Below are 57,671 nucleotides of genomic sequence, written 5' to 3'. Positions count from 1 at the left end.
CAGAACGAGAAGACCGTCGAATTTGGTCAGTTAGAGCATATTTTTCTTCTTTAGGAAAATTTTTCGACAATTGAAAAATTTTCCTAGCTGCAGAGAAGGCTTTTTGATAGGACTTCCCATCTTTATGGCTTCTAATTGGCTCAGTTGACATTTTTCGCTGCACTTAAGCTTCTAGCTAAATTATATATCTCCCTTCTCCCTTCTCCCCTCTCCCTTCTCCCCTCTCCCCCTCTACAATAATTACTCGCAGCCAGAAATACGTTGGATAGTATCATACTTTGTGCTTTTTGTCAAAAAAACTTTTTTTTTGCAATAAAACTACATAAAAAAAAGATCATCATTGCTGGTGAAATTGACTGATTTAACCGTCTTAATTAGGATCACCTTCTAAGTGTGGCAAGGGTTTCAACTATTGCTGCTCAAAAAAGCACAAAATAACCCACTATGAAATTCTATCAAATCGCTGTTACCATGATAACATCGTTGTTAAATAAAAATCTTTCTCAATTAATTCTTAAGAATTTGTAAATATTGCGGAATGTTAATTTAAATATTCTCAAGTTTTTGCCGTCAATAAATAATTTTTGCTTATCTTTGTCGAAAAATAGAACTCCTGCAAAAATCCCACATCTACCATTGGGTTAGGAGTCAGTATTCTCCGAGTCAGTATTCTCCGAGTCAGTATTCTCCGAGTCAGTATTCAGGAGATTGTTTTTATTTATTCTCCCATCTCCCATCTCCCATCTGCTATTTTGACTCGATTCGGCGAATTGCCACCACTGCCGGCCGGGGAGGTTGATTAACTTGACCACTGGGCCAATTCGACCCTAGGGGGACTTGTCGTATTTGTTCAAATTCCTGCCCATTAGTGGTTTTAAGGGCAAATTTGCGGTTTTCAAAGGCAAAATCCCGACGAATTCCCCCCGCTTCCCCCGGATGCTGTACTGCCAAAAATAACGTCTCTTGGTCGGGAGTAAAGTACAATCCCGTTAATTCCGCATCCATGGGAGCGATAGCAAAAGGATAGGGATGCTCTTGACCCTTGGCAAACACCCAAGCGCTATTATTGCCAAAAATCCCCAATAAATCCCGTTGACTAACCGGGACACCCTGGGGATAACGAGTTTTTATCTCTCGATTTAACCCACCCGTAGAAATATCGCTAACCATCCAGAGATTTCCCTGTTTATCGAACGCGAGGTTATCGGGATTAGAAAAACCCTCACCTTTCTCTGTCGGTTCCCCTCCGTAAGCGACCACATCCCAACGAAAACTTAGGGAAGCAGCATCATTATTATCTTCCCTTAAGCTGATAATCCAACCAAATTCGTAGGGTATTTCGCCATTTGGTCCTTTAAATATCTCCTTATCGGCTCCTCCCTCCGCTTGACTGGGACTACCAGAGGTAAAGGTCATATATAAAGTGCCATTCTCGTCCACTTCCGTATCTTCCGGGCGACCAGTACAAGTGACCCCAACGGCGTTAGCGGCAAAATGAGCATCGATGAGAATTGCTCCCTGTTTTTCCGTCCCATTACCCTCATACAGGTCTGCGAGGGTCTTATATTTAGCTTTGTAGGCCAGAATCTCCTCATCGTCCTTAAATAGCAGTAATTTAGTCTCATTGACCGTTCTTTCGGGATTCGGCAAAGCTACCACCCCATCCCCGCGACTGGCGGCAATTTGACTCGGTAGGACGGGATTGATCTCCGTGTCGGGATTTAAGGGTATCCAATAACCGGTTTGATCGGGGTTGAATTTCGCCCCGTAGAGCATTCCTTTTTCTAGGAGTTTTGAGTTATTTTTCTGCTTAATATCGCTAATTTTGCCCTCGGAAACGAATTTATAGATATGACCGCCTCTGCGATCGCATCCTGAATAAACCGCCAAGGGTTGCCCCGTTTGAGCGAGAAAAGCGACCGCTTCATGGCGAAAACGCCCTAACCAAGTGTGTTTTGTGCCGTAATCGTCGGGATTGGCAGGATCCACCTCCACCATCCAACCGTATTTATTTCCCGCTAACCCAAAGACGTTACCCCGGCCATCCACTTCCCCACTATTGAGAATAAAGGGGGTAGTATCCGGATCCAAAGAGGAACCATCTTTTAACACTACCTCCGTCACTTGTTCTTGAAAGTTCTCCTCGGCACTAAATACGGTTCCCCAAGGAGTTGTTCCCCCAGCGCAATTTTGAAACGTTCCGATAATTTTTGCCCCTAATCCGTCATCGTAGCCAAGTTTATCAATTTTGGTAAAAATTGCTACAGCAGGACCGGTCGCTTTCAGGTAATGACCGTCCTTTAGTCCAGAAATACCGGTAATGCGGCGATCGGCGTTACTATAGGTACGTTGCCATTTTCCCGTTTGATCTTTAGCGAGGGAAATTACGCCAATTCCCTGATCAATTAAGCCTTCTAGGGAGATTTCCTCGATTTTTGCCCTTAAGCTGGCATCTTGCAGACGATAGGCGGCAATTTCACCCTTTTCGTTGGTTTTTTCTCGTACTTCCTTGACGGGTAGGGTTTTACCAATCACTTGTTCAAAGGTTTGTAGCCAAGTACGACCACTGATATATTCAAAATTAACGGTTAGATAACCTTGACCCGGACTGGTTTCGATAAAAGATAGATAATCATTGTTATAACCGAAACGGGAATCACCCACTTTATCCCCCCACTGCGCCAGCACATCAGATGTGAATCCTTGAGGAAGAACGAGATCATCTAGGACTGTATAGGTTTGATAGGCATTTTTTTGGCTTTCATCGCTCATGCCGTCAATTTTTAAGGGAATCGGCAGTTTGACTGGGGCAAAGTTGAAGCCGAAACTATTAGCAGCGATCGCAGGACTGCTAATCAGAGAGGAATATTTTTTCTCTTGCAGACTGAAAAAAGAGACACCGGCAGTCGCAGTTAAAAAGGTGAGGAAATTACGGCGAGAAATACTCATATTTTCAGAAATAAAGTCAAAACTGGTGTTCAGACCTTGATTAGGTTAAATTTTATTACATAAACTTGACATAGGGATTATATATTATCCAAGTTATGACTAAGTTAACAGCCAGTTAAAAGTAATCAGTAATCAGTGATCAGTAATCGGTGCAAAGACAGTAGAAAACTGCCATTTAATACTGCTCGCTTAATCCATACTGCACACTTAAAACTCAAATCTGATAACTGATAACTGATAACTGATAACTGAATAATCGCTTTGGTTGTCGCTATTTTGGGTGGTGCGGCTAAACTTTTTGGGGTTTTTCCCTCCCATTAATCCTTTGATAACATTCCTTGTAAAAAAGCGGTAGTTTTTAAATCAATACCTGTAATTGCCGTGCCGACAACTACCGAATATGCACCAACTTCTAGGGCTTTTTTGGCTTCTGTTGGAGTCGATATTCCTCCTTCACAGATAACAGGAACTGATAACTTATTAACTAATTCTTCTAGGAAAGAAAAACTCGGCGGATGCAGATGTTTAGTGGCTTCTGTGTAACCGTAAAGAGTTGTACCGACAACATCAGCACCGGCTGCCACCGCATAAATAGCACTTTCGATCGAGTCTATATCTGCCATGACTAATTTACCAGTTTCCCGATGAATACGATCGATAATTGTGGCTAAATTTTCATCATTAGGACGCTTTCTGGGAGTAGCATCTAAGGCAATTATATCGGCACCCGCATCAGCAATGGCCAGAGCATCTTGATATTTGGGCGTAATATATACCGAACAATCGGGATAATTGCGTTTCCAGAGTCCAATTATCGGTATATCCGGCAATTGTTGACGGGTGGCTTTCAGATGAGCGGGACTATCAATTCTTACCCCACAAGCACCCCTATCCACACAAGCATGAGCCATGGCGGCAATAATTACAGGATCGTGCAGAGATGACTCCACTGGCGCTTGACAGGAGACGATTAAACCCGATTTTAAGGTTTCTATTCGCATAAATTGGGGTGTGGGGAGTATTGTCAGTGAACAGTGAACAGTAAACAGTAATCAGTGAAAAAACTCAAATCTGATAACTGATAACTGATTTTGGACTTAGATTACTTATAAGCAGCAATACACTGTTCGACTAAAGCAGTTACTGCGTCCACATCTTTCCAACCGAGAATTTCTGTGACTTTTTTCTCTAGATTTTTATAGGTTTTGAAAAACTCGGCGATTTCGTCCAAGCGATGGGGAGAGACATCTTTGAGAGATTTTACCTCTGCATAACGGGGATCTTTAGCGGGAACACAGAGAATTTTTTCATCGCGATCACCACCATCGATCATTTCTAACATACCAATGGGACGCGCTGTAATCACACAGCCGGGGAAAGTAGGCTGATCCATGATCACCATACCATCTAAAGGATCGCCGTCATCGGCGAGGGTATTGGGAACAAAACCATAATCACAGGGATATTGTACCGAAGAATAGAGAACGCGATCGAGAGCAAAGGCGTTTAAATCCTTATCAAACTCGTATTTATTCTTACTACCGGCGGTAATTTCCACTAAAACGTTAATTAAACCGGGTTTCGGTTGGGCAGGAATGCGCGATAAATCCACAAGCTTTCTCCAAATACAAGACAATAGCGCCTTTAGAGTCACCTAAAAGCGCAAGCAAAGTTAAAACACACTTTGATTAACTCCGATCCAAATTTTACCCATAAGGGGGATCGGGACGAAGAAAAAAAATTTTATCTTGGCAATCGTCTATCTCAATTCTGTCACCTCATTTGCCTCGTTAGGGAGTAGGATGTGTTACCGGTAAGGGGTTCTTCGGTATAGTTAGGCGTGGAGTTATATCCAATCGCTAACAAGGGTAACGTTAGGGTCAGAATTGCGATCATGGTTCCGAGTAAATTGGCCCACCTATGACTAGGAGGTTCGGAAGTCTTCCCTGACGGGTTGCTTGATTCCATAAAGGGGTCGTTTTGAACTCGACAAGTAAAGAATATGAGAGACATATAGAGCAGTCAGCTATCGGCCTTGAGCTTTTAGCAAATTACTGCTATTTTTTGCTTTTGAGCTTGGTTAACGTCTCGTTAAAAAGCGAAACATTAACAGCAATACTCTCCCTACTAATTATATTTTACCCATTTTTTTCCAGGAGTTCACTCTGATACTTTTCTTGACGATCTCTCCAGATCATGGTCTGTTGGTTTTTGTCCATGTCATACTAAATCAGTTTTTAATAACTGGATTTAGTATCAATCCACAAAAAAAAATGTCTGAAGGGCTTAAATATTAAGCGATCCAAACATTCTTTCATTGCAATCGGAGGGTGATATTGACTTTATGTCTTAACTTCGAGCTTACGATAGAAAGCTGGCTGTTAATGTAGCCTATTTAACCAAAATATCGATTTTTTGCTGATTTATCGGGAGAAAAAATGACCTGTTCTTAGAAATTATCCGAGTTTAGAGATAATTGGTTAGCTAATCTCCCAATAGGCCCGGCCGCAGAGACCAGCAAGGCATCCGTCAGGGACGGCGATTAGGGCAAGTGGAGTTAATCTACCAATATAGATATCATAACTCGATCGAGGGAGAAAAACCAAGATTCTGCGAGAAAATTGCCGATTTATCCCGGCCAAGATTACTGCTCAGATCGCCCCAGATCATGCCGTCAGTCATTCTTCAGCGAGAAACCACCTCACTAGAGGATTCTGATTCTAGGGGGAGAGAGGGTTTAATTATCCCGTATTTTGTCTCCTCTGGTGTCACTTGACGGATGACCTCCAAAGCTTCCTTGATCATTACTGCCATGGGAACCGCGACAATCACCCCCAGTAAACCGCCCACTCGCGCCCCCGTCAAGACCGAGACCAACACCCAAAAGGGATTTAACCCCGTGACACTGCCCAAAATCCGGGGAGCAATGCCGTTTTCGACAATTTGCTGCACCACTACAGCCACGGCTAAAACTTGTAGAGCTAAACCAATATCGCGCAAAGCTAGTAAAGCTGTCACCGTGACAATGCCGACAGTTCCCCCAAAAGGGATTAAAGCGATGGTGCCAATCAAAAGGCCGAATAGGAGACCAAAAGGGACTTTAATCGATAAAAAGGCCGTGACTAATCCCAGGGCCATGCAGGTGGCGCAAATTACCTGTCCGACAAAGTAATTCTGAAAACTTAAGCGTAGGGTTAGGGAAAAGGGTTGTTGGACGGGTTTGGGCAACCATTGGATAATACTCCTCCAGATATCGGGACTGTGGAGAAGTAGATAAAAGGTGAGGATAATGGTTAGCAGCACATCAAGCACCCGCACCACGGTAAAAACGGTGAGATTAAGGGCTAAATTAACGCTTCTTCCCGCTAGAATTTGCAATTCTGCCCCTAAACGACTGTTAAACTGAGCGATCAGACCATCGAAACTGATCGGAATCGGTAGATTCATCGTGTCGATTTTGGTATCTAGTTGCATCAGTTGGCGCTGTCCTGAGTCTAACCATTCTGGCAATCTGTTGACAAATTGCTGCGCTTGGGTGAAGACTAAGGGAACTAGGGTGATTCCCACGGCCACAAAAATTAAAATCGTGATCAGGGAAACCACGATCGCAGCTAAACCCCGTTTTAATCCCTGACGTTCCAACCAAGTCACTGGATAACCCAAGAGAAAAGATAGAACCGCCGCTATCAGTAAAATAACAAATAAAGATTCAAAATAGCCAAAAATTGCCGATAATGCCCAGGCATTCAGAACTATAAGTGGTGCAGCTAGAGCAATCACCAGTAAGCGAGATAAAGAATTCAGAGATTGCCACCACGTCTGAACCCAATTGCGTTTCGGGGGGACGACTTTAACTTCCACCATGAAGCCTCTTAAAAGGGTTGTTTCAATACTTGTATTCTGACAGATCGAAGCCTAACCCGCTAACTCAACGGGGGGGAAGTGGGGTGATGGGGTGTGGGATGCTGACAGGTGTAGGTTTATTACAACAACCTTATGGGTGTAACAGGGGCATCCTGCCGACATTTAAGGTGAACGGAGCCGTTAGGCTGTAGATCTAGTCACTCCATACTTGACAAGACAATGCAGTTGCATTACCATCAAGATCTAGTTTTTACAGACAGGTTTAGAAGTCGCAATGGCTGCAACGATGGCCCCATGCCCAGAATCCACTCTTACCGATCGCTATCAGACTACAATTCCCGATTCTGTTCGCAAAGCACTTGGCTTGAATAAGCGTGATAAAATCTGCTACAACATACAGCCTAACGGCAAAGTATGGATTTCCAAGGCTGACGGAGCAGAAGAAAATGATCCGGTGCTTGGGAAATTTCTGAATTTTCTTGCACAAGATATGGAACAGAACCCTCAACACATACAGGCAATTAGTTCTAACCTAGTCAGTCATGTTCAATCTTTGGTCTCTGGCGTTGATCTGGATCTTGATGCACCACTTGTGGATGAGGACGAATAAGGTTGTCTATAGATCAGCCCCTAATAATTAATGGATGGAACATATTTGCTCATCCTCTGTTCCTTGAACAGTTTGAAGAACTTGTGACGCAGGTTGAAGAGCTGCGTCACAAGTTTCCTCAAGATTATAAAAGGAAAAATGCGACAAAGCGTCTAGCTGCCATAGCAAAGTTAGCCTTTGATACTATTCCTCAAGACCCAACTCGCAGTGAGTATCGACAGGGAACTGCGCTTGGAGACGATTACAAACACTGGTTTAGAGCCAAGTTTTTTCAGCAGTATCGACTGTTTTTTCGATATCATCAAGAGAGTAAAATAATTCTTCTCGCTTGGGTCAATGATGAAAACTCTAAACGAGCTTATGAGAGTAGTACAGACGCTTATAGAGTCTTTAGAAAAATGCTGGAGACCGGTCATCCTCCAGATGATTGGAATGACCTACTCAAAGAGGCGAAAAGTACAATTAGCCGTTTACGCGAAGCTGCTGAAACCGAAATTTAATGATAGATATGTCTGGACTTACCCATACATAAATACTAAAAAATCAACACAACCCTTATGGAGCTTCTCAGAAAAAATTGAAAAGAGGCTACTGGGTACATTTTTCACTTGAAAATGGCTTTACCGTTGACTGTATCTGGAGTAGAGCGATTCTATAGAGTTGGCTGTATAGCGATCGCTAACCTGATTGTAACAGATAGTGTCATCAATCTCTAGAGTAAGCGATTCCCTCTGTAGCCATGTTTAGATAGCTAGTACATTTGCACTAGAGAAGTTCAGTTATATCAAAGAATTTTAGTTATCTGGCTCTTCGGTTTATGTTATGCAATGAGCGGGGGTTATAGAGGATGTAACCCTTGTATAGAAAGGCATTTAGCGATTTTTGTTAATTATTTTTGTCTAGAGCGAACTAATCAATTAAGTCTCTTGCCAGATAAGGATTTAGTCGATTTATGCTCCCCTATCGAACCATACCAAGTAACGAAGAGCCTTTTTTTTTAGCATACTTACTCTCCAGCTAATCGAAGAACATCATTGACAACTTTATCAGGAGGATTAGGCATTGACAATATCTTGCTCTAATTGTTCAGTCGTTAAAGAAAAAGGGGAGACTTGATAACGTCCCAAAATAGTTAAAAATTCTACCCGTGACATTCCGGCTAATTGGGCTGCACGTCCTGAAGATAGTTTGTCAAGTTCAAAAAGTTTAACGGCTGCCAATATTTTTAATTCTCTTGATAGATTTTCAGGAGTTTCTTTGAGACTAATTAAGATTTCTTCAGGAATTTCAAGGGAAATAGTGCTCATTTTCTTTCTCTCTCAATAATTGTCTCTATTCTACACCAATAAAATTAGTCCTTCTCTGTGAGCAGAATCAGTAACGGGTTTCCCCTCTCCAGCCGACAGAATGAGCGGGTGCAGCCTATCTTGTCCTCAAGGGGTTGGAGACCAAACCTCTACGGCTTTATGGCAATATAATCGTGCTTAATTTGGGTTAGCGATCGCGTTGAGGGGCAGTCAAGGGAGAACACAAAGGCGAATCCGACATACCGCGCTACAATCCCTCACGGAAGACGATAGTTCGCCTGAGAAGGAGTAAAACAGGGGAAACTAATTGAGACTCCTTCTCCTGTGAATCGATGCGATCGCACTCTTAGGATACACTTATAAATGCGGTAAAATTTAAAATGAAAGCCAGAAAAACAATATGGAAGTAAGGGCAGTAGCATGAACGACCAAAGTGCTGTAGATATTGAGCAATTCCTAGAGTATTTAGAAACTTCTGAGACGGCTGATGACGTGCTTCCCGAAGAAATTGAAGCGGCAGAGAAAGCCTATCAGGAGTATCTAGAAGGGCGCGATCCTGGCAAATCCTTAGTTAAGTTAAAGGCTGAATTAGGATGTGGCGTTACATCATCTTAAAACCAGCCGAGCGTTACCTAAAACGGTTACAGCCTCGTAGCCAAGAGCGTATCTTAAATGAACTGGATCAATTGCTGGTTAGTCCTACTCAGACAGATTTCAAAAAACTTAAAGGGCGTGAAGGTTATCGTCTGCGAGTTGGTAATTATCGGGTATTAATGCAAGTCAATCGAGAAGAACGGCTTTTCATTATCACTGAGATCGGTTCTCGTGGTGATATTTATAAATAATACCGAATCCGACATACCGCTCCACAATCCCTCACGGAAGAGGATAGGTCGCCCGAGAAGGGGTAAAACAGGGGAAACTACTTGAGAGTCCTTCCTTTGGGAGTCGCTGCTAGGGAGAGAAATATAAAGATTTATTAAATTGTAGTTTTTGATACTTTATTGGGGGGGGTAGTGTGTATAGTTCTGTTGTCCGTCTTTGTTGTTGGGTTGGGCTGTTGCTTGACCTGAGATATTAAGAGAGGGGATCAAAGTTTTGCCTGATTGAAATTTGGAGTAAGACAAATGACATTTTCAAGAAAAATTGCAAGCAAAATCAGCCTTATAATTTTAATTTCAGCACAGCTTTTAAGCACAATAAAAATTGCAAAAGCTGAAGCAGTTGCCAAAGGTTGTGGCGACGTTTCAATTATTGGATTAGAAAAGATTATCACAAAGCCCGTTATATTAATTACATTAGCAATATTGAATGGTGATGATTTTATTGTTCAAATTCCTATTAATAGAATTGCTAAAGGTCAAGTTGGAGCTTCTGCGAATGCCAGTGGTCCATTCAGTAGTCAGAGTAACAGTTTTCCTGGTACAGGAAAGGGTAATGATCCTGCAAAACCAAATTCTTTTGTTGGAACAATATTTACCCCTCCAAACACAACTGCAGGTATAGCTACTCCTTTGGTAAAAGCATCAGTGTTTAAGGCTAACTCCGAAGCACAAGCTTCAATATCAAGCAATATTGTAGTAGGTAATACACCGGGAAGTATTCTTGGAATTAGTGCTGCAACAACAACAGCTTGTAGTGCAAATGCCTTTATAGGACGGTCTGCTAGTGCTGCTGCTGCTGGCACAGATCCTTTTATTTTAGATCCTCTAACTCAGATAACCAAAGCAGTTTTAACTGTAGATTTACTATCGAATACTTCAAGCGATCCTAATGCAGGATTCGGTTTATCAGCTTATGCATCGCCAGATGGAAGTGCTAGTGCTTCATTTACTTTAAATGCTGTTACTAACATTCCAGGATTACCCGAATTATTTAATCTGAACTTAAGTCTGAACTCTGATTCAAATCAAGTGAATGTATCCTTTTTAAGCCCATTAATTAGTTCTCCAATATCCTCACAAGACTTTGATACAAATATCGATCCTTTGCTGCCAGGATACTTTCTATTAAATCCCAATAATAGTAAGTTTTCAATACCTTTTTATATTCCAGCAGGTACGTTGGGAGAAGATGAAATCGGGCAGTTTGGATTAGCACTCGATATTTTTCAAAGCGGTACTGCTTCTGCTGCGGTACCCGAACCTTCTTTCATATTGAGTCTTTTTGCTTTCGGAACTCTCGGTACAGCTTCAACCCTCAAACGCAAACTAAAGCCATCCAAATCGACAGAAAAGGAAATGACAAAAGTTGGCTAATAGCCTCAAAGTAAAACTACAACCTTACACCAACAAAAACACTACTCAGGAGTAAAAAAATGAAAAATGTGACTTTGGCTTTGGCTCTTGGAACTGCTGTAGTTACTACAGTTCTTAGCTTGGTTGCTGAATCCGCTCACGCTCTTACATTCCGGTTCGATGGGTTACGAACTGATGATGACTCATTCGATTTAATCCTAACCACTGAAGATACACTAATAACTGAAAGTTATCCGTCTTACACTGACCCTCTGTGGGGGCCACTCGCTGGTACTTCCCCAGCTTATACCTTTACTGGTTACCGAGTCACGTCGGTGTCGGGGACATACACCGACGAAAGCATCACATATCCTATTGTTGGACTTCTTCCAGTTGGTTCGATTGTTTCCGCTGCTGGTGATCAGATTCCTCATTCCCCTACAGACAACCTTTTCAATCCCGATGGTGGATTTGCACCGGACTTCCCATTCTTGCCAGTAGGAGACACATTCCGTAAATTTTCTTTTGGTGGTATAGCTTTCAATATCCAAGAAGGAACTTTGATAGAACCCTATCAAGTATTCGCCCGCTCAGATTTTAACTCAACTTGGTCGAACCCACCAGGCTTTTCTGACTATGCAGGCTGTCCCGGTTCTTGCGTTGGGGTTGTAGAAGTGGTGGAACCCACTTCCACTCTCAGTCTCCTCGCCCTCGGCACTCTCGGCGCAGCTTCAACCCTCAAACGCAAACTCAAGTCGTCCAAATCCTCAGAAAAGGAAACCACAAAAGTCTCCTAAAAATCATCAATGAAAAACTCACAATCGCCCCTTCATTTAGTCACTTGAAGGGGTTTATTTTTACCATCTTTTTTAACCTTAAAAAATTTCCAGTGATCTTAGAAAAGGGTGAGAAACTCGGCTGAATTGATAATTGGAATCCCTTGATAAGTATCGATAATTAAAAAATCACTTTTTTTGCGATCATAACTCGTGGTTAAATTAATCTGATGTTCGCGTTAAGGCTATTTTGAGACTTCCTCAACGCGGGAATCAGGGTTCCAGCCAACGGCAGAATAAGGGTTTCAGCTTAACCCGAACTTACGTTAATTAGTCATCCCAATCTGAATTCCCAGAAAATAAAGTTAATCTAAACATTTGCCTGACTTAGAGAATCTTGATTCTGTTTTTTTTGTAAGAATTCAATGGGTTGATGAGTAACCAGAGAATAGAGAACATCAGGGTCAGAAACGTTGAATCCTGTAATAAAACTTTACATTGACAAGTATGGTTCTTCGTTACTTAGTATAGTTCGATAGGGTGGCATAAATCGACTAAATTCTTATCTGGCAAGAGATTTAATTGATTAGTTCGCTCTAGATCGAAAACAATTGATAAAAATCGCCAAATGCCTTTCTCTATAAGAGTTTCATCCCTTATAACCTCCGTCCATTGCATAACACAAACCGAAGAACCTTATTTAGGGTTTGCGGCAAAAAGCTTTTCGGTGGTGGCAGGGTGTGGGGTAGTGGAGCATTTGGCTGAAATTTCCCTAAACCCCGTAAATCCCTATCACCCTATCTCTCGACTCCTGAATACTGACTCCCCGAGAGATTAAATTGCTTGGGAGGAGACAAAACCCGATAGCTCGCGAAAACGGATCTCATCGCGGTGGGGATCAGAGCGACTAACTTGTACTTGAAAGCGATCGCCTAAAGATACCGAACGCTCAAAACGATGGGGTAATTCTAACCCCAATTCCTCCAATAAAATCAAGCCTAAATTTTCCTCTTCCCGCAGCCAGCGTAAAACCAAAGCTTGCCAGACTTGATCTCCCTGTCGTCGCAAAAATTCCAAACTCCAATAACGATTAGTTTGTCGTTCCACCGAGGTGGCTTCTTGGGCCGAACTAGCGACACTATAGAGAATTTCCTGCATTCTATCCCGGGTAAAAGGCAGTTGATCGCCCCGTAGATGAGCTTTTAGTTGAAAATGGGTCAAAAGGTCAGTATAACGGCGAATTGGCGAAGTTACTTGGGAATAGGTATTCAATCCCAGACTAGCATGACGGTTAGGAATTGTCGTCATTTCACTGCGCGGCATACAGCGACGCAAGGCACAGGAACGCACAGGGCCCGCGGGTAGTAAAATTAACTCCTCATCGGGGGGTAATTCTGGTTGTGGTTGTCCGCGGAAAGGCACGGGTATCTCGTGTTGCTGACAGTAGCGACCGGCGATTTCTCCAGCTAAAATCATCATTTCCGCCACTAATTGCCGAGATGGGGATACCTCCTGCAATTCTATGATAATTTCGTCGTTATCCTTCACCTTAATGGATGATTCTGGCATTTGGATGTTAATCGATCCCTGAGATTTGCGCCATGCGTGGCGTTGTTTGGCCCAACGGTTGAGAATCCTCACTTCCGGTTCATGCTGCAGATCCAGATGTAACATTTCGTCCACATCTTCGTAGGTGAGGCGATAGGTAGGTTTAATTGTACTAGGATGGATTCGATAATCGGCGATCGCCCCCGTTTCATCGAGGATTACCCCAAAACTCAAGGCAGGACAAAGTTTACCCTGTATCAAACTCATTGGACCTGCGGCCAACTCTAGGGGAAACATGGGAACCATTCCCGTGGGAAGATAAAGACTGGTACTGCGACGACGTGCTTCTAGGTCTAATTCATCATCGGGAAGCACTAAACGGCTAGGATCGGCAATATGGATCCAGAGACGATGACCACCATCCGCGAGCATTTCTACCGATAATCCGTCATCGATTTCCTCGGTACTTTCATCGTCGATGGTATAAATTTTTTGGTGGGTTAAATCGAGACGATTGTTGACATCCGCATCCGCAGGGGGATTGAGTAAATTAAGACGCGCCACATCAAGTACCTTTTTCGAGAATTGAACGGGGTAGGAACTGCGTCGCAGGAAAAGGTTTTCGTGACTACTCCACCATTTCAAATCGACTAACAATTCAAAAGCAGCCTCGGGGGTTTGGGAACGGCCCAGCAGGGAGAGTATGTCCATGGCCGCTGGATATTTTTGTTCGGGTTGGAGGATAAATTTTTCTAGAGATTCCAGACGAATTCGATCGCTTTCTGACCATTCTACCGTTTCACCGGCCAAGGCTTGCTGGAGACGTTGGAGAAATTGGCTTTTTTCCCGTTGACGCTGTTGTTCCACCTCTAGCTGGTGTTTGATTTCCTCTACCTGATTTTCCGAGCGGGCCTCGTAACCATCCCCTTTATTTTTAAAATAAACTTTATCATCACTCAAGAGACAATGGGCCGCATAGCAAAACTGGGGACTGCGATCGGAAAAGAGGATCTCGGCCATGTCTTCGGGAGTAACTAACTGATTTTCCCCGGCTAATAATTCCCAGGCCACTTCTAAACCACTAGCATCTAGATAGGGTTGGACTTCTCGCAGAAAATTGCCGATCTCCCTATAGTTGGATGGACCTCCTTTGATAATGTAATCGAAGCGTTGGGGACGCAGTTTATGCGGGTTTCCCCCCTGATCGATGACGATCCAATCTTTTTTACCTTCTGGGCGATCGATCACCCCTAAGCGCCTTTCTCCTTGGACGCGAAATTCTACCAGCGTTCCCTTTTCCACTGTTTTCCTTTACTGCCTATTTATTTTGTCTATTTTGTCTATTTTCTATCATCCTCGATCGATTACTCGATCGGCAAGAACAATCATCAATCCCCACCCACTAGATAGGTATAACGTCGCAAACTGCGTTCATAATCCTGTAGGAGTAATTGGGATTCTTCCACAGTCATGCGATTTTCCTGCAAAGCTTGTTCACAACGAAGACGAATTCTTTCTAACAGATCTTCCGCAGAATACTGCACATAACTTAATACTTCCGTGATCGTATCTCCTTTGACTAGATACTCGATATCGTACCCCTTGGGACTCATCTGAATATGTACCACATTAGTATCGCCAAAAAGATTATGTAAATTGCCCATAATCTCTTGATAAGCACCCACCAAAAACATTCCTAGATAATAGGGTTCTGGAGAATGTTTACCGTTTTTGTACTCCAACGGATGCAATTCTAAAACAGATTTTACGTCCCCGCGCAAATCGATAAATTGGGCAATTTTTCCGTCACTATCACAGGTTAAATCGGCGATAATTCCCCTTTGAGTAGGTTCTCGATCGAGACGATGGATCGGCATAATTGGAAATAGTTGATCGATCGCCCAACTATCGGGAACTGACTGAAAAACCGAGAGATTGGCATAATAAATTGAGGCCATAATTTGCTCTAAGTCTTCCAAGTCATCGGGAACATAATCCTGTTGTCGGGCCACTTGCAGAATTTTGTGACAACAAGCCCAGTACAATTGTTCGGCTCTCGCCCGTTCCTTGAGACTGAGATAACCGAAATTAAACAGACTAATCGCCTCCTCTTTGAACTGTCCCGCATCGTGATAAGCTTCCTGATAATTGCGCTCATCGATACCCGTATAGGTTTCCCAGAGATTACGGAGGATGAGGTGTTCTTTCCCATTGCAGGGATCGGGAGGGTTTTGGGGAACCTCGCTACTTCCCAAGATATCAAAGATTAACACCGATTGATGAGAAGCGATCGCCCGGCCACTTTCACTAATGAGAATTGGGGGTGCAATCTGGGCATCTTCACAAGCTTCCTTGACCTCGGCCACGATATCATTGGCATAATTCTGCATATTGTAGTTTTTTGAGGCGTAGAAGTTAGTTTTCGAGCCATCGTAATCGACCCCTAAACCACCCCCCACATCGAGATAGGTCATATTTGCCCCTAATTTCGCTAATTCCACATAAATCTGACTAGCTTCGCGAATGGCATCCTTAATGACGCTAATAGCGGAGATTTGCGACCCGATATGATAGTGCAGCAGTTGCAGACAATCTAACATCCCCGCTTGTTCTAATTCCGTCACCACCGTTAAGATTTCCGGGACGGTTAAACCGAATTTTGCCCGGTCTCCCGTGGAACATCCCCAACGGCCCACCCCTTTTGTCCCCAGTTTCGCACGCACTCCCAAATGTGGGGCAATTCCTAGCTGACGACTGACGCGCAGGGTTAAATATAATTCTTCCAATTGTTCGATGACAATCAAAGGCCGATGACCGAGACGAGTGGTCAAAAGAGCGGTTTCGATGTATTCTTTGTCCTTATAGCCGTTACAAATTAGCAATGGTTGTGTTTTGTCATTTTTGCCGTTTAAGGCAGGTTCTAGGGTAGCTAAAGCAATCATTAGCTCTGGTTTTGAACCAGCCTCCAACCCAAATTGATAGGGTTTACCAAAACGCACTAAAGACTCGACGATGTGACGGTGTTGATTGCACTTGATCGGATAGACACCGCGATAGACGTTGGCATAATTATAACGGGCGATCGCTCGGTTAAAACAGGCGTTCAGGCGCTCGATCCGATCTTCCAAAATATCGCTAAACCGAATTAACAGGGGTAAACCGATATTTCGCCGCTTAATCGCCGAAACTAACTCGTATAAGTCCAAAGAACCGCCCCTTTCTCCCTGGGGCGAGACGGTGATATTTCCCGCAGCATTGATCGAGAAATAGGGTTCTCCCCAGCCTTGGATACGATAGAGATTTTCGCTATCTTCGATCGACCAATGTTTAACGGGGGCAACTTTTTCGAGGTTGTTACCGTCAGAAGGGGTCAGATCCACTGGAGATAATTGCTTTTCCTGTTTCTTAAGTTGAGTTTTACCCGCCATTGTCTATCGATCGCTCCGTGTGAGACTCCGATCTTCTATCTTAAGTCAGACTCCCTGTCCGCGACCAAGATTCTGATCATGATAGAATTTACTAGCCCTTAGGAGGCAGGATTCAGGAGTCAGGCTTCGGCCGTGAGCTCAGCGTTCGACCGAGCGTTCGACTGAGCTCACGCCGAAGTCTCACGCCGAGGTCCGAACGGAGACAGGAGGCGGTCGGCAGGAGATAGGAGATTATTTGTATTTTCTCCCCATCCCCCATCACCCTAGGGTTGATTCATAGTAGGGTTGATTCATGAATCAACCCTACCCATCACCCCCCGCAAAGGCTCGACTGAGGGTCGCCGAACGTCGCGCACGCAGTGACCACCCTGTTCCCTTCTCCCCAAAAATTTTATAGTGAACCGCTTATGAATTTATTAGACTCAAAAGGACGTTTATTCGGTAAATTTAGCTTGCTTGATATCGGGGCGGCCTTAGTAATTTTATTGACAATTATCGGTATTTTTGTTGTGCCGGGGACGAGTGGTAAAAGTACGATCGCTCAAGTGACCAAAGAACCCATAGAAGTGGATGTTATTGTCCGGGGTTTAAGTGTTCTCAATCCTAACGCTTTGATTAATCAATTCAATACCGAGAAGAAAACTAATATTGTTATTCGTAATCAACCGGCCGGTCAAGTGGATATAAAAAATGTTAAACCTTTATCGAGAAATGTCTTAGTTCCGCAGCCGGATGGTAGTGTGAAAGTCCTACCCGATCCCCGCACAGAAAACTATTCTCAAGATATGATCATGACTCTCAGTGGTCAAGCGGAAGTTACCGATACTGGTGCGGTTGTTGGCGGTCAAAAGGTAAAAATTGGCACTTTAATCGAGTTAGAAGGAGATAATTATAATTTCAACACCAGTGTTATCGATGTCCGTTTACCAAAAAGGTCTTAATCAGTGACCAGTAAACAGTGACCAGTAAACAGTGAAAAGACAGTAGGAAACTTCCATTTAACACTGCTCACTTGAAAACTCAAATCTGATAACTGATAACTGATAACTGATAACTGATAAGAGGATTAACTGCTATTTATACACCGCCTTTAGCTCGTTTGATCGAGCAGTTACAAAAATTACCCGGAGTCGGACCTAAAAGCGCCCAACGTCTGGCCCTGTATATTCTCAAACGACCAGAACAAGATGCGATCGAATTGGCCCAGGCGATCGTAGCAGCGAAAAAACAAGTAGGATTATGTCAGGTTTGTTTTCATCTTTCGGCCGAACCGATTTGTGAAATTTGCCGCAATCCCAACCGAGAAACGGGGACTATCTGTGTGGTAGCTGACTCCAGAGATGTGATTGCTTTGGAGAAAACAAGGGAATATTCGGGCAAATATCACGTTTTGGGCGGTGTTATCTCACCTATGGATGGGATTGGACCGGATCAATTAAATATACAGTCTTTAGTCACCAGAGTCAGCCAGAAAAAAATTCAGGAAGTTATCTTAGCTATCAGTCCCAGTGTCGAGGGAGAAACCACGACTTTGTATATTGGGGGTTTACTGAAACCCTTCACTAAAGTTACCCGTATCGCTTTCGGGTTGCCCATGGGCGGCGATCTAGAATACGCTGATGAAGTAACCTTAGCGAGAGCTTTAGAAGGTCGTCGGGAATTATAGAGCAGGGTGTGAGGTTTTGAGCAGTTGACTTTTTGGCGAATAATCGAGCATTTGTAGCCGAAGATACAGTTTTATACTGCGTCTTATGCTTAGTTGCAGAATTTGTAGCTGCAGAAATCTTTGGGCGGGAATCACGAGCAACTGCACGGGAGCGAGAGAGAGCGCTGTTAAATGCTTTAAAGGCTGTTCTAGAATCGCCATTTCGCCGAAACAGTCGCCGTTTCCCCAGATTTCCCAGGACAATTATTCAGCCCGACTACTCAAAGGGTTATTGAGATTGCCGGTGCCAGGACGTTTAACACTATGGGATTGTAGGAGTGAGATCGCCTGTTGATACTGGGGATCATCCTTAGTTCCCAGCAAAGAAGGATCATCGCGGAAGCGCAGTTGTTGTTCCTGGGTTAACTCGATCTGCACATCGGGTTTAATGCCTTTTTTGTAGATATTTTCGCCGTTGGGGGGATAATAACGGGCAATTGTCACCGCTAATCCGGAACCATCGGAGAGGGTGTGTACCGATTGGACGGTACTCTTGCCATAAGTCGATGTACCCACTAAAGTCGCCCGGCCATTTTCTTTCAGCGCCCCGGCGAGGATTTCGCTGGCGCTGGCGGAACCTTTATTGACCAAGACCACGAGGGGTAAATCGGTAATAGCGGTGTTATTGGCGATAAATTGGCGATCGCCGCCCCGTCGATCAATGGTGCTAACGATTTTGCCCTGTTTCATCCACATACGAGCGATATCGACACTAGCAAATAGCAAACCCCCGGGGTTGCCCCGCAGATCGAGAACATAGCCGGATACCTGTTGTTGACTTAATTCCTCGATCGCCTCTTTCATTTGTTCGGCTGCGTGGGAACTAAATTCATCCAGTTTAATATAACCAACTTTCACCCCACCTTCCTGTTTAAGGGTATAGCTAACCGAGGGGATTTCGATATCTACCCGGGTCAAAGTCACTTCAAATACCCCTTGATCGGGACGGGCCAGCTGTAAACTAACGCTAGTACCCACTTCTCCCTGTAGGGCTTCCATTGCTTGTTCTAAGGTCATTAAAGCGGTGGGTTTGCCGTTAATTCTGATCAAGCGATCGCCGCTTTTCACTCCTGCTTCCTTGGCGGGGGATTTTTTCACCGTATCGACAACGATCAGATCGCTAGTGCGTTTATCGAGGGCTAAACGTATGCCAATTCCCGATAATTCTCCAGAAGTTTGACTGGTGAGGACAGAAAATTCACTAGGGGTTAAAAAACGGGTATAAGTATCACCCAATTCCTTTAACGCTTCCCGGATTGCCGTGTAAGCTTGTTGGGGATTAGTATAATTTCTGCTTAACAATTCTTGACGTTTTTTTTGCCAATCAATTTGATGAAAACTACGGTCTACAAATTCATTATTAACAATTTGCCAAACCTGGTCGATGACTGCTTTCGGGTTATCTTCTAAGGGTTTTTCCCCTTTGGCTGCGGGGGTGAGAACCATCAGGGAACTAACTGCTAGGGTAGCGATCGCACCTCCAGATAGGAGTTTCTGCACGGAAACGAACGAGGGACGCGACTGGTTCATAAAGACAAAGCCAAAATAAGATTGACGTTTAGATAAAGCCATTCAAAAAGCGGGAGCATTTTGCCTTCGAGGGAGGTGAGGAGCAGTGTTAACTACGACTTTCGTATAGATAGGGGAGTTCCTTGTCTGGCTCTAATATCCACTATAATTCTAGTTCTATAAAATCGAGTAATATCTGGCGATGAATTTTTCCTAAAGGACGAGTCTGATTAATCTTCTGGGAATAGTATTCCCCTTGACGGATGGCATCTGGGGGTAATAAAGCTAAATCTTGCCCTTCCGTTTGCACTAATTTTTCTAATTCCAGGGTCAGGGGTACATGATAAAGATAACGGGAGAGATTATCATCGTTATAAGAGCGAAAATAGCGTAAACTAGGGGCTTCGTAGTTAATTTCTTCTTTTAACTCTCGTTTTAACCCTATTTCTGGACTTTCACCCGCTTCCAAGTGACCACCAAATAAACCCCACACCCCCGGATAGAGAATCGTCGGGATGTCGTCGCGCAACTGCATTAAAAATCGACCGTCCTGTTCCAAAATCGCCAAAGCAACAAATATCATCAGTTATCAGTTATCAGTTATCAGTTATCAGTTATCAGTTATCGGTTTTTGGTATTTTCTTGGCAGGTTTTTAGAATAGCCCAAAGCATTTTACCAATTTCCTCTGCGTCATCATTGATACTTTGAAAGGCTCTTTCCTCTATGTAATTCGTGTCTTTCAATAGAGACAGCCAATACTTTGTTTCTAGACATTCCTTATAAGCTATTGACATTTTAGCTCGAAAATCAGCTTGAGAAATAGCTCCATTAGCCTCGGCAATGTTAGCCCCGATTGAAGTGCCACTCCTTAATAGCTGTTTTGACAAAACATATTCTTGTTTAGTCTCACACAAATATTTATAGCCTTTAACAATCCTAATGGCAAATTTATAAGCTTTGTCATAAACTTTACTCTCCATCTGTTTGCCCCGCTACTGATTACTGATTACTGTTTTTCTCGCTTTGTTTATGGGGTAAAAAGAAAGCATCGAGGGGATCTGGGATGGGTTTAACCACTGCGGGGGGTTTGGGGGGAATCGCTTCCGCGACGGGTTGCGCGGGGGGATTGGGTTTAACGGGGGTAACGACGGTAGTTTCTGGGGGTTTCGTTTCAGCTGCGCTGGGAATTGTCACCTGTCGGGGATTTTCCAGGGGTTTAGTGGAGACCGGGGGAGAATTATTTTCTGGGGGTTTAACTTCTGAGGTGGGGGAAGGTTTAATTTCTGGGGACGGGGAAGGAGTAGGAACAGAATTAACCGCTACTGCATCCATCTGTTCTAATTCCACCACATACAATTCGTTAACAGTTTGGGAACCCTGGGGAATAGCCTCAAAGTCAATTTTGCCCTTAATGACGATTTCTTCGCCTTGACGGGGTAATTTATTGCTATTGGTGCGAATCCAAATCTTGCCCGAACTATCCTGCAAAAGATAGGCCCCTCCCGCTAAAAAAGGGGCATAATTGCTCACAGTTCCCCTAAGATAAACTAAAGTGCCTTTTGGTTTTTCCTGTAATTGCTCGATCGCTGTTAGGGGAGGATCACCGATGTAGGGAACGGCAATACCGAGGTCAGCAAGGGTACTACAACCGAATAACCCTAGCAATAATAATAAACTGCCGATGCGCCCTACACGAGTCTGAATAGACATTCTTGCTTTAACCTTAACGAGTGCGATTAGCCAATCTTTTTGACCATAGAATAGATCCGAAAGATTTTTGTTCTCGGTATTATCATAGAATGTCCGTAACTACTTGCCAAATTCTCGACGGGAAAGCCTTAGCTCAAAAAATCCAGCTTGGTCTAGGAGAGCGCATCCAGACGCTAAAATCTCCAATGGGAAGACCTCCGGGGTTAGCGGTGTTGATGGTGGGGGATAATCCTGCTAGTGCCGTTTATGTCCGCAATAAGGAGAAAGCTTGTACTAAAATCGGCATGGCCTCTTTTGGTCGTCATTTTCCCACCAATACAAGTGAACTAGAAATTTTAGCGGAAATTGTCCGTCTCAATCAAGATGAGCGGGTGGACGGGATTTTAATTCAATTACCTTTACCTAAGCATTTAGACGCGGTTTCCCTTCTCTACCAAATTGACCCGAAAAAAGATGCTGATGGTTTACATCCTCTCAATTTAGGCGGTTTAGTGCGGGGTGAGGACTGTATCCGCAGTTGTACTCCTGCGGGGGTCATGGCACTGCTGAAAGAATATAATATTTCCATAGCCGGTAAGCACGCGGTGGTACTGGGTCGCAGTATTCTAGTGGGGAAACCTTTAGCTTTAATGTTATTGGAGGAAAACGCTACGGTAACTATTGCTCACTCGCGCACGGAAAATCTGGCAGAAATAACCAGAAGTGCCGATATTTTAGTACCTGCGGTCGGTAAAGCCAATTTAATCACTAAAGATATGGTAAAACCGGGTGCGGTGGTGGTGGATGTGGGGATTAATCGTGTCGCTGACGGTTTGGTGGGAGATGTGGACTATGCTGGGGTTTTAGAAGTGGCTAGTTATCTTACTCCTGTTCCCGGGGGTGTCGGTCCGATGACGGTGGCAATGTTATTAAAAAATACCTTGTTAAGTTACGAACGCAAGTTATAAATCCGCAGCTACCAGCTATCAGCTATTCAGTGATTCTACCGATACAATTTTGTCAATCTAGCAAGTTGGGATTTTTACGGGGAAACTCTCTTTTAAAATTGGGCTTTACTTTTAATTTTATTACTCAATCCAGGCTTTTGGGGGGTAGAACCCCCCAAACCCCGGAGCGCATTAGTTTTTCGGTGGGATGCTTACAGGCAGCCGCTGACGCATCTGTAATAATTTAGGCTCTTCTGGTTTCTGTGTGGAAATGAGGTCTATACTGATAGTTTATTTAACAAAATAGTCCTAAAAGTCTTTCCCAGTAAACATTTCACGATTTCATAAGCAAAAATTATCACACAAAGTCGAGAAGAGCCATAATTTAAGAGTCACTGATAATTGCTGATTATCGGTATTTCTGCAAGTGTGAGATGCACCCCCTTGATTTTTTTTTAACTATGTTGGTAGAATTTTACAAAACTGAATAGACTAGGAGCTTTTCTCATGATCTTTATTATCCCGATTATTCTTGGTGCGGCGGCCTTAGTTACTGCTGGTGTGGGTGTTAGTGCGGGTGCTGATGGTGTATCCAAGCTACAAAAGGCGGAAAAAATTGGCAAAAGTGCCGAACAAAGATACAAAAAAGCCAATAAATCTCTAGAAAAAAAGTTTCAAGCTACCCAAAAATTCGCGGAAGAATACGGTCAACTGCAAATTAATGTCAAAATCAACACTATCGGCAGATTTGTTAAGTTTGTTCGACGAATTGATCAAAGAATTGGTCAAAGACTTGGTCAAAATTACTCCCCATCCCATCAACGCTTCTTAGAAGGGTTTGAGGGATTTTCTGCCCAACAATTCAAGGAATTTAAAGCAGAAGTGTTAGACGCGCAAAGTTTGGCTGTGGGGAGTTTAAAAGCAGTGGGAGTCGCCTCGGCAGCCAGTCAGGGAACCCTAGGATTAATTGGTCTTTTCGGTACTGCTAGTACAGGAACAGCAATTAGTGGACTTAGTGGGGCAGCTGCTTGGAATGCTACCTTAGCATGGTTAGGAGGTGGTTCTTTAGCTGCCGGTGGTGGTGGTATGGCTTTGGGAACAGTGGTTTTAGGAGGTATTACCGTCGGACCTGCTTTAATGATTGGTGGTTTTGTCTTAGGAGGAGAAGGGAAAAAAGCCCTAAGTAAAGCTATCGAATACGCCAAGGAAGTGAATAATAAAATAGCTCAATTAGATAAAAGTAAGAGTTTTTTAGGACAAGTTCAGCGCAGAATTAAGGAGTTACAATACCTCATTAATAGTCTGAATAGTAGAGCTATTAAGAGTTTAACCGAACTGGAGTCACGAGCTACTTTTAATCCTCATCTAGAGGAAGACGTGGCCAAGTTTCGGGAGGTACTACTTTTAATTAAAGCTTCATCGGAAATCATGAAACTACCCATCTTAGACGACAAGGGAAAATTAACCAAAGCAACGGAAAATCTCGGAGAAAAGTACCGCCATCTCTTAGAAAAATAATAGTAGGATGCCTGCCAGAAATAAAGAAAATGGTATAAGAAACGCTCTATAATTTAATTTAACAAATATTACCGAGTATTTCAATTAAAGTTAACTCTATTTCTGGAAAGGATTCAATAAAAATACTTTCACCTCGATAATATTTCTGAATATTTTGATAACTACCCTGCAGCGGATGACGATAAACTTCTAAACATTCCTCCTTGAGATTGATAATCCAAACCTCTTTAATATTTGCTTCTGCATAAAGAGGAATTTTAGTATAGCGATCATAATCGAGGGTAGAATCAGAAACTTCAATAATTAAATAGATATCTTGAGGACAAGGATAGGCAGCAACATAAAAATCTGATCGAGGTATTAGTAAACTTAAATCTGGTTCTGGTTGAGAATTATTATTTAATCTAATCGGATTTTGCACTCCTAAGAGAATAAGATCGCCAAATTTTCGATAAAATAACTGTGTTAATCGATAAATACCAGCAGCCTGACGGGTTCCCATCGGTGACATTTTGATAATTTCTCCTCGAATTAATTCCACTTTTTCATCGGGTTTGATTATTGCCTGGGTTGCCATTTTTTCGCATTCTTCCACCGTAAACTTACGGGTAATCAGTGATAAAGACATTTTAACTACACTCCTAATATTTCTGCAATAGTGAATTCTATATCGTGAAAAGATGTCATAAAAACCCTCTCATTTATAGAGTATTTCTGCATAGCTTGATAACTACCATTCAGAGGATGGCGATAAACTTCTAAACATTCTTCCTTGAGATTGACAATCCAAACCTCTTTAATATTTGCTTCTGCATAAAGAGGGATTTTAGTATAGCGATCATAATCGAGGGTAGAATCAGAAACTTCAATAATTAAATAAATATCTTCGGGACAGGGATGGGCAGCAACGTAAAAATCTGGGCGAGGTATTAGTAAACTTAAATCTGGTTCTGGTTGAGAGTTATTATTTAATCTAATCGGATTTTGCACTCTGAGAATAATTTTATGTCCTAACTTTTGATAGAATAATTGTATTAATCTATCTACACTAGAAGCATGACGGGTTCCCATCGGTGACATTTTGATAATTTCTCCTCGAATTAATTCCACTTTTTCATCGGGTTTGATTATTCCCTCGGTTGTCATTTTTTCGTATTCTTCCACCGTAAACTTACGAGTAATCAGTGATAAAGACATTTTAAATAAACTCCTACTTTTTCTTTATTCTATCTGGGCAGCTTGCCAAGGGGTGAATTATCGGTATTTAAACAATTAATCGGGGGGATAAATTAACTTTTTGGGGACTTGTACTGATTTTTCGGGAAAAATCAGCGCTTGCCATGGCGACAAAACCGCTAGAGCTAACGTCTAGAAAGCTGGGGTCGGATCGAAACTGCCCCAAAAAAGCTACTATAGGTCAGTTGTCGATGTTAAAAAAAATAGCCGTTCCCCTCAGGAACATTAAGTCGAGAAATTTTATGGTTAAGCGAAAACAGCCTTATAGTTTAATTTATCTGCTCACTCTGGTGATCGGTTTAGTGATTGCGATCGCACCTGACGGACAAGCACAAACCCCCGACTCTAACAATCCCGCCAGTGATCCTAACGAATTAAAACCCTTAAATCAAGCTGATAGTCTGTTGAGTCTTCAGGGGGGACAACGTTTAGTGGAAGAAGCGAACGCCGCTATTAATGCCGCTAAATACGATGTCGCTGTGGACAAACTCAATCAAGCGCGCCGGATTTTTAACCAACTATCTAACTATCATCTGCAATTAGCTAATAGTTTCTCAGGAATTGACCCGAAAGTATTCGATTCTCAGCGTCAAAGTGCTTTAAACACGGGACAACTGCGGGATGAAGCCACCTATAAGCTTGCTTTGGTCCATAGGGCGCAAAATCAGCCAGAATTGGCGGTTCCTTTGTTAATTCAGGTGATTCAATCCCAAAACCCCACCAGTGAATTAGGACAAAAAAGCTATCAACAACTCTACGAGATGGGATTTGTCAGCACACCCATCTCCGCACCGACTCCCACCTCGGCAACTCCTAACAACTCCCCCCCACAGCAGTAAATTTTGTCCCCATTGACGAGCTTTCGGTAACAATGGGATGAGAGTATCTTTAATTGTTTTGAGGAGTTACGATGGTTGACTTTCGCCAAGTAGAAGCGATGATTCAAGAACAAATCCCCGATGCACAAGTGATGGTTCGGGATTTGACGGGAGGTGGTGATCATTTGGAAGCGGTGGTTATTTCCGGGGAATTTGCTGGCAAAACCCGCGTTAAACAGCATCAAATGGTTTATGGCGCTTTACAATCGGCACTGGCTACCGAAGCCATCCATGCTTTGGCATTAAAAACCTACACTCCCGACAGTTGGGCAGCAGAAAAATAACAGTTATCAGTGAAGGTTTATCAGTTATCAGTTAATTTTTTTCTAGTTTTCTTTGTGGCTAATTATCTTCACATAACACAGTCTACAGCGTTTTATCGTAATTAGCAGAAGTTATTAAAAGAGGGCGAAGGCAATTCGCCCCTACAATAATATTATTTCCCCAATGGTAGGGGCGCATCGTGGTCAGTGAGTTTATCGAACTGCGTGCGCCCAAAATGTAATGTAATGTAGCCAGACACAATTAATTACACATATCTAACTACCCCTTGCCTCTTGCCTGCTGCCTTTTGCCTATCCTAACCAAGAAGTTAATTTTGTCCTATTACTTATCACCCGATTTTAAGCCAAAACTGGTTAAAAACCGCCATAACGTTCCTCTAACCAGGGATCACCCCGTCGATGGTAGCCATTACGTTCCCAGAAACCCAATTGCTCTCGATCGAGAAATTCTAAGCCATTAATCCATTTAGAACTTTTCCAAGCGTAGAGATGGGGGACAACTAAGCGCAGCGGACCCCCGTGGTCGGGGGGTAAAGGTTGACCAAACAGTTGAAAAGCGAAAAAATTATCCTCGTGCAGGAATTCCTCTAGGGTCAGGTTAGTGGTATAACCCCCGTAACAGTGTTGCATGACGTGGGTAGCTTCTGGCAGCAGGTCAATTAAGGTGATAAAATCCGATACCTTAATTCCCGTCCAAGTCACATCTAATTTTGACCAACGGGTGACACAGTGAAAATCCTTGGTAAATTCCCACTGCGGTAGGGCCATAAAATCCGACCAGTTAAAAATTTTAGTCGTGGCCACCTTTCCCCAAACCTTAAATAACCATTCCTCGGTCTTGATTTGGGGAGTATCCCCGTAGGTAAGGACAGGAAAACCACTAGCGAGATATTGGCCCGGGGGAACTCGGTCTTGATCGGGAGATTCTGGTTTTTTAAAGAATTTGCCTAACATTAGTTGAGACTCACAACGAAAACCCTAAACAAATCTTAAAATATTAGGGAGCGAAAAGGTTTTCTCTACCTCACTCCCCACTATCAAGTTATTCCTCGTCTTCCCCTTCTTCTTCCTCTTTAGTGGGATAGACAAAGCTGTTAGAACGACCAGAAAGGACAGATTTACCCAAAGATAAGGCTTTTTGCGCTTCCCGAGCCGCTTGCTTTCTCCAGTGCGCTCTCCGTTGGTCGCGCTTGGCATTTGAGGTTTTCTTCTTGGGACAAGCCATAGTATTTTAACGATAGTTATAGACTCACAACCTTTCTATTCTACTCCCTATTTCCCTAATCGGCTCGCTCCCTTGTCTGATTCCCTCCCTCACTACTGCCCAAAATATTGATAAAACTTAATATTTATCATTGGCTTACCTATTTATGTTTAAAATCCTATATAGCTATGTAGTCAAGTAATTTCCATCATGGTAACTACCGTCGAACCTCCCTCCCAGAAAAAAGCTGTTCTGCGCGAAACTATCCTCACCCCGCGTTTTTATACCACCGATTTTGAGGCTGCCGCTAATTTTGACCTTTCTGAGCAAGAAACCGAAATCAAAGCGATGTTAGAGGAGATGCGGACCGATTATAACCGGCATCACTTTGAACGTCAGCAAGGATTTGAGAACTATCAAGACAATCTCGATGAAAAAACCAGAAATGCTTTTATAGATTACCTAGAACGCTCCTGTATCTCCGAATTTTCTGGCTTTTTGTTATTCAAGGAACTGTCACGACAACTAAAAAGCCGTAATCCCTTGTTAGGGGAGATATTTCATCTTATGGCTAGAGATGAGGCGCGCCATGCAGGATTTCTCAATAAAGCCATGGCTGACTTTAATATTTCCCTCGATCTAGCCAAAATTACCAAAAACCGTACCTACACCTTTTTCCCCCTTGAATGGGTATTATATACGGTTTATCTCTCCGAAAAAATCGGTTATTGGCGGTATATCCTCATTTATCGTCATTTAGAAGAACATCCCCAGTATAAATTTAATCCTCTCTTTAATTACTTTGAGAGTTGGTGTCAGGACGAAAATCGCCACGGAGATATCTTTAAAACCTTACTGCGAGCTAAACCGCAATTGTGGAATAATTGGCGATCGAGATTATGGAGTCGTTTTTTCCTGCTTTCCGTCTTTGCTACCCATAGTTTAACTGTACGCGAACGCTCAGACTTTTATGATGCTTTGGGAATGGATGCGATCGCTTTTGATCAAGAGGTAATTCGTCAGACTAATAATACCTCCGCTCGCGCTTTTCCCACCATTTTAAATGTGGACCATCCCCAATTTTTCCCCCGTTTAAACCGTTGTGCCGAACGTAATTTACAATTAAAAGCGATCGATGAAAGTAGCGCTCCTCAATGGCTAAAAACAGTCCGTAAGTTACCCTTACCGAAATTTTGGGTTAAAGCCCCGTCCTTTTAGGACGGCTTTTTAAACTATATCTTGTTAACTTAACTTTTATTGTGCTATACTGATTTTGTCTAAGTCCCCCCTGCGTAAAATGTTTGTCTTAGAGTTTAAAGTTAAAGCTAAAACTCAACAGTATCAAGCCATAGACGATGCTATTCGTACTGCTCAATTCATCCGTCACAAATGTGTAAGGTTATGGATGGATACAAAAGGTACGGGTAAGAACGATTTATACCGATATTCTCAAGAATTAGCTCAGGACTTTAAATTTGCCGATGAACTTAATTCAACTGCTAGACAGGCAAGTGCTGAACGTGCTTGGAGTTCAATTAGTCGTTTTTACGACAACTGTAAACGTAAAGTATCAGGCAAAAAGGGGTATCCTCAATTTAAAAAATCTCGCTCTGTTGAATACAAACAATCAGGATGGAAGCTTCTTAGCCCTAAAACTGTTAAGTTCACTGACAAGAAAAACATTGGTGTTCTTAAGTTGGTAGGAACTTGGGATTTAGGGTACTTTCAAGAATCCGATATTAAACGGGTTAGGTTGATTCGGAGAGCGGACGGTTATTATTGTCAATTTGTCCTTTCTTGTGACGTTAAAGAAGATGTTAAACCATCAGGTAAGTGTATTGGCTTAGATGTAGGTTTGGCTTCTTTCTATACAGATCACAATGGCGACAAGGTTGATAATCCTCAATTCTTGAGAAAGTCTGAGAAACGATTAAAACGACTTCAAAGGCGATTATCTAAAAAGAAAAAGGGAAGTAAAAATCGTCAAAAAGCTAGACAAAGATTAGCTAAAGCTCACCTTAAAGTAAGTAGGCAACGTAAAGACTTTGCTGTGAAATTAGCAAGGCTTCGGCCGTGAGCTCAGCCGAACGGTGCGTAGTTCACTCTAGCGATGTGATAGCCTACGAGGATTTAAGAGTTAAGAACTTAGTCAAGAATCATTGTCTAGCTAAATCGATAAATGATGCGGCCTGGTATCAGTTTCGGGAATGGATAGAGTATTTTGGGGTTAAATTCGGCAAGATAACGATTGCTGTCTCACCGAATTATACAAGCCAAAACTGTTCAAACTGTGGTGAAATTGTTAAGAAATCTTTATCGACTAGAACCCATCAGTGTAAATGTGGGTGTGTTTTAGATAGGGATGAAAACGCCGCTATCAATATCCTTAAAAAAGGGTTAAGTACCGTAGGGCATACGGGAACTTTCGGGCTAGATCCGATAAACGCTTGGGGAGAGAATACCTCTACTTTTTCAGAAGCAATTCTGTCTAAGCAAGTAATCTCTGTGAACCAAGAATCCCCGTCTCTTTAGAGCGGGGAGTGTCAAAGCTAGGTATCGTTGGCGATCTATTGCGATTGTATCTGATTAAACCCATAGATGCAGAAGCCACCAGAGAAATGGTACTTTAATCAGTTATCACGCGATGTGCAACTAAGGGGAGACAAGGAACTGAAACTGCAAGGGGTCAGGGCTATGACGATTAAGCCAGTAGCAAACTGTGTGAGCTAAAAGCTTACGGTTCAGACGACTGATTAAATGCCAGAAATCTCTTGCCCACACCTTTTCTATCGAAAAACGCTCACTGAGTTGTCCAATCACAGTTTCGCTCAAACGTCTGGTTCTCTGGAGTAGCTTGAGATAGTTAGGGGAACGCAAATCCTGCATATTGGAACGACAGGGAGTATCCAATTGGATACCATACTGTTGCAGTTCGGCTTTTAGTGGAGCGGACAGATAGCCCTTATCTCCGATGAGTAGCCCCTTAATCGAAGGGACGAAATCCCAAAGAGCTTCTCGTTCAGTCCCATTGGCAGAGGTGAGGCAAAAACCCGTAATAATAACCGTCTCAGTCACTAGCAAATGACCATGAAAGCCATAGTAGGTTGGCCTCTTGGCGGCACAGTATCCATAGGTAGCTAGGTCGGGAAAGAGATGACAGCCAGCCGCGCGACGAAAAGAACACAAGGGAATAGGTAGCCCATCAATCAGATGAATGTCAGAGGAAAAAGCTCCCAACTGTGTGGCTAAGGCAACTGGGATGATTTGCTTGTATTGCTGGACTTCCCCCGTATAAACATACTAGCTATGGCTAAAAGTCTTACAGAGCCTGAGTTAAAGCAATATAATACTAATTAACTACTGGACACAAAATCCTGAAGTCCTTACGCAGATAGGGTTTGAGGCAAAAATTTTCAAATTTGACCTTTCGACCATTATAGCTTGTTTCGGGGCAGAAAACCAGCAAAAACATGGCTACAGAGTGAATCGCTGACTCTAGAGATTAATGACACCATCTGTTACAATAAGGTTAGCGATCACTATACAGCCAACTCTACGGAATCGCTCTACTCCAGATACAGTCAACGGTACAGCCATTTTCAAGGGAAAAATGTACCCAGTAGCCTCTTTTCAATTTTTTCTGAGAAGCTCCAGGCAGTAAGGGTTTTGTTGATTTTTTAGTATTTCTGTATGGGGGAAGTCCAGATATTGGGCTATCTTCTCCACTGACCATCCATAATGCCTAAGTCGAATGATTTCGGCTCTCTCCTTGACCCTATAAGGAATTCCTGCAAGTTTTTGCAGTTCTAGCAGGTTTTTGTCTTCTTCTTCACTTAAACCAATTTTTAGAGGGGCTGGCAAGGTTTGATTCCTCCTCCACAAAGGGTTCTCTACTATTTTATAAGTTTTTTCGCCTACCTACTTATTAGTGGGATTGATCACAAACGGTTGACCACATTCTTTACATTGACGTTTGGGTTTTCCATTATGAATAGAACCATTCTTGATAAGCTAAGACGCATTTAAAGCGCTTATTCTTAAGATTAGCCGAATCTCCCCCAATCCCTTTACTGTTGCCTCTTGCAAGAGTGCCTCTTGCCTCGTCTCAACAAGCAATTTAAATGCGCGGGCAGCTTACTATGGTGAGAACTACAACACCGGACAGGGGAATAGAGTCGGACTAGAGGGGTGATTTTGTTCGGTGCTAGACTGATATTTGAGTAAGCCAGACAGGAGCCACAAAAAGATATTTATCAGAAAAGTCATGAGCAAGCTAGAGGTATAAAGACTGATCGGGTTCCAATTATTTTTATTAATAAATATTTGACACACTTCATACCGGATAAGCAAGAGGGCTACGCCACTACTACCAAATCATTACCAATCTCTGAAAAATCCTGATAGTTATATTTATGTAGATGCTGCTAACTTATGAGGAAAGTCGCCTTTCTAACCCGAAGTTTTGATGAGTTTAACCAATGAGCGATCGCAGACAAAAAAGTTTACGCTAAAATTGTCAGCCTTATTAAAGATGTTCAAAGAGAGCCTTTTTCTGGATTAGGAAAACCAGAAGCATTAAAACATGAACTATCAGGATTATGGTCACGACGCATTAGAAAAGAACATCGCCTAGTTGATAGCGTGTCTGATCAAGAAATTGTTATTGTTTCCTGTAAATTTCACTACTAATAATCGCCAGAAATTCCCGAACTAGCTGAGAGCAAGAATTAGGGTACACGAAAACTTAGGAAGAATTTCCGAAGAAAGTGAAAACCAACCTACATTTTTCTTTTATGAGAAATTAATTGAATAGAACATTGCAAGTCAGAACAGGATTATGTTGATTTTGGACTCGACTTTAACAGTCTTGAATACTTTAAACAGGATTTAGTATTACACAAAAGCTAGAACCTCTGGAAGTGCGTTGCAAGGGAGATCCTTGCAACGAGGTAGAAATGAGAAGAACCCTTTACTTATTAATTTTTCACAAAAGTAAATTTACCATTTTTACCATCGGCATCCATTTTAATTTGTGCCACGGAGAATTTATCCTGAATGATTTCTCCTTCGGGAGTAAAAGCAATATTTCCCAAGACAGTGACATACTTACCCGCTAAAATTTCCTGATTTAATTGTTGGCGAATTTGTTCGAGGGAAAGTGTACTGAGTTTATTTTTATCATCTACCCGTTTTAAGGCCTCGACAAAAACTTGAATTCCCGTAAAAGCTTGAGCGGTAAATTGGGGCGGTGCTTTTTTATTTTCTGCTGTATAAGCGGCGACAAAATCCCGATTAATAGGATTATCTAATTCCGGGTTATAAGCTTGAGCGATGAGAATACCATCACATTGAGCTTGACAAACCGGGAAAATATTAGAAGTATTTAAACCGTTGCCCCCAATAATTAACCCTTGATAGCCTAATTGTCGCAACTGTTTGACCAAATTGCCCCCGTCAGCAACCAAACCAGAAATAACCACTAAATCCGGTTTAATATTAATAGCGGCGGTGGCTTGGTTTTGAAAATCTGTATCGGTGGTTTGGAATTTCTGCACGGTGACAATATCAAGATTTAAACTCTTCAGGGTTTCTTGAAAAGTTTCCGTTTCCGATTTACTAAAAGCATCATTTTGGGCAAAAAAGACAGCCACTTTTTTAATCTTGGGATCGATTTTTAAAGCGGTTTTAACTGCATTGGGAGCGACCACAGCCACAGGAGCGGACACCCTACCCACATATTCACCGATCTGGGGGATACCTTTAGCCGTGTTAGACGGGCCGAGAATGGGAACTTTGGCTCGATCGGCGATCGGACTAGCGGCAAAAGCTTGCTGGGACAGGGACGGACCAAGAATACCCACCACCTTATCTTGAGTGATTAGGGTATTAATGGCGTTGATCGCGCCCTGTTCATCCCCGGCCACATCCTGGATAATAACTTTAATCGGTGTTCCATTGACTCCGCCCTTTTTATTAAAATATGTTTCAGCCATCTTGACACCGATCACCTGTTCCTGTCCCAATAGGGCGAGATTGCTGGTTTGAGCTAAAGCGGCACCGATGGGAATAGCAGCAGTGGCGGCGTTTTCTGCGGGACTGGGGTTAGTTTGACTGGTGGGAGTGCCGGAATTACAGGCCACCACTAGACCAAAAGTGACTAGGGATAATATTAAGGGGATTAATAAACGTTTTCTGAGCATCTTAACTCTCCGGAGACTGATATTGTCGATGACACTATTATTTCGCTAATTGGGTTGATTTCAGCGATAATTCTCGACGCGAGCGGACCGGATTCTGCTCCCTTAGCACCCTTTATTTCCCCTAATTTTGTTGATTAACCTCCCCGTCTCACCTCCGTTTTCAGAAAAACGATTTGCCTTTTCTGGTTCTGTCGCCTAACCTAGTAGTTAGGGAATCTATTATCGCCTTTCCCGTCCACAAACCCCGAAGCGAAAACATCCATTTAAGATTATGACTAACCCCGTTATTCACGCCTTTTTCCTCGGACGAGCGATCGCTGAAGTGGTCAGTGAACAGCTAGAAGATGCGTTTACCAACGCTTTAAGCGAATTAGGCAAATTTGATGCCGAACAACGGGAAAACCTGCGGCAATTCGTCGAAGAAGTGCAAATGAGAGCCGATCGAGCCATGGAAAAGGGAGTATATACTGGTACAGAGTCCAGTGGTTCCTCCAGTGCCGATGTGCAGGAAAACATCGACGAAATGCGCGCCGAAATCGCCCAATTGCGCTCGGAACTAAAAAACCATCGTAATTAACCCAAAACCCCCTTTTAGTCGCTTTAAAGCCCCAAAAATTGCGTGTCAGCCCTTCTCCCTGTCCCCGTTACCCCAGAGTTAAACCCAGCAATGCCGGCCCTCCAAGTCGCCAAAAATAGCTATCGTTGGAATCGAGAAAGCTATTCCATCAATCGTCGTCGTCTAGATATTTGGCGATTCGTTCTGACTGTACTTTATCAATTCTGGCTCAACGGTAAAAAATGGAGCTATAACGGTGGCTATAGCCAAGAAAAACTCGCCGGCAGACGGAGAAAACAGGCCGCTTGGATTCGGGAAACCATGCTAGAATTGGGACCGACTTTTATTAAAGTCGGTCAACTGTTCTCCACCCGCGCCGATCTTTTTCCCCTGGAATATGTGGAAGAACTCTCGAAACTACAGGATCAGGTTCCCGCATTTACCTACGAACAGGCCAGCAAAATTATCGAGGTATCCCTCGGTAAACCCCTCAATAAACTCTTTAAAAGCTTCGATCCTATCCCCCTAGCAGCCGCTAGTTTAGGGCAAGTTCACCGGGCCCAACTGAACAGCGGGGAAGATGTGGTGGTCAAAGTCCAACGGCCCGGATTGAAAAAATTATTTAGTATCGATCTGGCTATCCTGAAAAAAATCGCCCAATACTTCCAAAATCATCCCAAATGGGGTAAAGGTCGCGATTGGACGGGTATTTATGAAGAATGCTGTAAAATTCTCTGGGAAGAAACCGATTATCTTAACGAAGGTCGTAACGCTGACACTTTTCGCCGTAATTTTCGCGGGGAAGATTGGGTGAAAGTGCCAAAAGTCTATTGGCGCTACACCTCTCCCCGGGTTTTAACCCTAGAATACCTCCCTGGCATCAAAATCAGTCATTATGAGGCCCTAGAAGCGGCTGGACTCGATCGCAAATTGTTGGCTAAACTGGGGGCAAAAGCCTATCTAATTCAACTGCTCAATAACGGCTTTTTTCACGCGGATCCTCACCCTGGCAATATCGCCGTTGATAGTGATGGCTCCTTAATTTTCTACGATTTCGGCATGATGGGACAAATTAAAACCAATGTGCGCGAAAAATTAATGCAGACTCTCTTGGGAATTGCCCAAAAAGATGCCGATCGCGTGGTCACTTCTCTGGTCGATTTAGGAGCATTAACTGCTAATGGTGATATGGGAGCAGTGCGGCGATCGATCCAGTATATGCTCGATAACTTCATGGATAAACCCTTTGAGGAGCAATCCGTGGCCGCTATCAGCGATGATCTCTATGAAATCGCCTACGATCAGCCTTTTCGCTTTCCTGCTACCTTTACCTTCGTCATGCGAGCATTTTCTACCCTGGAAGGGGTAGGCAAAGGACTCGATCCTGAATTTAACTTTATGGAAGTGGCCCAACCTTTTGCCCTGCAATTAGTAAATGATATGACAGGAAATAATGGCAGTAATATCCTCGATGAGTTAGGACGACAAGCGGCCCAAGTGAGCAGCACCGCCCTGAGTTTACCCCGACGCATCGATGATACGATCGAAAAATTAGAACGGGGTGATATCCGCGTCCGGGTACGTTCCAGCGAATCCGATCGACTTTTGCGGCGATTGGGTATGATTCAAATGGGAACCAACTATACTTTACTGATCAGTGCTTTGCTTATCTCAGCGACTCTTCTATTTGTCAATGGTTTTGGTTGGTTAACTTTAGTACCGATGGCGATTTCGCTGCTGCCGGGGATAGCCCTCTTGAGACTTTGGCGAAAAATTGAACGTCAGGATCGTATGATGTAATTGATCGCAGGATAATAAATATTGTGTTAGCAGCAGAAATTTCGATGAACAATCTTTCTTTTGGGGGAATGACCGATCCTGGTGTAGTGCGATCGGTTAATCAGGATAGTTATTATATCGACCCCGAGCAGCGCTTTTTTATCGTTGCTGATGGTATGGGGGGTCATGCGGGGGGCGAGGAAGCTAGTCAAATCGCCACTAAAACTATCCAAGCTCATCTAGAAGAACACTGGAATTCTGACCTGGCTGCCGGGGAATTGCTGCAGGAGGCAATTACTGCCGCTAACGAGAAGATTATTGAAGATCAGCTGAAAAATCCTGAAAGACAGGACATGGGGACAACCCTAGTCATGGCTATCTTCCGAGATGATGGACCTTGGTACACCCATATTGGTGATTCCCGTCTCTATCGCTTTCGTGAGCAAAAATTAGAACAGGTGACGGAAGATCATACTTGGGTAGCTAGGGCGATGAGAATGGGCGATATGTCCGAACAAGAAGCGAAAAACCACCCTTGGCGGCACGTTTTATTTCAATGTCTTGGTCGTCGCAATTTGCCCCCAGCGACGGTATCTCCCCTCGATGTGCAATCCGGCGATAGTTTAATTCTCTGTAGTGATGGTTTGACGGAAGAAGTTTCCGACGAGGAAATTAGCGATTATTTGCAAACCGGTGCTGATTGTCAGGAAATTGTCGAGAATTTAGTGGCAGCGGCCAAAAAAGCCGGCGGTTCCGATAATATCACTGTGGTCATGGTAAGCTGTTGACTATCTAGGGGTTGCGGCAAAAAGTTTCTCGTGGGGGCAGGGTGTGGGGTGATGGGAAGAATAAATAAAAATAATCTCCTGCCGAGAAAACGGGTTTCTCGGAGAGAAAACGGGTTTCTCGGAGAAACCCGTTTTCTGTGTGTTACTCAACGGATTTAGTATTACTCGATCGCTCCTGCTTGTTGTAATAAAGAAACGATCGCCTGATGGTGATTAAATTTAGCTAACATTAAAGCGGTCATTCCCCCGGGATTTTTCTGATTTAAGTTCACTTTTCCCCGGTCTAACAAAACTTTAACCGTGTCGAGACAACCGTGATAACTGGCCGACATTAAAGCGGAAGCGCCGCTAAAATCGAGTTTATTGACATCAGCACCGATATCGATTAACCGGCGCACCAATTGACTATTATTGCCCTCACAAGCTTTCATAAGGACGGTTTGGCCATCGGGATAAACGGCGTTGGGATTGGCCCCGTAGTCGAGGAGATAACGGCAGATTTCCGTAAATTTGCCCTGTAGAGCTAAAGTTAATGGTGTTTCTCCCTGCTGAGTTAGGTTAGGATCCGCCCCCTGTTTTAACAATTCTAAAACGATCGCTTCGTATCCTTGCATCGTGGCGATGAGCAAGGGTGTATCACCAAAATGGTTACGGTGATTGACAAAAGCGCCGGCTTGTAGTAAGGCCCGGACGATCTCTAAATGTCCTTCGATCGTCGCTAGATGCAGGGCCGTTTCTCCGGCCTGATTTTGATTGTCAATACTAGCCCCCTGAGCGAGTAAAAGTCGGACAATATGGAAATATCCCTCAGCAGCGGCGATCATCAGGGCAGTTTCTCCCTCCTCCGTGCTAATATTCGGATTGGCTCCCGCTTGCAGTAAAGTTTGTACGCTGCCGAGATTTCCCTTCTCTACAGCCAAAATTAGGGGAGTTTCCCCAGATAAAGTGGGAGAATCGAGGGGCATACCACGGTTAATAAACAATTCGAGGATTTCCGGGCGATTGGCGACGAGAGCCTGTAACCAAGCTTCTTGACGGATTTCTTCATCTACACCACTGTTGAGCAGTAAACGGACAATTGCGGCGTAATTTTGGCTAATAGCTACAGATAAAGCCGTATCTCCATCCCGATCGCGCATATTGACCCGAGCGCCGGCGATTAATAACTGTTCTGCGATCGCTATATGACCCTTATAAATGGCGATCATTAGTGCTGGTGTACCATCTTGATTGACCTGATTGATATTAGCACCGGCGGCGATTAATTGAGCGAGGATTTCACCGTGATTGAGGGCCGCCGCTAACATAAGGGGGCTTAAACCTTGGGGTTGTTTACTTTTGTTGATATCAGCCCCAAATTCCCGCAAAATCGCCACAATTTCCCCATGCCCCCCCTGCACGGCATAGATTAAAGCCGTAGTATTTTGGGCATCAGTGGCGTTGACATTTGCCCCCTGACTTAGTAAAGCTTGAACTCGCGCCAGATTGCCCTGACGCGCCGCTTGCATTAACAAGATATCCCAATTAGAAGCCATTAACAGTGACCGCTCGGCAGAAGGTATTTTTTCTATTATCGATCTTTTTAGACAGGTAAACGGACTTTAAAACTACCACCCCGTTCGCTAAATTTAATCCCATTGCCCACTTGCCACGGGCCACTTCCCCGCCGGAAAATTAATTTTATTGGTCTGCCAAGATCTGGTCATCGATCGCCAAGTCTATTTCTTGCTGATCGCGACCAGAAGCGAGATAATCATTCTGGAAGGAGTCTTTTAAACCACTGACGAGATCATATTCAGGCTGCCAGTTTAACTCACGGATGGCTTTATTGATATCAGCGTAGAAATGTTGAACCCGCAGGGGGAAAGGTTTCTTTTTGCCGAAGTCAAATTTTTTGGGGTTATAGTTAACAATCTCGATTTCCTCGGCATTTTTCCCCATCGCTGCCGCGCAAGCTTTCGCTAAACCGTTAAAAGTTACATAGCGATCGCCTGAAATATTATACACTTGACCAATAGCCTGAGAATTACCCAATACTGCCGCCATGGACTTAGCTAGATCGACAACGTGACCAAATTGGGTAAAATGTTCCCCATGACCGGGTATAGGAATAGGACGATTACGAACCAAACGGTCAAAAAACCAAGCTTCTAGGTCATTATAGTTGCCCGGTCCGTAGATATAAACCGGACGGATGGAAGTCCAGGGTAAACCCATCTCGCTTAAATAGTTTTCTGTCTCGTGTTTTCCCTTGTGGCGACTTTTGGCATCTAGTTTATCCCCTTCTTTATGGGGCATTTGGTCAGATTTTAAATAAACCCCCGCCGAGCTAACATAGACGAAATGCCCGATTCTGTCCTTAAAAATTTCGACAAGGGGCTGAGTATCCCTTAATTCTCTGCCATTATTATCGAAAATTGCCTCAAAACTCTCATTTTTCAGCTTTTCTTGCAGTTGCTCTGGGTCAGTGCGATCGCCTTGTATCTGTCGTACTCCAGCAACCGGGGCGGGTTTATTGCCACGATTGAATAATACTACCTCATGACCCTGTTCTACTAACACTTTAGTCAAAGAAACACCGATAAATCGGGTTCCACCCATAATTAAAATTTTCATCAGTCGCCATTGTCAATATCAAGGTTATATTATCCGTTCTGTTAAACTTACTCAAATCTACTCATGAGCAAATTTGACGTTAACTTCCTGCTTCACTGTAGTAGTGTCGGCACTATCTACTCCACAAGCTGACACGGTGGAACTCACCGCCAAAGAAGCTAGATTTAGACTAGCGTTCAAGTCTCGACCGCAAACTACATGGCATTGCTCACACTCAAAAACTCTTTCAGTTAAAGATAGAGACTCTTTTTTGTACCCACAATTGGAACAGGTTTTACTGCTAGGAAACCACCTATCGGCTATGATTAATTCCGAACCATACAACTGAGTTTTATAATCAAGTTGTCTTCGGAACTCGTAAAAACCCATATCCTGAACGGCTTTAGCTAATTTGTGATTAGCCATCATCCCAGACACATTTAAATCCTCAATTACTATCTTGCCGTGGTTCTTGGCTAAATAAGTGGTGAGTTTATGTAACGTATCTTTACGGATATTAGCTATTTTAAAATGAAGTTTAGCTATTTGCCGTTGGGCTTTGTTCCAATTATTTGAACCTTTTACCTTATGTCGGTTCAAGTATTGAAGTCTGGCTAATTGTTTTTCGTATTTACGATAACTTTTAGAGCCTTCAAACGTCTCACCTGTCGATAAAGTAGCTAAAGATTTAATTCCCAGATCACAACCAACTACATCATGAGTTTTATTGGTTGTTTGCTGTTCAACTTCCATCTTAAAACTAATAAACCACCTATTAGCTTTTTTACTAATAGTAACAGATTTTGGCTGGTATCCATCAGGTAGCCGCTCGTAAGTTTTTAACCAACCAATCACAGTAACTTTTATCTTTTGATGGGCAATTTTAATGTTCCCATCTAAAGTGAAACTATCCTGTTTACCTTTCTTCTTGAAATTTGGTGGTTTAGCTATCTTCTTGAAGCATCTTTTCCAAGCATCGGATAAAGCTCTTAACGCCCATTGGGGAGCGCATTTAGACACTTGGTAATACCAATCATGCTCTGATTTTACCAATGCTACCAACCATTTGTGAAGGTCAATAGCCGTAGGAAACTTGATTTTTTCATCAGGGTTAGCTTGATTATGGTCTAAAATTTGCTTGGTTAAAGCCAAACCCCAATTCCAAGCATGACGTGCGGTTCCTGCGTGTTGGGCTAATAATGAGCGTTGTTGATTATTTAGTTTTAACTCAGTCTTGAATCCTAGTAGCAACGTCTCTTAACTCCTCTACGATTTTTCTATTTTTATGGCTTCTAGAGCCATACAATCTAGCGGAAAATACCGTAATAATTTCTAAGACATCTTGCGCTAAATCCTCCTCAAATGTACTGTCTTCAGTTCGATTGATAATGACAACTTCAGTTCCGAATTGCTCACACAGACTAAAGATTAGTTCACTACCAAATCTAAGTAATCTATCCTTATGAGTTAAGAGCAATCTCTCTACTTTACTATCAACAATCAACCGAATTAATCGCTTTAATCCTTTTTTGTTGTAGTTAAGTCCTGAACCTAAGTCGTCTATAATTTCAACTTGCCAACCGTTTTGAGCGCAAAACAATTCGACAACTTCTTTTTGACGTTCTAAATCTTTCTTTTGATCATGACTAGAAACGCGACAATAGCCAACAGTATAGGAAAGATTCTCTTTTACTCCAAGCAACTGAGAGACGGTATAACGTCGATGCCCGTTAGCAGTTCTTTCTGGTATTAGTTTACCTTCAGACTCCCAACGTCTTAATGTCGATACGCTTACACCTTTTAATTTAGCCGCTTCTGATCTGGTCAACTTACTCATAGGACTATTATAGCATAAGTCATGAGTAATTTTGGATAGTATTAGTTAGGTTTTTGGTTTCTGTGATTAACCCTCGATCGGTGCAGTTTGTGGCTTGTTAGTTGTTGGGTTTTGGGGGCATCCCTTAACTATAACACTAAATCGGTTGAGGAGAGGCACTCTTGGGATAGGGAGAATAAATAATCAGTCTTTGATAACCGGATTTAGTATGAATTGGCGAAGTTTCGGTAAAATAAAGGTAATTAGTCAACAGAGGAGGTCAAAATTATGACTTTAGCCAAGGTGAAAAATCTTTATGATCGAGATTTTGCTTTGTGGATAGAGAAAACGGTTAAGCAATTAAAATCTGGGGATTTATCTCAGGTTGATTTAGAAAATTTGATCGAGGAGGTAGAATCTTTGGGAAGACGAGACAAAAGAGAACTAAAAAACCGTTTAATTACATTATTTGAACACGCTTTAAAACGGCGTTATCTTCCTTTGCCCGAATGTTATCGAGGTTGGGAAGTAACAATTAAACGCTGTCAATTTAAGTTAAAAGATATTCTTAAAGATTCTCCTAGCTTATGCAGTTTTTTAACCGATATTTGCAATGATTGTTATCAGGAAGCGGTGGAAAATATGCGAATTGAATATGATGCTAATTTTTCCGATGTTTGTCCCTTTACTAAGGATATTGATGGTTTATTAAATCATAAGTTTTGGGAAAGTTAAACTTTGATACTAAATCCGTTGAGGAGAGGCACTCTTGGGATAGGGAGAATAGGTAATCATACTAAATCCGTTGAGTAACGCACAGAAAACGGGTTTCTCGGAGAAACCCTTTTTCTACTCATGCACTCATGCAAAAAGGGGAATAAATAATCAGTTTTTAATAACCAGATTTAGTCTGAATTGGCGAAGTTTCGGTAAAATGAAGGTAATTAGTCAACAGAGGAGGTCAAAATTATGACTTTAGCAAAGGTAAAAAATCTTTATGATCAAGATTTTGCTTTGTGGATAGAGGAAACGGTCAAACAATTAAAATCTGGGGATTTATCCCGGGTTGATTTAGAGAATTTGATCGAGGAGGTGGAATCTTTGGGTAAAAGTCAACGCAAAGCGGTCGATAATTTTTTAACTCGTTTATTAGAACATTTATTAAAACGTTGTTATGTGGTTCTTCCCGATTGTTATCGGGGGTGGGAAATTGAAATTAGAAATTTTCGCAAGGATTTGAAGAAGGAATTTAAGTATTCTCCTAGTTTGAAAAGGTTTATGATAGAGATTTTAGAAGAATGTTATCGAGAAGCTTTAGAAGCGGTGAAAGAGGATTATCCAGACTCTAATTTTCCCGATGTTTGTCCCTTTGCTGAGGATATTGATGGTTTATTAAATCATAAGTTTTGGCAGGAGTAAAAATATGCCAGTTCCTAATCCTTGGGGGGAATTGCCATCACTTGATTATCATTAACCACAACCAATTTACCGCCCAATTTTTCGATATTTTCCTTAGCTAACCTGCGGGTTTCTTCTTCTTTGCTATTTAGCCAGACTAACATCCAAGCGCCGACTCTGGGGGCGCGACTATCGGGATTAGTTTCTAAAAATTTTACTGTTCCCCTAGCGGATTTTTCGATAAATTCATTACCAGCAATTTTCGCCCAATCAGCGGCCATTTGATTCGAGTTTTTCGCCGCAGGAATATCCCCTAAAAATAATAGTTCATCCACTCCTTTATATAACCAAAGAAAATAGGCATCGGTGACATCAGGAGTGAGTTTTGATAAACCTTTATTCATAATCTCGATGGTTCTTTCGGGTTTGCCAGCATTCACGGAAGAAGCCACGGACATCATCAAATAAGCGCGGATAAATTTCGGGTCATTTTTGGTGACAATCTCCATAAAATCGGGACTTAAACCGTAACCAGTTTCCCTACGAGCATCCACATCGCCATAGTATTGTATAAACTGCAACATTGCCCAATTAGCTAACATATTGCCAAAGCCAAAGGAAGGCATATTTTTTAATAACTCAACCTGAGCATTTTCTAGGCGAGATTCTTGACTATAATTCCTCTCTAATAATTTTTCTTTAGTCAAGGTTTTCACCTTTTCCTGTTGCATTTCCACAACAGCCATGATTAGCCCACCGATAATGGCGACTAAACCAAGAGTTTTGATTAGAGATAGATTGAGAGATTTTTTTGCGCCTAGCATAGATTTAACTAAAAGTCAATAATCAGTGTAGGGTTAATTCATGAATTAACCCTACCATCGCGGTTAATTCATGAATTAACCCTACGATGAATTAACCCTACGATGAATTAACCCTACGATGAATTAACCCTACGATGAATCAACCTACCATGAATCAAGCTACAAAACACGACCTTCATAATTATAACCATTTACTTATCAACAAAAATCAAAGGTTTTCTTGGTTATTTTAATTAATTCTAATGCCATCAACACAATCAAGCTCGCCGGCGGAATTACTGGTAGAAACATTATCTTCTAAAGGAGTTTCATCCTCACAAATAATACCGGTATAGGCCCCCGCTGCCGTTTGTCCGGCTGCCCCTGCATAATTTTTAATCTCGTCAGCAAATTGAGTCACAGCATTCGCTTGATAGGCGGCTCCAAAAGCATCGGGAGTAACGCTAGAATTATCGACAAAAGTATAAAATTTAGCATCGTTAATCGCAATAGGTAATTGCTCCAAAGTGGTAAAAGTGACATTTTCTAGGCGATAGCCCTGTTGGGCGCGATTAATTGCTCCCAGGACTGAGCGAGCTTCTGCTTGCCTACCTTTGGCGACTTGTCCTAACAGTGATGGTATGGCAATGGCAGCGAGAATTCCTAAGATGATAATAACAACCAATAATTCTATTAAAGTAAAACCCCTCGCTTTTTTTCTTGGTGATTTGATTGCTAAAAAAAGAAGGTCTTTCATGGTTAGTACCTGGCAATATTGACTATATTTTGGGTTTTCGGGTGTTAGGGTTTTCGGGTGTTGGGGTTTTCGGGTTTTCGGGTTTTCGGGTGTTGGGGTTTTAGTTGAAATTCCCCCATTCCCCCACTTCCCCACTTCCCCCATTCCCCACTTCCCCACTTCCCAAAAAAACCAAAAGCGCAAGGTTTGCAAAAGAATATTCTCCTGCCACCTTCCGCTAAAGTATGATTAAAGTTGAGTTGTGAAATTGCCATTATTCAGAGAAGTATGCAAGCACAACCCGCATACTTTTCTAGACTGGGATTACTGGATAAGACGACCGCCGCCAGCACAAGCTGCGGGATCAGTCTCACTACCAGCAGCAGACCAAGTTCCAGCCTCAGTGATGGCTCCGCTATTAGGGTTAGTGGTTTGTTCACAGATAACGGCAGAATAAACGCCAGCGCTGGTTTGACCTACAGCAGATTCGTATTCTAGGATGTCATTAGTGTAAGTGGTGTTAGGGATAGCGGCTTGGTTAGTACCAACTTGGCTGGCAGAACCACCAATAACGCCAGCAGTAGACGAAGTACCATAGTAAGTGCCAGTGGTTACAACAGGTAGGTTAGTAACTTCGGTAAAGGTGGCGCTTTCCAAGCGGTAAGCCTGTTGAGCGCGGTTAACGGTACCTAAGTTGTTGCGGGCTTCCGCTTGTCTGCCTTTGGCTACCTGACCGAGGAGGTTGGGGAGAGCGATAGCGGCGAGTACACCGATGATGATAACGACAACTAGAAGTTCGATGAGGGTGAAACCTTTGTTACCGTTCTTTTTGTTGAGAGCTTGGATGAGTTTGAATTTAAAAGTAGAGTTCATAGGTATATCCTTGTGGTGGGTAGGTGTGATTTTTCTTTCCTACAAACAACTTACCCACCTGTTTCAGGAAACCTATCACCCTTGGCAAAAATTTTTTTGGGGGAGTTGGGGGGCCGTTTCTAGGAGCCACTTCTAGGGATTAGGGAAAAAACCAAAAAGTTTAGCAGCACCTCCCAAGACAGCGACCACCAAAGCGTTGACATCCTCGCCGCCGTAAAACGGACGGCGATTCCCAAACCTCACGATTTGGGCTTCGGCCGTGAGCTTTTGCGTTCGACAAAAGCTCACGCCGAGGTCCGAACGGAGACGGGAGACGGGAGACGGGAGACGGGAGACGGGAGACGGGAGACAGCTATTAGGGATCGGATTTGAGTTTTCAGTTCACTGTTTCCTCACATCAGAAGTCTGACGGAGTAGTGGCTTAGATGTGTAATTAATTGTGCTTAGATACTTAGCAGTTTCAACGATAACTTGGCTCTTCTCGTTTCTGTATAGTCTTACCTCGTTGCCAGGCTCTCCCTTGCAAGGCACTTCCAGAGATTCTAGCTCTTGTGTAACCCATCAGGGAAGGGAGAAAAACCCTCCCTTGTCCCATGCCAAGGTAGAACCTTGGCAGGAGACAAAGCGCTGATGATCACAGAAAGTCGAGAAGAGTAGAAAGAACCCTGTAGAGGCGCAAGGAACCTACAACCTGCGCCTGATCTCGTTGACTTATTTTTTAACGCATTCAATAAGGCAAATATCCTCTTGAGTCGGAATAATGCGATTTAATTTTAATCCCGCTTGGCTCAACAATTCCTCAAATTCTGTTGCGGTTCTTTCTTTACCTCCCGGACACATAACTAACATATTCAGGTCTAACATTTTAGCGGCCGAAGGATTATTACCCGCAGGAACAACCATTTCCAAGACTAAAACTTTCCCATCGCTATCTAAAGCTTGACAACAGTTTTTCAAAATAGCAATCGCTCGTTGATCATCCCAATCATGAATAATATGTTTTAGTAAATAGCCATCTCCTCCCGACGGTACGGATTCAAAAAAACTACCCCCAACGGTTTGACAACGATGGAGAATGCCGTGTTTTTCTAAAGTCGGTTGACAATGGGAAATTACATATTCTTCATCAAAAAGAATCCCTTTGAGGTGGGGATATTGCTCTAGGATTGTCCCCAACATCTCACCGTATCCCCCACCTACATCTACTAGGGTTTGAAATTCCGAGAAATCATACACAGCCAAAATAGCCTTTTCCTCCGAAAAAGAAAAACTATTCATCGACTGTTCAAAAATCTCGGCATCTAGCGGATGGGTTTGAAAATATTCAAAGACCCCCATCCCAAAGACATCATCAAAAGATGGTTGTCCCGTTTTAATACTATGTAACACATTTCCCCAGGCTTGATAATGGGGGGCTTCTCCTAACATAATTGCTGTCGCTTTTACTGACCGGGGATGGTCACTAGATAAATGTTCGGCTAAGGGAGTTAGTATAAACTGTTGAGATTCAGTTTCTTGAAAAATTCCCACACTAGCTAATGCTCTCATCAGTCGGTATAAAGCAGCAGGATTAGTCTCAGTTAGGGAGGCCAATTCTTGACAGGATTTCGCTCCTTTGCTTAAATGCTCGGCTAGACTTAATTTAGCCGCAGCATAGATGGCCTGAGATAGCCAGTAACCCGAAACCATTTGGGTTAATTGAAGATGAAGAGGGAGTTCAGGTAAGGACATAAGCAACTTTTGTGGGAATACAATTAAACATTACCATATAGAATAAGCTGCCCGCGCATTTAAATTGCCTATTGAAATGAGGCACTTTTGCAAGAGTCAACAGGAAAGGGATTGGGGGAGATTCAGCTAATGTCTAAGTGCTAGTAGAGAGATAAATACAAAATTTCAATCCAAAATTTAAAGCGGGTTTCCATTCAATTAATTTCTAAGCGCGAGTAGAGAGGTTAATTCATGAATTAACCCTACAAATGTTTCCATTCAATTAATTTCTAAGCGCGAGTAGAGAGCTACCATCACCAGACGGTGGCCTGTTCACTCCGTCCGTTGTCAGGCATTCCGCTCAAATCTTTTTTATCCTTCCATTTTCCGCCCCAATTCATTTGCTCGTCTCGTCCCTTATTATCGCATTGCCAACAAGCGTGAGCCACACAACGTTATAAGCTGTACTGAATTTAAACTGCCTATTGGAAATTTTAGGACAAATGCTCAAACTGCCTCTCCCCGCTCCTCTGCAATCTTAACGAATAATTTAGATAGTCAACAGCTTACCTGTCCTTGTGTGGCTTGCGTCGTCTCACGCAGGATTGGGGTGGCGAGGATAGATCTGCTCGGCGCGGTTGAACAATATCCAGCTGGTCAGAATGTACTTGTCTTGAGACTCCGGCACATTGCCGCGATGGGTGTGGGTAAAACCGGCGGGAGCGATCACCATCGTCCCAGAGGTTGGCTTGAGCTTCCGTTCTTGGTACAAGAACTCCGTCTCACCACCGCGCTCTACATCGTTCAGATAGAACATAAACAAAAGGACGCGATGGAGCGTCTCAGCAGCTGGGTCACAAGGATAGATTTCCGAATGCCAGTAGTAGTAACCACCGAGACTCTTCCCGTATTTCTGAACGTTGATCGCTCCTGGTCGAAACATTCTGAATAGGTACTCGGCGAGTTCCGGGTCTGATGCCGTCCCAACATCCGCAGCTGTTAAGGGTCTGAGCAGTCCGGTAGCCGGATCTTGCAAGCTTAATGCAAACGCACTGGTGATCAGGTATGGATACTTGCGAATGTACAACATCAGGTGACGCAGTGTGCTGTCGAGTATCTGACTGTGCAAATCGCTCCACTCGGAGAGGCCTGTGATGGTGATGTCGGTGCTGTTCTTCTTGGATTTGTCGACTCCATGACCGATCCGTCCATCTGACTTGCGATCGCTGGCTTCGAAACGATGCCTGATCTCTTCGCACAATTGGGGGGGTAAAGCATTTTCGTACATCTCGATAAAGTCAGTTGTCATTCCAGTTTTCCCACCCCAAAGCCCTAGATATCTACGCACGCAGTCACGGCTCCCATCTGGTTGATTATTATAACAGGTTTGCGTTGCATCAAGACCTTTGCCCGTATCCGGAGGCAGATGCACGCTGAGGCAAAGGTTTCACGTTTCCATTCAATTAATTTCTAAGCGCGAGTAGAGATAGGAAAATGGCTTTAATTGAATTGTAGGGCTAATTCATGAATTAGCCCTACAATAATTTTCCATTCAATTAATTTCTAAGTGCGAGTAGAGAGTTACCCATATTTACGGAAAAGAACCAAAGCAATTAGATTGTTTCCATTCAATTAATTTCTAAGTGCGAGTAGAGAGAGTAAAGACAGGAGATTGGGACAATGAAGGCGATAGGTTTCCATTCAATTAATTTCTAAGCGCGAGTAGAGAGATGAGACATAGCCCTGGGTACTGGACTCGGAAAAAATGGGGTTTCCATTCAATTAATTTCTAAGTGCGAGTAGAGAGAGTAAAGACAGGAGATTGGGACAATGAAGGCGATAGGTTTCCATTCAATTAATTTCTAAGCGCGAGTAGAGATAGGAAAATGGCTTTAATTGAATTGTAGGGCTAATTCATGAATTAGCCCTACAATAATTTTCCATTCAATTAATTTCTAAGTGCGAGTAGAGAGAAAAATTTGCTTTGCTAAAATACCTAATCAATACATTGGAGGTTTCCATTCAATTAATTTCTAAGTGCGAGTAGAGAGGTAATGCTGATTGGTCTTGGTCGGGAGCAAAGGCGTTTCCATTCAATTAATTTCTCTAGCGAGTAGAGAGTTGACTAATTCTGAAGATATTGTCGTCACGCATATTGAGTTTCCATTCAATTAATTTCTCTAGCGAGTAGAGAGACATATTTCGCTCGAATCCTCCGCCGATTGGCCGAAAGGTTTCCATTCAATTAATTTCTCTAGCGAGTAGAGAGTGTCTTGTCGAATTATATGGACAAATAATGGTCAGGTTTCCATTCAATTAATTTCTCTAGCGAGTAGAGAGTTAGCCTCGATAGTTGATCAACCAAAAGAAATAAAAGAGTTTCCATTCAATTAATTTCTCTAGCGAGTAGAGAGAACGCTACAAACAAAGACGTAGTACAAACGTTCAAAAGTTTCCATTCAATTAATTTCTCTAGCGAGTAGAGAGCAACCCTTATCAGGTCTAAGCCATGTTAGCATCCAATGTTTCCATTCAATTAATTTCTCTAGCGAGTAGAGAGAGCCGGTAGGCAAACGTCCGAACAGGATTGGGGTTCGGAAGCCAGTTGCGACGGATAAGTTAATTATAGCTAGATACGGTCGCACAGTCAACCCCATAAACCACAAAACCCTTATCCCGTGGTAGATCGAGGGATTTTACCGGAAACCGAGGTTATCTGCTCCCACCCCTGTCGGTCGCCAGTCGATGATACCCTAAAAAGCCAATAATTTAACCCCTCGATCGAGCGGCTGATTTTTCCAGTCCTGATCGGATTTTCTAGCCCTCGGAGTGAAGTAAATTTATATTGGCTTTCCCCTTGACTGAACCGATTGCATCTGTATGACTCAGCACCCCAAATCCTCTAGGGAAAGAACACTGCGTGAACGAGATAGTCGCGAGTTCCAGCGACTTATGCTCCTGATCGCCACCCTCGTCCGACACCCCGGAGTCGGTTATCAAACCCTCGATCCCTCGGAAAATTACCATTCGGGGAAAGATCACAACGCATTAACAGAAGTACAGGAACGGGTGAGAGAACTCGCCGCCACCCTCGCCCTCGGTTGGCCTGCGGAATATCCCTCCATTGCCACCCTGAGAAAAGACATAACGACCCTACGGGATTACAAAATTCTCGATCGCCACATCTATCGCTGGGGGTATTATCTCGGCACCGGCGTTATGAGTCCCGACGAACTTAAAATCGCCTTTGATGCACTCCGCTCCCGGGCCCTCTATCAGGGTGATCCGAGAATCCGTCAGGTCTATCACCAACTCGATCGCCGTCTTCAAGGGTTTACACTCGGCTCCCGGGCTGACTTTCTCTATCCCGTCTGGGAACAACTCGATCGACCGATCAACTATACCGATCCCGAAGAGATGATGGAACGGGGAAAATATCGCCAAACTTTATACGAGAAAATCGACACCCTAGAACAGGCCATTGTCCGGGGAGAGGTAATCGAGATCGCCCGACCGATCGATCCCTATCAAAAGAAATTTACCGGGCCCTTCCCGATCTATCCCCTCCAGCTAATTTACCGTGACATTGGCTGGTATCTCCTCTACGAAACCTATCCCGATGGCTGTCTGGCGATCGGCCGACTCAATCGTTTCGCCGGTCATTGTCGAATCCTCCCAGAACCCTCTCGCTCCCTCGAAGAACAGCGCCACAGCCTCAATAATGCCCACAAACTGATTAAAAATGGCTGGGGCTTGAATTTGGGGGATTTAGCGGCGCAAAAATTGGAATTAGCGGCACAATTAACCCTAATTACCGTTAAAGTTCGCTTTTTTCATCCTGTGAGTTACTTTATCCGGGAGGGAGAAGCACGTCACCCCCGGCAGCAGTTGACAAATCCCCAGATCGACCCGCAGACGAAAATCCTTAACTCGATCGATTACCACATCGCTCTCCCGTCCCGTTCCCTGGAAGAATTTCTCTGGTGGGTACAGCGCTATCTCGAACAGGCCCAGATTCTCTCTCCCCCAGAAATGGCGGAAAAACACCGGCGATCGGCGCAAATGTTGGTCGATCGATATTCTCCCCCAACAGACGATAATCATAGTAAAAAATTCATACCACCAGAAACTTAGACGGGATAAGCTTTTGAAGCTTTTTAGAAAAATCTTCAAAATATCGTGTTATCTCTAGAGGTTCCTAAGGCATATTGATATACTGAGAACATCGGTCAGCAAGGAATTGAGGCGTTTATGGCCCTAGGATACTGGCAAGCGAAAATCTGGGGACTACTACACGATCCCGTCTTCAAGGCCCTACATAGCAACTCAGGACGCGGTGATAACAGTTTCTGGAGAGATTTAGAAGTAATGAAGTTGTGGGGAAAACATAACCCCGAAAAATCGACTAAAACAATTCTCAAACAAATCAAACTAGCTGACTATATCACCTCAGCCAGCGATCGATCGGCGATCGGTAGTTTAACCCAATTCGTTAACTACGATCGAGAAACAGGTCTAGAATTGCGTCACCTCCTCTCCGGAGAACCTTTAAATCTCAAATTAGCCGACACAACCCATAAGAAAATCGCTTCTAACCGCACGGATTACTTAAAAGAACAGGAAAAACGGCTATTTAACCAAATTCCCGACAGATTACGCACAGGAATCTCAGAAAACGAAGCTAAAGAACTATTTTGGTGGTTATGGCGCTGTCTCCCCCAAGCGGCGACGAAATTACTCGATGACGAAAATCTGCTTTTAATGCCCGCCGAAACCAGAATACCGGACGGATCGATCTGGAGTCATGCCAGTTTAACGGCGGCCATCGCCGGGACCCTAGCGGGATATGATCTCACCTCCGAGGATGTGGTCAATAAATGGCCGACAGGAAAACAATTATCCCACGCTTATCTCGTTAGTTTCACCTTTTCCCCTGTGCAAGAACTAATCAAAGCCAGCCGCAAAATGCGCGATTTTTGGGCAGGTTCTTGGATTCTGCACTATCTATCTGCTCAAGTCTGCTGGCAACTGGCCCAACAATACGGTCCCGATAGTTTGATCTATCCCTCTCTCTACGCACAACCCTTAATCGATCGATGGTTACTAGAGAAATACCCCGATTTTAAACCCTGGATCGACCCACCGGGCGATCGACAATTACTAACCGCCGGATTTCCCAACATTATTATCCTCGTCTTGCCCAAAGATAAGGTGGCAGCGGCCATGCAAACCGCTAAATCTAGTTTATTAAAAGAATGGAAAGAAATTAGTCGGCAAGTTTTCGAGGAATTGGGAGAACGTCACTGGATGCCCAAATTAAAAGAAAATAGTCGTACCTGGGACAGTTGGTTAAATGCCCAATGGCAAACCTATTATGTGGGGGTCCCCATCGGTAGAGAAGACCAACTCCTCACCAGTAGCGAAATTTACCAAGAAAACGAAAATAGTGCCGAAAATCAAGCCGAAGACCCAGAAAAAGCGCAAAGCTGGCGAGACAAACAAAACGAACTTTATAATCTCTACGATAAAAAAGCTCTATTCTTAGAAAAAGAGCAGGAATTTCTGCAAAAAGCTGGAAAACTACGCCTTGAGAAATGGAAAAAACATCCCTTTAGTTCTAATGTTGGTTCTTGGTGGAGTAGTGCTTTCGATCAAAACCGTTCCGCCCTTGCTGCTGTCAAAAATGCCCGCGATTGGCAGATTCCCACCGCTTTCGGCCCCCGTTCCACCATTTCTGGACTTGGCCCCGTCGTCCATCCCGATAGTAACAACGATTGGATTAGCGAAAAAGCAAGCAAAGAATATTGGCAACGAAATGCCGGATTATTCGATGGGATCGAACAACTCAACGCCACGGAAACCGTTAAACGCGGATTACACCTAATCCTGCCAAAACTCTTAAAAAATAGCGACCAAAAGCGTCTAGATGCCGCTTATCCCGATTTAACCGTGGGAGTCGCCGGTTATCTCAAAACAGGCGGTGATCTCGACCATTTTCATCACGCTTGTCGCACCATCTCGCGTAGGTTAAGAGAAGACGGGAAAAAGATTCCCCCGGCACTTACCCAACCCTGGGGAATCCCCTACATTGACGATCACATCGAACCAGAATATAAACGTTATCACCCTCGATTTCTCAATGCGGGATGGTTAGTAGAAGAACTAGAGATTACCGATGAAGAAATGGCTAATTATCGCCATCAATTAAGCCAATTAATTGACCAAAACTATCCCCACAATAACCCGGCTGATTGGTATGTTATCGCCGCAGGAGATGGTGACGGAATGGGGGAATGGTTAAAAGGCCAAAAAATGAAACCCTATCGAGAATATATCCCTAAGTCACTTCATCAATACGCCGATCATCCCCCGACCGAAACCGATACCCTAGAAAAAGAAGTACAAAAAGCTTTTGGCGATTTTGTCACCCTCAATAAACGCATGGGACCATCTACCCATAGCGCCCTCAGTCGCGCCCTTTTAGACTTCTCTAATCAACTCGTTCCCTACCTCACCGAACAACGCTATGCAGGACGCTTAATCTATGGTGGCGGTGATGATGTTCTCGCCTATACTAATCTCTGGGAATGGGATAAATGGTTATGGGATATCCGCCAATGTTTTAAGGGAGAAAAAGACCCCCATGGGGAATTTAATAACGCCGGTGACTATTGGCAATGGGAAGGCGAAAAACCTCCCGAAAATCTCGCCAAACGTCCCCTATTTACCATGGGAAAGCGGGCGACTATCAGTTTCGGTATTGTCATCGCTCATCATTCCGTACCCCTTGCTATCGCCCTAGAAAATCTCTGGGAGGCTGAGAAAAAAGCCAAGGAACACGCCTATAAAGGCTTTGACGGCAAAAAAGTCAAAAAAGATGCTGTACAAGTGCGCGTTCTCTACGGCAACGGAAACATCCTAAAATCTACGGCTAAGTTTGATGTTTTTTATCAATGGCAACAACTTCTCGCCGGTAATTCCGATGCCAGTTTATTCGAGGCAGTGGCCGGCCTTTGGCAACAGCATCCTATACCAATGATAGAAGCGATCGAGGTTTGGGTCAAGGCGTTCTCTAGCCGTCGGGAAAATCTAACAACAGAGAACAGAGAAGCTTTTCAAAAAGACCTAAGCAACTTTCTCAAACATCTTTGGTTAACCACGGAAAATGATCCTAATGATCTTAACGAAGCCGTGCGTAGCTGGATGAAATTAGCGGCTTTTATGACTCGAAAAAGAGAGATTAAGATCGGAGGTTCCATTTAATGTATTGGTACACAATCACTCCCCTAGATGTTCTTCTCCTACGGGATGCCAAACCCTTTAGCCCCGGAGAAAGAGCCTGGGCCGGAAGTACATTTCCCCCCAACGGTCACACGATCGCCGGTGCTTTAAGTGCTTTACTAGATCGCTCTAAAAATAGTTATTTTAAAATCACCGGTCCATTCCTATCTTTTGCTGGAGATACTTTATATCTACCCCGTCCTTTAGGATTCGCCAATTCTGACCCATTAATTCCTATTTCTTGGAGTGATAATTTAACGATTTCAGAAAACCATATATTTTGGGATCGATCGAAACCTGCCCCCTTAGCTAAGGCTAAACCTAACAAAAATTGCCAAAATCGAGAAAATGAAGCGGAAGAAGAGAAAGAAGGTAAATATCGTCAGTATCTACCTTGTGAAGTTATTCTCGATTATTTAAAAACAGGAGCGATCGACCCTTGCCAATGGTTAGTAAAACACAAAGAAAAAGATAAACCCTGGCAAGAAGAAATTCGTTCCCATAATGCCATGAAACCGGGAAGTAAACAGGTAGAAGATGCCGATGGATACTTTGTCGAAAAAGCGATCCGAATGCTACCCGGTTGGAGTATAGCGATCGGAATTGATGTTAATATTCCCACTCCCACAACTTTGCGGTTAGGAGGAGAAGGACACCGAGTTATACTGGAAAAATGCGATAATTTAGGTCAACAATGGCAAGAATTAAAACAAAAATCCGAGGAGAACTTTAAACAAATAAATAAAGCGATCGCCTATCTCGTTACCCCCGGTATTTTTGAACGCCGTCACGATAATAATCAAGCCATTTGTCGCTCTTGGCCCTGGGAATGGAAACTCGCCCATACTGTTAATAGTAATCAGAAACCGGGCAATCTAGTCAGTGTCGCAACCGATCGAGCTATTCCGATCAGTTGCCGCATTCAATCAAAAGAAAATACTAGCATTCCCGCCCCCCAAGTCTTCGCGGCCCCCCCGGGTAGTCAATACTATTTAAATCAACCCGATCGCCTATTTCAAGAGCAGCCCGATAGTCCCGAATATCACCAACGCTGGCGCAAATTAGGCTACTCAGAATTACTTTGGATCAAATTTGATCGCTGTTTTTGGACAAGCGAATAGGGGCAAATTAGGCTACTCAGAATTACTTTGGATCAACTATAAAGGAGAATAATTAATCATGAACTTAATCCACTTTTATCTACTTTCTCCCCTACATACCGGAGGAACCACTCAAGAGGGGAATCTAGTGGGTATTGCTCGTGAATCCCATACCACTTTACCCTATATTCCCTCCAGTACAATTCGCGGGAAAATCCGTTCTTTAGCTACCGAAGAAAACCTAAAATTTAAGTTATTCGGTAATGAAATCGATAAAGGTGCAGAAAACTTGGAACAGGGAGACATCTGGATAGGAGATGGTTCGATTCTCTGGTTGCCCGTCCCTTCCCTTAGTCACGGTGTCGTCTGGATCACTTCTCCTTTACTTCTTCGTCGTTGGACAAGATTAACTAATCCTAGTCTGACAATTCCCCCCGAATATAGCTGTAGTTTTAAAAAGGCCAACACCAACGTTTATCTCAAGGATGCCATTCTCAAGGTCGATGATCTAAAAGACTGGTCAAATTGGCCAAGTTTTATTCCCAAAAACTCTGTCAGCAGTGGCATTAATAAAGTCTTAGTATTACCCGATCAGCATTGCACGACTCTAATTCAAATGAGTTTATGGAGACAAGTTAAAATTAAATTAGATGAGCATAAATCCGTCGATGGAGGATTTCGTTATGAAGAAGCTATTCCCCCCGACACCTTAATGTATTTTACTTGGGGTATTACCTCTCAAGCTAATGGAACCAGACAACAATCCCAAGCTGATTTTAAACAGTTATTAGCAGATAATGACATTCTACAAATCGGCGGACAGGAAAGTTTAGGACGTGGTTTTGTGCAACAATGGTAGAGGTAATTTATGACAGCTAATCTTGCCTTAGCTAAATGGTCAGTGGTCGATTATCATCGCATGATTGCGGCGGGAATTTTAATCGATCGGCGTGTAGAATTACTGAATGGAGATATTCTCGAAATGAGTCCAGAAGGCCCTTTACATAAAGACAGTGGAGAAGGATTAGCCAACTTTCTCCGTCAACGTCTCAAGGATAAAGCATGGGTAAGAGAAGTTGGACCCATTACCTTAGAAAACTCAGAACCTGAACCCGATATCGCTGTAGTTTTTCCCCCTCGTTCTCGCTATCGAGATCATCATCCCTATGCTGATGAAATTTTTTGGTTAATCGAAATTTCTGACTCAACTCTCAGTAAAGACTTAACCGAAAAAAAACACATCTATGCCCAAGCTGGTATTGCAGAATATTGGGTAGTTGCCATCAAAAATCGAGAGATTTATGTTTTTCGTCAACCGATAAATTCTGATTATCAATATCAAGAAAAATTTAGTACAGGAACCTTATCTGCTGCTGCATTTCCCGATATTGTTATCTCTCTTGATACCCTTTGGTCAGGTAATATTTTTTAACTTTTGGAGCCAAAATAACCATGACATTCGACCCTAGAACGATTAGCAATCCCGTATTCACTGCCTTGCAAAAATTGTCCTCAGATACTGCTGATGATAGTCGCCGCAAAGAACAAAAAAATCAAGCTATTGAACTTTATACCTATCTTTCTACTTGGGGAATGATGCGACTAAAAGCCGAAGAAACTGCCCTCAATCAAGAAGGAAAAAAACAGGTGGTTAAAAAGTATTTTCAATGCCTAGAAAAGTTATCTAAAAGAGATAATCTTTCTAATTCTCAAGGATTAACTACTCTCAAGGATTTATCTACCGATGATTATCTAGGACTAACGGGTTTAGGCTTGGAAATCGCCCAAGAATTTAGCTTCTGGGCTAATGCCATCTATTCCGATGTGGAAAGTGGGGACTAACTCAGGTAAATTGTCACCACAGTTTTTATAATTCATTGAACTAGAAAGGAAATTATAATTATTATGTCCCATAGCCCCTTACAACGTCCTAATCGCCCTCAAAAACCCACCCTAAAAAATCAAGCTATAAAACCCACAAATAACAACCAACCCCCTAAAAAGCCTCTTAGTGGTGGCGGTGGCAATAATAACGGCGGTGGCGGCAATAACAATCCTCCTCCACCCTCACCGTGGTTAGACCCCGAAAACGAACCTCAACCCGACCAATCAGCCAGTTTTGTCGAATATCTCCGTTGGATGCGTGCTGCCGACTATCCACACAAAGATGCGACTAAAACCCAAATTCTGCAAACAGCCCAAGAAAATGCTAACTACACTCAGCGTCTTGAACAACTCCATCGGCGTACCCAACTGTTAGCGAAAGACGGAATCGCTTTTCAAGTCAAATCCACTTGGCGTATTCGTGTCGGTGGTCATCGTGGACCGGAAAGTATTCTTTTACCT

Annotated in this window: 54 protein-coding genes, 5 pseudogenes and 1 CRISPR repeat array (2 of these 60 only partly in view); of the genes and pseudogenes, 27 read left to right on the top strand and 32 right to left on the bottom strand. The window is 43.1% G+C overall.

The features are described 5' to 3' along the window. The 6 genes from RAM70_RS06390 to RAM70_RS06370 form a co-directional block, all read right to left on the bottom strand. Window positions 1–70 carry the start of a four helix bundle protein gene (locus RAM70_RS06390; RefSeq protein ID WP_425311599.1) on the bottom strand. 191 nt of this gene lie to the left of the window's left edge, so 70 of the gene's 261 nt are visible here — the first part of the coding sequence; the start codon lies at window positions 68–70; the stop codon falls past the left edge of the window. Between the two features lie 677 nt (window positions 71–747). Next, window positions 748–2,949 carry a PhoX family protein gene (locus RAM70_RS06385; protein WP_312672865.1) on the bottom strand — a complete coding sequence of 734 codons (2,202 nt, stop codon included), beginning with the start codon at window positions 2,947–2,949 and terminating at the stop codon, window positions 748–750. 317 nt (window positions 2,950–3,266) lie between these two features. Beyond that, window positions 3,267–3,950: an N-acetylmannosamine-6-phosphate 2-epimerase gene (locus tag RAM70_RS06380; RefSeq protein WP_312672863.1), complete on the bottom strand. Its 684-nt coding sequence runs from the start codon at window positions 3,948–3,950 to the stop codon at window positions 3,267–3,269. A gap of 101 nt (window positions 3,951–4,051) precedes the next feature. Beyond that, window positions 4,052–4,561 carry an inorganic diphosphatase gene (locus RAM70_RS06375; RefSeq protein ID WP_002732961.1) on the bottom strand — a complete coding sequence of 170 codons (510 nt, stop codon included), beginning with the start codon at window positions 4,559–4,561 and terminating at the stop codon, window positions 4,052–4,054. 161 nt (window positions 4,562–4,722) lie between these two features. Then, window positions 4,723–4,917, bottom strand: a complete 195-nt coding sequence (locus RAM70_RS23125) for a TLTLP motif-containing protein (protein ID WP_012267246.1) — start codon at window positions 4,915–4,917, stop codon at window positions 4,723–4,725. Window positions 4,918–5,634: 717 nt separating this feature from the next. Continuing rightward, window positions 5,635–6,813: an AI-2E family transporter gene (locus RAM70_RS06370; protein WP_045359598.1), complete on the bottom strand. Its 1,179-nt coding sequence runs from the start codon at window positions 6,811–6,813 to the stop codon at window positions 5,635–5,637. Window positions 6,814–7,087: 274 nt separating this feature from the next. Here RAM70_RS06370 and RAM70_RS06365 point away from each other — a divergent pair, with 274 nt between their 5' ends. Together RAM70_RS06365 and RAM70_RS06360 are read left to right on the top strand one after the other, a co-directional pair. Then, window positions 7,088–7,423, top strand: coding sequence for a type II toxin-antitoxin system PrlF family antitoxin (locus RAM70_RS06365; RefSeq protein WP_061430719.1), 336 nt, complete (start codon window positions 7,088–7,090; stop codon window positions 7,421–7,423). Window positions 7,424–7,425: 2 nt separating this feature from the next. Continuing rightward, window positions 7,426–7,923 (top strand): type II toxin-antitoxin system YhaV family toxin, encoded by a 498-nt coding sequence (locus RAM70_RS06360; protein WP_312672856.1) that lies wholly within the window; start codon window positions 7,426–7,428, stop codon window positions 7,921–7,923. 555 nt (window positions 7,924–8,478) lie between these two features. Here RAM70_RS06360 and RAM70_RS06355 read toward each other — a convergent pair. Next, window positions 8,479–8,730 carry a UPF0175 family protein gene (locus RAM70_RS06355; protein WP_002764591.1) on the bottom strand — a complete coding sequence of 84 codons (252 nt, stop codon included), beginning with the start codon at window positions 8,728–8,730 and terminating at the stop codon, window positions 8,479–8,481. Between the two features lie 420 nt (window positions 8,731–9,150). On the opposite strand from RAM70_RS06355, the gene RAM70_RS06350 reads away from it, so the two are divergent. From RAM70_RS06350 to RAM70_RS06335, 4 genes and pseudogenes are all read left to right on the top strand, one after another. Next, the gene (locus tag RAM70_RS06350; protein ID WP_004162545.1) at window positions 9,151–9,345 is read left to right on the top strand and encodes a hypothetical protein; all 195 of its coding nucleotides are present in this window, start codon (window positions 9,151–9,153) and stop codon (window positions 9,343–9,345) included. Further along, window positions 9,324–9,575: a type II toxin-antitoxin system RelE family toxin gene (locus tag RAM70_RS06345; RefSeq protein WP_004162546.1), complete on the top strand. Its 252-nt coding sequence runs from the start codon at window positions 9,324–9,326 to the stop codon at window positions 9,573–9,575. Before RAM70_RS06350 ends, RAM70_RS06345 begins: the two co-directional genes overlap by 22 nt. 1,290 nt (window positions 9,576–10,865) lie before the next feature. Further along, window positions 10,866–10,988: pseudogene (locus RAM70_RS06340) on the top strand (PEP-CTERM sorting domain-containing protein); the annotation flags it as partial. Window positions 10,989–11,047: 59 nt separating this feature from the next. Beyond that, window positions 11,048–11,764: a PEP-CTERM sorting domain-containing protein gene (locus RAM70_RS06335; RefSeq protein ID WP_312672851.1), complete on the top strand. Its 717-nt coding sequence runs from the start codon at window positions 11,048–11,050 to the stop codon at window positions 11,762–11,764. Window positions 11,765–12,577: 813 nt separating this feature from the next. On the opposite strand, the gene RAM70_RS06330 is transcribed toward RAM70_RS06335, so the two are convergent. After that, complete coding sequence (locus RAM70_RS06330; protein WP_312672850.1) at window positions 12,578–14,593, bottom strand: ribonuclease catalytic domain-containing protein; 2,016 nt, start codon at window positions 14,591–14,593, stop codon at window positions 12,578–12,580. A gap of 86 nt (window positions 14,594–14,679) precedes the next feature. Then, the gene (gene speA, locus RAM70_RS06325) at window positions 14,680–16,719 is read right to left on the bottom strand and encodes a biosynthetic arginine decarboxylase (RefSeq protein ID WP_190380299.1); all 2,040 of its coding nucleotides are present in this window, start codon (window positions 16,717–16,719) and stop codon (window positions 14,680–14,682) included. Between the two features lie 407 nt (window positions 16,720–17,126). On the opposite strand from speA, the gene RAM70_RS06320 reads away from it, so the two are divergent. Continuing rightward, the gene (locus RAM70_RS06320) at window positions 17,127–17,660 is read left to right on the top strand and encodes a DUF4330 domain-containing protein (RefSeq protein WP_008200075.1); all 534 of its coding nucleotides are present in this window, start codon (window positions 17,127–17,129) and stop codon (window positions 17,658–17,660) included. Window positions 17,661–17,794: 134 nt separating this feature from the next. Further along, entirely contained in the window at window positions 17,795–18,385 is a 591-nt protein-coding gene (gene recR / locus RAM70_RS06315) for a recombination mediator RecR (protein WP_043999193.1), read from the top strand. Here recR and RAM70_RS06310 read toward each other — a convergent pair. The 5 genes from RAM70_RS06310 to RAM70_RS06290 form a co-directional block, all read right to left on the bottom strand. Beyond that, entirely contained in the window at window positions 18,380–18,628 is a 249-nt protein-coding gene (locus RAM70_RS06310; protein WP_052426712.1) for a cyclic nucleotide-binding domain-containing protein, read from the bottom strand. The two genes, recR and RAM70_RS06310, sit on opposite strands and share 6 nt — an antisense overlap. Further along, the gene (ctpB, locus tag RAM70_RS06305; protein ID WP_045359621.1) at window positions 18,629–19,954 is read right to left on the bottom strand and encodes a carboxyl-terminal processing protease CtpB; all 1,326 of its coding nucleotides are present in this window, start codon (window positions 19,952–19,954) and stop codon (window positions 18,629–18,631) included. 142 nt (window positions 19,955–20,096) lie between these two features. Beyond that, complete coding sequence (locus RAM70_RS06300; protein WP_312672846.1) at window positions 20,097–20,516, bottom strand: NUDIX hydrolase; 420 nt, start codon at window positions 20,514–20,516, stop codon at window positions 20,097–20,099. Between the two features lie 38 nt (window positions 20,517–20,554). Next, complete coding sequence (locus RAM70_RS06295) at window positions 20,555–20,914, bottom strand: four helix bundle protein (RefSeq protein ID WP_002787450.1); 360 nt, start codon at window positions 20,912–20,914, stop codon at window positions 20,555–20,557. A 19-nt stretch (window positions 20,915–20,933) separates the two neighbouring features. Continuing rightward, the gene (locus RAM70_RS06290; RefSeq protein ID WP_312672844.1) at window positions 20,934–21,644 is read right to left on the bottom strand and encodes an OB-fold nucleic acid binding domain protein; all 711 of its coding nucleotides are present in this window, start codon (window positions 21,642–21,644) and stop codon (window positions 20,934–20,936) included. A gap of 89 nt (window positions 21,645–21,733) precedes the next feature. Here RAM70_RS06290 and folD point away from each other — a divergent pair, with 89 nt between their 5' ends. Together folD and RAM70_RS06280 are read left to right on the top strand one after the other, a co-directional pair. Next, the gene (gene folD / locus RAM70_RS06285; protein WP_045359588.1) at window positions 21,734–22,591 is read left to right on the top strand and encodes a bifunctional methylenetetrahydrofolate dehydrogenase/methenyltetrahydrofolate cyclohydrolase FolD; all 858 of its coding nucleotides are present in this window, start codon (window positions 21,734–21,736) and stop codon (window positions 22,589–22,591) included. Between the two features lie 486 nt (window positions 22,592–23,077). Beyond that, window positions 23,078–24,088 carry a hypothetical protein gene (locus RAM70_RS06280; protein WP_312672842.1) on the top strand — a complete coding sequence of 337 codons (1,011 nt, stop codon included), beginning with the start codon at window positions 23,078–23,080 and terminating at the stop codon, window positions 24,086–24,088. A gap of 58 nt (window positions 24,089–24,146) precedes the next feature. On the opposite strand, the gene RAM70_RS06275 is transcribed toward RAM70_RS06280, so the two are convergent. Together RAM70_RS06275 and RAM70_RS06270 are read right to left on the bottom strand one after the other, a co-directional pair. After that, window positions 24,147–24,716 carry a Uma2 family endonuclease gene (locus tag RAM70_RS06275; protein ID WP_288001566.1) on the bottom strand — a complete coding sequence of 190 codons (570 nt, stop codon included), beginning with the start codon at window positions 24,714–24,716 and terminating at the stop codon, window positions 24,147–24,149. Between the two features lie 5 nt (window positions 24,717–24,721). Continuing rightward, complete coding sequence (locus RAM70_RS06270; protein WP_045359583.1) at window positions 24,722–25,285, bottom strand: Uma2 family endonuclease; 564 nt, start codon at window positions 25,283–25,285, stop codon at window positions 24,722–24,724. Window positions 25,286–25,515: 230 nt separating this feature from the next. Here RAM70_RS06270 and RAM70_RS06265 point away from each other — a divergent pair, with 230 nt between their 5' ends. Beyond that, window positions 25,516–26,163, top strand: coding sequence for a hypothetical protein (locus RAM70_RS06265; protein WP_312672836.1), 648 nt, complete (start codon window positions 25,516–25,518; stop codon window positions 26,161–26,163). Between the two features lie 71 nt (window positions 26,164–26,234). Then, on the top strand, window positions 26,235–26,486 hold the full coding sequence (locus RAM70_RS06260; protein WP_002755721.1) for a BolA family protein: 252 nt from the start codon (window positions 26,235–26,237) through the stop codon (window positions 26,484–26,486). Window positions 26,487–26,840: 354 nt separating this feature from the next. Here the strand turns inward: RAM70_RS06260 and RAM70_RS06255 are convergent, their stop codons facing one another. After that, window positions 26,841–27,440, bottom strand: coding sequence for a sulfite oxidase-like oxidoreductase (locus RAM70_RS06255; protein WP_045359579.1), 600 nt, complete (start codon window positions 27,438–27,440; stop codon window positions 26,841–26,843). A gap of 88 nt (window positions 27,441–27,528) precedes the next feature. Next, the gene (rpmF, locus tag RAM70_RS06250; protein WP_002742494.1) at window positions 27,529–27,711 is read right to left on the bottom strand and encodes a 50S ribosomal protein L32; all 183 of its coding nucleotides are present in this window, start codon (window positions 27,709–27,711) and stop codon (window positions 27,529–27,531) included. Between the two features lie 189 nt (window positions 27,712–27,900). Here rpmF and acsF point away from each other — a divergent pair, with 189 nt between their 5' ends. Then, window positions 27,901–28,908, top strand: a complete 1,008-nt coding sequence (acsF, locus tag RAM70_RS06245; protein WP_045359578.1) for a magnesium-protoporphyrin IX monomethyl ester (oxidative) cyclase — start codon at window positions 27,901–27,903, stop codon at window positions 28,906–28,908. A gap of 79 nt (window positions 28,909–28,987) precedes the next feature. Continuing rightward, window positions 28,988–30,222: pseudogene (locus RAM70_RS06240) on the top strand (RNA-guided endonuclease InsQ/TnpB family protein). Window positions 30,223–30,342: 120 nt separating this feature from the next. Here the strand turns inward: RAM70_RS06240 and RAM70_RS06235 are convergent. The 4 genes and pseudogenes from RAM70_RS06235 to RAM70_RS06220 all read right to left on the bottom strand — a co-directional run. After that, window positions 30,343–30,966 (bottom strand): annotated as a pseudogene (locus RAM70_RS06235) (IS982 family transposase); the annotation flags it as partial. A gap of 354 nt (window positions 30,967–31,320) precedes the next feature. Next, window positions 31,321–31,551, bottom strand: coding sequence for a helix-turn-helix domain-containing protein (locus RAM70_RS06230; protein ID WP_193745620.1), 231 nt, complete (start codon window positions 31,549–31,551; stop codon window positions 31,321–31,323). Window positions 31,552–31,611: 60 nt separating this feature from the next. Beyond that, a pseudogene (locus tag RAM70_RS06225) lies at window positions 31,612–31,698 on the bottom strand (ISNCY family transposase); the annotation flags it as partial. 128 nt (window positions 31,699–31,826) lie between these two features. Further along, window positions 31,827–31,956, bottom strand: a pseudogene (locus RAM70_RS06220) (ISNCY family transposase); the annotation flags it as partial. A 219-nt stretch (window positions 31,957–32,175) separates the two neighbouring features. On the opposite strand from RAM70_RS06220, the gene RAM70_RS06215 reads away from it, so the two are divergent. After that, on the top strand, window positions 32,176–32,379 hold the full coding sequence (locus RAM70_RS06215; protein WP_072024843.1) for a Txe/YoeB family addiction module toxin: 204 nt from the start codon (window positions 32,176–32,178) through the stop codon (window positions 32,377–32,379). Window positions 32,380–32,666: 287 nt separating this feature from the next. Here the strand turns inward: RAM70_RS06215 and RAM70_RS06210 are convergent, their stop codons facing one another. Continuing rightward, window positions 32,667–33,890, bottom strand: a complete 1,224-nt coding sequence (locus RAM70_RS06210; protein WP_271955860.1) for an ABC transporter substrate-binding protein — start codon at window positions 33,888–33,890, stop codon at window positions 32,667–32,669. Window positions 33,891–34,161: 271 nt separating this feature from the next. Between RAM70_RS06210 and RAM70_RS06205 the strand changes: the two genes are divergently transcribed. From RAM70_RS06205 to RAM70_RS06195, 3 genes are all read left to right on the top strand, one after another. After that, complete coding sequence (locus RAM70_RS06205; RefSeq protein WP_045359548.1) at window positions 34,162–34,467, top strand: DUF6825 family protein; 306 nt, start codon at window positions 34,162–34,164, stop codon at window positions 34,465–34,467. Between the two features lie 90 nt (window positions 34,468–34,557). Next, complete coding sequence (locus RAM70_RS06200) at window positions 34,558–36,246, top strand: ABC1 kinase family protein (RefSeq protein WP_152607008.1); 1,689 nt, start codon at window positions 34,558–34,560, stop codon at window positions 36,244–36,246. 44 nt (window positions 36,247–36,290) lie between these two features. After that, a complete protein-coding gene (locus RAM70_RS06195) occupies window positions 36,291–37,013 on the top strand; it encodes a Stp1/IreP family PP2C-type Ser/Thr phosphatase (protein WP_045359565.1) in 723 nt (240 codons plus the stop codon). A 161-nt stretch (window positions 37,014–37,174) separates the two neighbouring features. Here the strand turns inward: RAM70_RS06195 and RAM70_RS06190 are convergent, their stop codons facing one another. The 4 genes from RAM70_RS06190 to RAM70_RS06175 all read right to left on the bottom strand — a co-directional run bounded on the left by RAM70_RS06190 (window position 37,175) and on the right by RAM70_RS06175 (window position 41,445). Continuing rightward, complete coding sequence (locus tag RAM70_RS06190) at window positions 37,175–38,548, bottom strand: ankyrin repeat domain-containing protein (protein WP_312672820.1); 1,374 nt, start codon at window positions 38,546–38,548, stop codon at window positions 37,175–37,177. Window positions 38,549–38,693: 145 nt separating this feature from the next. Next, entirely contained in the window at window positions 38,694–39,629 is a 936-nt protein-coding gene (locus RAM70_RS06185; RefSeq protein WP_312672819.1) for an NAD-dependent epimerase/dehydratase family protein, read from the bottom strand. A 57-nt stretch (window positions 39,630–39,686) separates the two neighbouring features. After that, window positions 39,687–40,859, bottom strand: coding sequence for an RNA-guided endonuclease InsQ/TnpB family protein (locus RAM70_RS06180; protein ID WP_312672818.1), 1,173 nt, complete (start codon window positions 40,857–40,859; stop codon window positions 39,687–39,689). Next, window positions 40,837–41,445, bottom strand: coding sequence for an IS607 family transposase (locus RAM70_RS06175; protein ID WP_287999826.1), 609 nt, complete (start codon window positions 41,443–41,445; stop codon window positions 40,837–40,839). The genes RAM70_RS06180 and RAM70_RS06175 overlap by 23 nt, the downstream gene beginning before the upstream one ends. Before the next feature lie 267 nt (window positions 41,446–41,712). Between RAM70_RS06175 and RAM70_RS06170 the strand changes: the two genes are divergently transcribed. Continuing rightward, on the top strand, window positions 41,713–42,159 hold the full coding sequence (locus RAM70_RS06170; protein ID WP_312672816.1) for a DUF29 domain-containing protein: 447 nt from the start codon (window positions 41,713–41,715) through the stop codon (window positions 42,157–42,159). A gap of 234 nt (window positions 42,160–42,393) precedes the next feature. Continuing rightward, entirely contained in the window at window positions 42,394–42,843 is a 450-nt protein-coding gene (locus tag RAM70_RS06165) for a DUF29 domain-containing protein (protein WP_312672814.1), read from the top strand. 14 nt (window positions 42,844–42,857) lie between these two features. Here RAM70_RS06165 and RAM70_RS06160 read toward each other — a convergent pair whose 3' ends face one another. The 5 genes from RAM70_RS06160 to RAM70_RS06140 form a co-directional block, all read right to left on the bottom strand. Further along, complete coding sequence (locus RAM70_RS06160) at window positions 42,858–43,646, bottom strand: hypothetical protein (RefSeq protein ID WP_312672812.1); 789 nt, start codon at window positions 43,644–43,646, stop codon at window positions 42,858–42,860. Window positions 43,647–43,875: 229 nt separating this feature from the next. Beyond that, on the bottom strand, window positions 43,876–44,382 hold the full coding sequence (locus RAM70_RS06155; protein WP_312672810.1) for a type IV pilin protein: 507 nt from the start codon (window positions 44,380–44,382) through the stop codon (window positions 43,876–43,878). A 303-nt stretch (window positions 44,383–44,685) separates the two neighbouring features. Beyond that, on the bottom strand, window positions 44,686–45,234 hold the full coding sequence (locus RAM70_RS06150; RefSeq protein ID WP_312672809.1) for a type IV pilin-like G/H family protein: 549 nt from the start codon (window positions 45,232–45,234) through the stop codon (window positions 44,686–44,688). Between the two features lie 711 nt (window positions 45,235–45,945). Continuing rightward, the gene (locus RAM70_RS06145; RefSeq protein WP_312672808.1) at window positions 45,946–46,965 is read right to left on the bottom strand and encodes a methyltransferase; all 1,020 of its coding nucleotides are present in this window, start codon (window positions 46,963–46,965) and stop codon (window positions 45,946–45,948) included. Between the two features lie 574 nt (window positions 46,966–47,539). After that, window positions 47,540–48,253 carry a 2OG-Fe(II) oxygenase gene (locus RAM70_RS06140; RefSeq protein ID WP_312672807.1) on the bottom strand — a complete coding sequence of 238 codons (714 nt, stop codon included), beginning with the start codon at window positions 48,251–48,253 and terminating at the stop codon, window positions 47,540–47,542. Between the two features lie 776 nt (window positions 48,254–49,029). Next, a CRISPR array of direct repeats spans window positions 49,030–49,504; the repeat unit is 36 nt; unit sequence GTTTCCATTCAATTAATTTCTCTAGCGAGTAGAGAG. A 320-nt stretch (window positions 49,505–49,824) separates the two neighbouring features. Here RAM70_RS06140 and RAM70_RS06135 point away from each other — a divergent pair. The 7 genes from RAM70_RS06135 to cmr6 form a co-directional block, all read left to right on the top strand. Next, entirely contained in the window at window positions 49,825–51,078 is a 1,254-nt protein-coding gene (locus RAM70_RS06135; RefSeq protein ID WP_312672806.1) for a helix-turn-helix transcriptional regulator, read from the top strand. A gap of 117 nt (window positions 51,079–51,195) precedes the next feature. Continuing rightward, a complete protein-coding gene (cas10, locus tag RAM70_RS06130) occupies window positions 51,196–54,207 on the top strand; it encodes a type III-B CRISPR-associated protein Cas10/Cmr2 (RefSeq protein ID WP_312672805.1) in 3,012 nt (1,003 codons plus the stop codon). Further along, entirely contained in the window at window positions 54,207–55,346 is a 1,140-nt protein-coding gene (locus tag RAM70_RS06125) for a type III-B CRISPR module-associated Cmr3 family protein (RefSeq protein WP_312672803.1), read from the top strand. The genes cas10 and RAM70_RS06125 overlap by 1 nt, the downstream gene beginning before the upstream one ends. Before the next feature lie 58 nt (window positions 55,347–55,404). After that, window positions 55,405–56,184 (top strand): type III-B CRISPR module RAMP protein Cmr4, encoded by a 780-nt coding sequence (gene cmr4, locus RAM70_RS06120; protein WP_045359530.1) that lies wholly within the window; start codon window positions 55,405–55,407, stop codon window positions 56,182–56,184. A gap of 9 nt (window positions 56,185–56,193) precedes the next feature. After that, window positions 56,194–56,757, top strand: coding sequence for a Uma2 family endonuclease (locus RAM70_RS06115; RefSeq protein ID WP_024969471.1), 564 nt, complete (start codon window positions 56,194–56,196; stop codon window positions 56,755–56,757). Between the two features lie 20 nt (window positions 56,758–56,777). Further along, entirely contained in the window at window positions 56,778–57,167 is a 390-nt protein-coding gene (locus RAM70_RS06110; RefSeq protein WP_190380788.1) for a hypothetical protein, read from the top strand. 63 nt (window positions 57,168–57,230) lie between these two features. Further along, window positions 57,231–57,671 carry the start of a type III-B CRISPR module RAMP protein Cmr6 gene (cmr6, locus tag RAM70_RS06105; protein WP_312672800.1) on the top strand. 1,542 nt of this gene lie beyond the right edge of the window, so 441 of the gene's 1,983 nt are visible here — the first part of the coding sequence; its start codon is at window positions 57,231–57,233; the stop codon falls past the right edge of the window.

Origin of the sequence: Microcystis wesenbergii NRERC-220 (assembly GCF_032027425.1) — a bacterium.
In the GTDB taxonomy this organism is placed as follows: domain Bacteria; phylum Cyanobacteriota; class Cyanobacteriia; order Cyanobacteriales; family Microcystaceae; genus Microcystis; species Microcystis wesenbergii_A.
Note: the sequence above shows the minus strand (reverse complement) of the source record. Positions and strands in the feature narration are given on the sequence as shown.

Excerpts from the sequence above, each read along its gene's own strand:
- RAM70_RS06300 (WP_312672846.1), bottom strand. The coding sequence starts at position 20,516 with ATGATATTTGTTGCTTTGGCGATTTTGGAACAGGACGGTCGATTTTTA.
- folD (WP_045359588.1), top strand. The coding sequence starts at position 21,734 with ATGTCCGTAACTACTTGCCAAATTCTCGACGGGAAAGCCTTAGCTCAA.
- RAM70_RS06115 (WP_024969471.1), top strand. The coding sequence starts at position 56,194 with ATGACAGCTAATCTTGCCTTAGCTAAATGGTCAGTGGTCGATTATCAT.
- RAM70_RS06155 (WP_312672810.1), bottom strand. The coding sequence starts at position 44,382 with ATGAAAGACCTTCTTTTTTTAGCAATCAAATCACCAAGAAAAAAAGCG.
- speA (WP_190380299.1), bottom strand. The coding sequence starts at position 16,719 with ATGGCGGGTAAAACTCAACTTAAGAAACAGGAAAAGCAATTATCTCCA.
- RAM70_RS06135 (WP_312672806.1), top strand. The coding sequence starts at position 49,825 with ATGACTCAGCACCCCAAATCCTCTAGGGAAAGAACACTGCGTGAACGA.
- RAM70_RS06290 (WP_312672844.1), bottom strand. The coding sequence starts at position 21,644 with ATGTCTATTCAGACTCGTGTAGGGCGCATCGGCAGTTTATTATTATTG.
- RAM70_RS06125 (WP_312672803.1), top strand. The coding sequence starts at position 54,207 with ATGTATTGGTACACAATCACTCCCCTAGATGTTCTTCTCCTACGGGAT.
- RAM70_RS06295 (WP_002787450.1), bottom strand. The coding sequence starts at position 20,914 with ATGGAGAGTAAAGTTTATGACAAAGCTTATAAATTTGCCATTAGGATT.
- RAM70_RS06365 (WP_061430719.1), top strand. The coding sequence starts at position 7,088 with ATGGCTGCAACGATGGCCCCATGCCCAGAATCCACTCTTACCGATCGC.
- RAM70_RS06160 (WP_312672812.1), bottom strand. The coding sequence starts at position 43,646 with ATGCTAGGCGCAAAAAAATCTCTCAATCTATCTCTAATCAAAACTCTT.
- RAM70_RS06145 (WP_312672808.1), bottom strand. The coding sequence starts at position 46,965 with ATGTCCTTACCTGAACTCCCTCTTCATCTTCAATTAACCCAAATGGTT.
- RAM70_RS06280 (WP_312672842.1), top strand. The coding sequence starts at position 23,078 with ATGATCTTTATTATCCCGATTATTCTTGGTGCGGCGGCCTTAGTTACT.
- RAM70_RS06195 (WP_045359565.1), top strand. The coding sequence starts at position 36,291 with ATGAACAATCTTTCTTTTGGGGGAATGACCGATCCTGGTGTAGTGCGA.
- RAM70_RS06270 (WP_045359583.1), bottom strand. The coding sequence starts at position 25,285 with ATGTCTTTATCACTGATTACTCGTAAGTTTACGGTGGAAGAATACGAA.
- RAM70_RS06350 (WP_004162545.1), top strand. The coding sequence starts at position 9,151 with ATGAACGACCAAAGTGCTGTAGATATTGAGCAATTCCTAGAGTATTTA.
- RAM70_RS06385 (WP_312672865.1), bottom strand. The coding sequence starts at position 2,949 with ATGAGTATTTCTCGCCGTAATTTCCTCACCTTTTTAACTGCGACTGCC.
- RAM70_RS06205 (WP_045359548.1), top strand. The coding sequence starts at position 34,162 with ATGACTAACCCCGTTATTCACGCCTTTTTCCTCGGACGAGCGATCGCT.
- acsF (WP_045359578.1), top strand. The coding sequence starts at position 27,901 with ATGGTAACTACCGTCGAACCTCCCTCCCAGAAAAAAGCTGTTCTGCGC.
- RAM70_RS06210 (WP_271955860.1), bottom strand. The coding sequence starts at position 33,890 with ATGCTCAGAAAACGTTTATTAATCCCCTTAATATTATCCCTAGTCACT.
- RAM70_RS06255 (WP_045359579.1), bottom strand. The coding sequence starts at position 27,440 with ATGTTAGGCAAATTCTTTAAAAAACCAGAATCTCCCGATCAAGACCGA.
- RAM70_RS06170 (WP_312672816.1), top strand. The coding sequence starts at position 41,713 with ATGACTTTAGCCAAGGTGAAAAATCTTTATGATCGAGATTTTGCTTTG.
- RAM70_RS06335 (WP_312672851.1), top strand. The coding sequence starts at position 11,048 with ATGAAAAATGTGACTTTGGCTTTGGCTCTTGGAACTGCTGTAGTTACT.
- cas10 (WP_312672805.1), top strand. The coding sequence starts at position 51,196 with ATGGCCCTAGGATACTGGCAAGCGAAAATCTGGGGACTACTACACGAT.
- rpmF (WP_002742494.1), bottom strand. The coding sequence starts at position 27,711 with ATGGCTTGTCCCAAGAAGAAAACCTCAAATGCCAAGCGCGACCAACGG.
- RAM70_RS06275 (WP_288001566.1), bottom strand. The coding sequence starts at position 24,716 with ATGTCTTTATCACTGATTACCCGTAAGTTTACGGTGGAAGAATGCGAA.
- RAM70_RS23125 (WP_012267246.1), bottom strand. The coding sequence starts at position 4,917 with ATGGAATCAAGCAACCCGTCAGGGAAGACTTCCGAACCTCCTAGTCAT.
- RAM70_RS06370 (WP_045359598.1), bottom strand. The coding sequence starts at position 6,813 with ATGGTGGAAGTTAAAGTCGTCCCCCCGAAACGCAATTGGGTTCAGACG.
- RAM70_RS06175 (WP_287999826.1), bottom strand. The coding sequence starts at position 41,445 with ATGAGTAAGTTGACCAGATCAGAAGCGGCTAAATTAAAAGGTGTAAGC.
- RAM70_RS06165 (WP_312672814.1), top strand. The coding sequence starts at position 42,394 with ATGACTTTAGCAAAGGTAAAAAATCTTTATGATCAAGATTTTGCTTTG.
- RAM70_RS06355 (WP_002764591.1), bottom strand. The coding sequence starts at position 8,730 with ATGAGCACTATTTCCCTTGAAATTCCTGAAGAAATCTTAATTAGTCTC.
- ctpB (WP_045359621.1), bottom strand. The coding sequence starts at position 19,954 with ATGAACCAGTCGCGTCCCTCGTTCGTTTCCGTGCAGAAACTCCTATCT.
- RAM70_RS06345 (WP_004162546.1), top strand. The coding sequence starts at position 9,324 with ATGTGGCGTTACATCATCTTAAAACCAGCCGAGCGTTACCTAAAACGG.
- RAM70_RS06200 (WP_152607008.1), top strand. The coding sequence starts at position 34,558 with ATGCCGGCCCTCCAAGTCGCCAAAAATAGCTATCGTTGGAATCGAGAA.
- RAM70_RS06380 (WP_312672863.1), bottom strand. The coding sequence starts at position 3,950 with ATGCGAATAGAAACCTTAAAATCGGGTTTAATCGTCTCCTGTCAAGCG.
- cmr4 (WP_045359530.1), top strand. The coding sequence starts at position 55,405 with ATGAACTTAATCCACTTTTATCTACTTTCTCCCCTACATACCGGAGGA.
- RAM70_RS06150 (WP_312672809.1), bottom strand. The coding sequence starts at position 45,234 with ATGAACTCTACTTTTAAATTCAAACTCATCCAAGCTCTCAACAAAAAG.
- RAM70_RS06265 (WP_312672836.1), top strand. The coding sequence starts at position 25,516 with ATGTTAAAAAAAATAGCCGTTCCCCTCAGGAACATTAAGTCGAGAAAT.
- RAM70_RS06185 (WP_312672819.1), bottom strand. The coding sequence starts at position 39,629 with ATGAAAATTTTAATTATGGGTGGAACCCGATTTATCGGTGTTTCTTTG.
- RAM70_RS06320 (WP_008200075.1), top strand. The coding sequence starts at position 17,127 with ATGAATTTATTAGACTCAAAAGGACGTTTATTCGGTAAATTTAGCTTG.
- RAM70_RS06110 (WP_190380788.1), top strand. The coding sequence starts at position 56,778 with ATGACATTCGACCCTAGAACGATTAGCAATCCCGTATTCACTGCCTTG.
- RAM70_RS06260 (WP_002755721.1), top strand. The coding sequence starts at position 26,235 with ATGGTTGACTTTCGCCAAGTAGAAGCGATGATTCAAGAACAAATCCCC.
- RAM70_RS06190 (WP_312672820.1), bottom strand. The coding sequence starts at position 38,548 with ATGGCTTCTAATTGGGATATCTTGTTAATGCAAGCGGCGCGTCAGGGC.
- RAM70_RS06140 (WP_312672807.1), bottom strand. The coding sequence starts at position 48,253 with ATGACAACTGACTTTATCGAGATGTACGAAAATGCTTTACCCCCCCAA.